Annotated in this window: 51 protein-coding genes and 1 pseudogene (2 of these 52 cut by a window edge); 37 read left to right on the plus strand and 15 right to left on the minus strand. The window is 61.6% G+C overall.

All coding sequences use genetic code 11. The features are described from left to right. Both BLP82_RS05010 and BLP82_RS05015 read left to right on the plus strand, forming a co-directional pair. Positions 1–514 carry the end of an efflux RND transporter periplasmic adaptor subunit gene (locus BLP82_RS05010; protein ID WP_092165816.1) on the plus strand. 587 nt of this gene lie to the left of the window's left edge, so the window shows 514 of its 1,101 coding nt (coding positions 588–1,101); the start codon falls outside the window, past its left edge; its stop codon occupies positions 512–514. Between the two features lie 6 nt (positions 515–520). Continuing rightward, positions 521–3,586, plus strand: coding sequence for an efflux RND transporter permease subunit (locus BLP82_RS05015; protein WP_092165818.1), 3,066 nt, complete (start codon positions 521–523; stop codon positions 3,584–3,586). A gap of 173 nt (positions 3,587–3,759) precedes the next feature. Here the strand turns inward: BLP82_RS05015 and BLP82_RS05020 are convergent, their stop codons facing one another. From BLP82_RS05020 to plsB, 4 genes are all read right to left on the minus strand, one after another. Next, entirely contained in the window at positions 3,760–4,449 is a 690-nt protein-coding gene (locus BLP82_RS05020; protein WP_092165820.1) for a DUF4197 domain-containing protein, read from the minus strand. A 33-nt stretch (positions 4,450–4,482) separates the two neighbouring features. Continuing rightward, the gene (locus tag BLP82_RS05025; RefSeq protein WP_092165822.1) at positions 4,483–4,878 is read right to left on the minus strand and encodes a YbaY family lipoprotein; all 396 of its coding nucleotides are present in this window, start codon (positions 4,876–4,878) and stop codon (positions 4,483–4,485) included. Between the two features lie 94 nt (positions 4,879–4,972). Beyond that, positions 4,973–5,344: a hypothetical protein gene (locus BLP82_RS05030; RefSeq protein ID WP_092165823.1), complete on the minus strand. Its 372-nt coding sequence runs from the start codon at positions 5,342–5,344 to the stop codon at positions 4,973–4,975. Between the two features lie 187 nt (positions 5,345–5,531). Continuing rightward, complete coding sequence (plsB, locus tag BLP82_RS05035; RefSeq protein WP_092165824.1) at positions 5,532–8,030, minus strand: glycerol-3-phosphate 1-O-acyltransferase PlsB; 2,499 nt, start codon at positions 8,028–8,030, stop codon at positions 5,532–5,534. Positions 8,031–8,264: 234 nt separating this feature from the next. Between plsB and BLP82_RS05040 the strand changes: the two genes are divergently transcribed. Then, positions 8,265–8,474, plus strand: a complete 210-nt coding sequence (locus BLP82_RS05040) for a cold shock domain-containing protein (protein WP_092165825.1) — start codon at positions 8,265–8,267, stop codon at positions 8,472–8,474. A gap of 180 nt (positions 8,475–8,654) precedes the next feature. Here BLP82_RS05040 and BLP82_RS05045 read toward each other — a convergent pair whose 3' ends face one another. The 3 genes from BLP82_RS05045 to dapE all read right to left on the minus strand — a co-directional run bounded on the left by BLP82_RS05045 (position 8,655) and on the right by dapE (position 11,077). Next, positions 8,655–9,032 (minus strand): hypothetical protein, encoded by a 378-nt coding sequence (locus BLP82_RS05045; RefSeq protein ID WP_003198200.1) that lies wholly within the window; start codon positions 9,030–9,032, stop codon positions 8,655–8,657. Positions 9,033–9,116: 84 nt separating this feature from the next. Continuing rightward, the gene (locus BLP82_RS05050; protein WP_092165826.1) at positions 9,117–9,926 is read right to left on the minus strand and encodes a putative RNA methyltransferase; all 810 of its coding nucleotides are present in this window, start codon (positions 9,924–9,926) and stop codon (positions 9,117–9,119) included. After that, positions 9,926–11,077, minus strand: coding sequence for a succinyl-diaminopimelate desuccinylase (gene dapE, locus BLP82_RS05055; protein ID WP_092165827.1), 1,152 nt, complete (start codon positions 11,075–11,077; stop codon positions 9,926–9,928). Before dapE ends, BLP82_RS05050 begins: the two co-directional genes overlap by 1 nt. 377 nt (positions 11,078–11,454) lie before the next feature. Between dapE and tcdA the strand changes: the two genes are divergently transcribed. Continuing rightward, positions 11,455–12,267 (plus strand): tRNA cyclic N6-threonylcarbamoyladenosine(37) synthase TcdA, encoded by an 813-nt coding sequence (gene tcdA / locus BLP82_RS05060; RefSeq protein ID WP_371914110.1) that lies wholly within the window; start codon positions 11,455–11,457, stop codon positions 12,265–12,267. A gap of 142 nt (positions 12,268–12,409) precedes the next feature. On the opposite strand, the gene BLP82_RS05065 is transcribed toward tcdA, so the two are convergent. The 4 genes from BLP82_RS05065 to BLP82_RS05080 form a co-directional block, all read right to left on the minus strand. After that, positions 12,410–12,814: a SufE family protein gene (locus BLP82_RS05065; protein ID WP_092165829.1), complete on the minus strand. Its 405-nt coding sequence runs from the start codon at positions 12,812–12,814 to the stop codon at positions 12,410–12,412. Beyond that, on the minus strand, positions 12,811–14,016 hold the full coding sequence (locus tag BLP82_RS05070; RefSeq protein WP_092165830.1) for an aminotransferase class V-fold PLP-dependent enzyme: 1,206 nt from the start codon (positions 14,014–14,016) through the stop codon (positions 12,811–12,813). The genes BLP82_RS05065 and BLP82_RS05070 overlap by 4 nt, the downstream gene beginning before the upstream one ends. 174 nt (positions 14,017–14,190) lie before the next feature. Continuing rightward, complete coding sequence (gene dapD / locus BLP82_RS05075; RefSeq protein ID WP_072408264.1) at positions 14,191–15,225, minus strand: 2,3,4,5-tetrahydropyridine-2,6-dicarboxylate N-succinyltransferase; 1,035 nt, start codon at positions 15,223–15,225, stop codon at positions 14,191–14,193. A 32-nt stretch (positions 15,226–15,257) separates the two neighbouring features. Next, complete coding sequence (locus BLP82_RS05080) at positions 15,258–15,620, minus strand: ArsC family reductase (protein ID WP_092165834.1); 363 nt, start codon at positions 15,618–15,620, stop codon at positions 15,258–15,260. Positions 15,621–15,893: 273 nt separating this feature from the next. Between BLP82_RS05080 and BLP82_RS05085 the strand changes: the two genes are divergently transcribed. Both BLP82_RS05085 and BLP82_RS05090 read left to right on the plus strand, forming a co-directional pair. Continuing rightward, a complete protein-coding gene (locus BLP82_RS05085; protein ID WP_092165835.1) occupies positions 15,894–17,540 on the plus strand; it encodes a Na+/H+ antiporter in 1,647 nt (548 codons plus the stop codon). Between the two features lie 218 nt (positions 17,541–17,758). After that, positions 17,759–17,935 (plus strand): annotated as a pseudogene (locus BLP82_RS05090) (DUF6124 family protein); the annotation flags it as partial. Positions 17,936–18,139: 204 nt separating this feature from the next. Here BLP82_RS05090 and dapC read toward each other — a convergent pair. The 3 genes from dapC to map form a co-directional block, all read right to left on the minus strand. Then, positions 18,140–19,339, minus strand: a complete 1,200-nt coding sequence (dapC, locus tag BLP82_RS05095; protein WP_092165837.1) for a succinyldiaminopimelate transaminase — start codon at positions 19,337–19,339, stop codon at positions 18,140–18,142. Positions 19,340–19,462: 123 nt separating this feature from the next. Then, positions 19,463–22,165, minus strand: a complete 2,703-nt coding sequence (locus BLP82_RS05100) for a [protein-PII] uridylyltransferase (protein WP_092165838.1) — start codon at positions 22,163–22,165, stop codon at positions 19,463–19,465. A gap of 53 nt (positions 22,166–22,218) precedes the next feature. Next, positions 22,219–23,001 (minus strand): type I methionyl aminopeptidase, encoded by a 783-nt coding sequence (gene map / locus BLP82_RS05105; RefSeq protein ID WP_053118843.1) that lies wholly within the window; start codon positions 22,999–23,001, stop codon positions 22,219–22,221. Between the two features lie 445 nt (positions 23,002–23,446). Between map and rpsB the strand changes: the two genes are divergently transcribed. The 23 genes from rpsB to ispD all read left to right on the plus strand — a co-directional run bounded on the left by rpsB (position 23,447) and on the right by ispD (position 49,790). Further along, on the plus strand, positions 23,447–24,184 hold the full coding sequence (rpsB, locus tag BLP82_RS05110) for a 30S ribosomal protein S2 (RefSeq protein WP_003198231.1): 738 nt from the start codon (positions 23,447–23,449) through the stop codon (positions 24,182–24,184). Between the two features lie 195 nt (positions 24,185–24,379). Beyond that, positions 24,380–25,246, plus strand: coding sequence for a translation elongation factor Ts (gene tsf / locus BLP82_RS05115; RefSeq protein WP_092165839.1), 867 nt, complete (start codon positions 24,380–24,382; stop codon positions 25,244–25,246). 213 nt (positions 25,247–25,459) lie between these two features. Continuing rightward, positions 25,460–26,203 carry a UMP kinase gene (pyrH, locus tag BLP82_RS05120; protein WP_024779012.1) on the plus strand — a complete coding sequence of 248 codons (744 nt, stop codon included), beginning with the start codon at positions 25,460–25,462 and terminating at the stop codon, positions 26,201–26,203. Beyond that, positions 26,200–26,757, plus strand: a complete 558-nt coding sequence (frr, locus tag BLP82_RS05125) for a ribosome recycling factor (protein ID WP_003184913.1) — start codon at positions 26,200–26,202, stop codon at positions 26,755–26,757. The genes pyrH and frr overlap by 4 nt, the downstream gene beginning before the upstream one ends. A 13-nt stretch (positions 26,758–26,770) precedes the next feature. Beyond that, the gene (gene uppS / locus BLP82_RS05130; protein WP_060739000.1) at positions 26,771–27,526 is read left to right on the plus strand and encodes a polyprenyl diphosphate synthase; all 756 of its coding nucleotides are present in this window, start codon (positions 26,771–26,773) and stop codon (positions 27,524–27,526) included. Next, positions 27,526–28,332, plus strand: coding sequence for a phosphatidate cytidylyltransferase (locus BLP82_RS05135; RefSeq protein ID WP_092165840.1), 807 nt, complete (start codon positions 27,526–27,528; stop codon positions 28,330–28,332). Before uppS ends, BLP82_RS05135 begins: the two co-directional genes overlap by 1 nt. Next, positions 28,329–29,519, plus strand: a complete 1,191-nt coding sequence (gene ispC / locus BLP82_RS05140) for a 1-deoxy-D-xylulose-5-phosphate reductoisomerase (RefSeq protein ID WP_092165841.1) — start codon at positions 28,329–28,331, stop codon at positions 29,517–29,519. Before BLP82_RS05135 ends, ispC begins: the two co-directional genes overlap by 4 nt. A 52-nt stretch (positions 29,520–29,571) precedes the next feature. After that, positions 29,572–30,924, plus strand: coding sequence for an RIP metalloprotease RseP (gene rseP, locus BLP82_RS05145; protein WP_092165842.1), 1,353 nt, complete (start codon positions 29,572–29,574; stop codon positions 30,922–30,924). 74 nt (positions 30,925–30,998) lie between these two features. Next, complete coding sequence (bamA, locus tag BLP82_RS05150) at positions 30,999–33,374, plus strand: outer membrane protein assembly factor BamA (RefSeq protein WP_092165843.1); 2,376 nt, start codon at positions 30,999–31,001, stop codon at positions 33,372–33,374. A 45-nt stretch (positions 33,375–33,419) separates the two neighbouring features. After that, positions 33,420–33,923, plus strand: coding sequence for an OmpH/Skp family outer membrane protein (locus tag BLP82_RS05155; protein ID WP_003184901.1), 504 nt, complete (start codon positions 33,420–33,422; stop codon positions 33,921–33,923). Between the two features lie 3 nt (positions 33,924–33,926). Then, a complete protein-coding gene (lpxD, locus tag BLP82_RS05160; protein WP_060738995.1) occupies positions 33,927–34,982 on the plus strand; it encodes a UDP-3-O-(3-hydroxymyristoyl)glucosamine N-acyltransferase in 1,056 nt (351 codons plus the stop codon). Between the two features lie 105 nt (positions 34,983–35,087). Next, positions 35,088–35,528: a 3-hydroxyacyl-ACP dehydratase FabZ gene (gene fabZ / locus BLP82_RS05165; RefSeq protein WP_003184897.1), complete on the plus strand. Its 441-nt coding sequence runs from the start codon at positions 35,088–35,090 to the stop codon at positions 35,526–35,528. After that, positions 35,525–36,301, plus strand: a complete 777-nt coding sequence (lpxA, locus tag BLP82_RS05170; protein ID WP_092165845.1) for an acyl-ACP--UDP-N-acetylglucosamine O-acyltransferase — start codon at positions 35,525–35,527, stop codon at positions 36,299–36,301. The genes fabZ and lpxA overlap by 4 nt, the downstream gene beginning before the upstream one ends. A gap of 2 nt (positions 36,302–36,303) precedes the next feature. Further along, positions 36,304–37,434, plus strand: a complete 1,131-nt coding sequence (gene lpxB, locus BLP82_RS05175; protein WP_092165847.1) for a lipid-A-disaccharide synthase — start codon at positions 36,304–36,306, stop codon at positions 37,432–37,434. Further along, positions 37,431–38,090, plus strand: a complete 660-nt coding sequence (gene rnhB / locus BLP82_RS05180; protein WP_092165848.1) for a ribonuclease HII — start codon at positions 37,431–37,433, stop codon at positions 38,088–38,090. The genes lpxB and rnhB overlap by 4 nt, the downstream gene beginning before the upstream one ends. A gap of 241 nt (positions 38,091–38,331) precedes the next feature. Then, positions 38,332–41,853 (plus strand): DNA polymerase III subunit alpha, encoded by a 3,522-nt coding sequence (gene dnaE / locus BLP82_RS05190; protein ID WP_092165850.1) that lies wholly within the window; start codon positions 38,332–38,334, stop codon positions 41,851–41,853. A gap of 149 nt (positions 41,854–42,002) precedes the next feature. Continuing rightward, a complete protein-coding gene (locus BLP82_RS05195) occupies positions 42,003–42,950 on the plus strand; it encodes an acetyl-CoA carboxylase carboxyltransferase subunit alpha (protein ID WP_060738991.1) in 948 nt (315 codons plus the stop codon). Between the two features lie 152 nt (positions 42,951–43,102). Beyond that, on the plus strand, positions 43,103–44,428 hold the full coding sequence (tilS, locus tag BLP82_RS05200) for a tRNA lysidine(34) synthetase TilS (protein WP_092165851.1): 1,326 nt from the start codon (positions 43,103–43,105) through the stop codon (positions 44,426–44,428). A gap of 274 nt (positions 44,429–44,702) precedes the next feature. After that, entirely contained in the window at positions 44,703–46,334 is a 1,632-nt protein-coding gene (locus tag BLP82_RS05205; RefSeq protein ID WP_058542194.1) for a CTP synthase, read from the plus strand. A gap of 4 nt (positions 46,335–46,338) precedes the next feature. Beyond that, the gene (gene kdsA / locus BLP82_RS05210) at positions 46,339–47,184 is read left to right on the plus strand and encodes a 3-deoxy-8-phosphooctulonate synthase (protein WP_092165852.1); all 846 of its coding nucleotides are present in this window, start codon (positions 46,339–46,341) and stop codon (positions 47,182–47,184) included. 162 nt (positions 47,185–47,346) lie between these two features. After that, positions 47,347–48,636, plus strand: a complete 1,290-nt coding sequence (eno, locus tag BLP82_RS05215) for a phosphopyruvate hydratase (protein WP_072408299.1) — start codon at positions 47,347–47,349, stop codon at positions 48,634–48,636. Positions 48,637–48,807: 171 nt separating this feature from the next. Beyond that, a complete protein-coding gene (gene ftsB / locus BLP82_RS05220; RefSeq protein WP_003184873.1) occupies positions 48,808–49,086 on the plus strand; it encodes a cell division protein FtsB in 279 nt (92 codons plus the stop codon). Further along, the gene (gene ispD / locus BLP82_RS05225) at positions 49,083–49,790 is read left to right on the plus strand and encodes a 2-C-methyl-D-erythritol 4-phosphate cytidylyltransferase (protein WP_092165853.1); all 708 of its coding nucleotides are present in this window, start codon (positions 49,083–49,085) and stop codon (positions 49,788–49,790) included. The genes ftsB and ispD overlap by 4 nt, the downstream gene beginning before the upstream one ends. A gap of 170 nt (positions 49,791–49,960) precedes the next feature. On the opposite strand, the gene BLP82_RS05230 is transcribed toward ispD, so the two are convergent. Beyond that, the gene (locus tag BLP82_RS05230) at positions 49,961–50,857 is read right to left on the minus strand and encodes a LysR substrate-binding domain-containing protein (protein ID WP_092165854.1); all 897 of its coding nucleotides are present in this window, start codon (positions 50,855–50,857) and stop codon (positions 49,961–49,963) included. Between the two features lie 107 nt (positions 50,858–50,964). Here BLP82_RS05230 and BLP82_RS05235 point away from each other — a divergent pair, with 107 nt between their 5' ends. The 8 genes from BLP82_RS05235 to rpoS form a co-directional block, all read left to right on the plus strand. Then, positions 50,965–52,077, plus strand: a complete 1,113-nt coding sequence (locus tag BLP82_RS05235; RefSeq protein ID WP_060738985.1) for an S-(hydroxymethyl)glutathione dehydrogenase/class III alcohol dehydrogenase — start codon at positions 50,965–50,967, stop codon at positions 52,075–52,077. Between the two features lie 8 nt (positions 52,078–52,085). Next, the gene (fghA, locus tag BLP82_RS05240) at positions 52,086–52,931 is read left to right on the plus strand and encodes an S-formylglutathione hydrolase (protein WP_092165865.1); all 846 of its coding nucleotides are present in this window, start codon (positions 52,086–52,088) and stop codon (positions 52,929–52,931) included. Between the two features lie 43 nt (positions 52,932–52,974). Beyond that, positions 52,975–53,448 (plus strand): 2-C-methyl-D-erythritol 2,4-cyclodiphosphate synthase, encoded by a 474-nt coding sequence (gene ispF, locus BLP82_RS05245; RefSeq protein ID WP_057451684.1) that lies wholly within the window; start codon positions 52,975–52,977, stop codon positions 53,446–53,448. Beyond that, complete coding sequence (gene truD, locus BLP82_RS05250; protein ID WP_092165866.1) at positions 53,445–54,503, plus strand: tRNA pseudouridine(13) synthase TruD; 1,059 nt, start codon at positions 53,445–53,447, stop codon at positions 54,501–54,503. The genes ispF and truD overlap by 4 nt, the downstream gene beginning before the upstream one ends. Next, entirely contained in the window at positions 54,491–55,240 is a 750-nt protein-coding gene (surE, locus tag BLP82_RS05255) for a 5'/3'-nucleotidase SurE (RefSeq protein ID WP_092165870.1), read from the plus strand. The genes truD and surE overlap by 13 nt, the downstream gene beginning before the upstream one ends. Before the next feature lie 41 nt (positions 55,241–55,281). Continuing rightward, positions 55,282–55,917, plus strand: a complete 636-nt coding sequence (locus BLP82_RS05260; RefSeq protein WP_161796107.1) for a protein-L-isoaspartate(D-aspartate) O-methyltransferase — start codon at positions 55,282–55,284, stop codon at positions 55,915–55,917. A gap of 211 nt (positions 55,918–56,128) precedes the next feature. Beyond that, a complete protein-coding gene (locus tag BLP82_RS05265; RefSeq protein WP_092165872.1) occupies positions 56,129–56,974 on the plus strand; it encodes a peptidoglycan DD-metalloendopeptidase family protein in 846 nt (281 codons plus the stop codon). A 106-nt stretch (positions 56,975–57,080) separates the two neighbouring features. Further along, positions 57,081–57,491 carry the 5' end (the start) of an RNA polymerase sigma factor RpoS gene (gene rpoS / locus BLP82_RS05270; protein WP_047227588.1) on the plus strand. Its footprint extends 597 nt past the window's final position, so only the first 411 of its 1,008 coding nucleotides appear in the window; it begins with the start codon at positions 57,081–57,083; its stop codon lies beyond the right edge, outside the window.

The raw sequence follows: 57,491 nt of genomic DNA on the forward strand, positions 1-57,491 counted from the left end.
CCTGGCCACCGACGGTGAGCGTGAGGTGCTGATCAGTCTGCCGGAACAAGGGTTTGGCCGGTTCAAGGTCGGCCAGCCGGTCTCGGTCGAACTGTGGAGCCAGCCCGACCAGCGTTTCAGCGGGCGTATTCGCGAACTGTCACCCGCCGCCGATCCCAAGTCCCGAACCTTTGCCGCCCGCGTGGCCTTCACCGCCGGCAGCGTTCCGGCCGAGTTGGGCCAAAGTGCGCGGGTGTTTATCCAGACCGCCGACAAGGTGCCGCTGTCGGTGCCCTTGTCGGCCCTGACGGCTGAGAACGGCGCGACGTATGTCTGGGTAGTCAACGCCAACAACACCTTGAAAAAAGTCCCGGTGCGGGTCGGCGCCTTCGGCGAAAAGACGGTGCCGGTGCTGGAAGGCCTCAGCCCCGATGACTGGGTGGTGGCTGCCGGCGTGCATGTGCTCCTTGACGGCCAGCAGGTGCGGCCGGTGGATCGCTCCAACCGCGTGGTCAACCTGACGGCCAAGGAGTAATCCGCGATGGGTTTCAATCTTTCCGAATGGGCGCTGCGTAACCGCCAGATCGTACTGTTCCTGATGCTGTTGCTGGCCATCGTCGGCGCGCTTTCCTACACCAAGCTCGGCCAGAGCGAAGACCCGCCGTTCACCTTCAAGGCCATGGTGATCCGCACCAACTGGCCAGGCGCCACGGCCGAGGAAGTTTCGCGACAAGTCACTGAGCGCATCGAAAAGAAACTGATGGAAACCGGTGACTACGAGAAAATCGTCTCGTTCTCCCGACCCGGAGAATCCCAGGTGACTTTCATGGCCCGCGATTCCCTGCATTCGGCACAGATTCCCGAGCTGTGGTACCAGTTGCGCAAGAAGGTCGGCGATATCCGTCACACCTTGCCGCCGGGTATCCAGGGGCCGTTCTTCAACGATGAGTTCGGGACCACCTTCGGCAATATCTACGCGCTGACCGGCGACGGTTTCGACTACGCCGTGCTCAAGGACTACGCCGATCGCATCCAGCTCCAGCTGCAGCGGGTCAAGGATGTGGGCAAGGTCGAGCTGCTCGGGTTGCAGGACGAGAAGATCTGGATCGAGTTGTCGAACGTGAAGCTGGCAACCCTCGGCCTGCCGTTGGCGGCGGTCCAGCAGGCCCTTGAAGAGCAGAACACGGTTTCCACTGCCGGTTTCTTCGAGACTGGCAGCGAGCGCTTGCAACTGCGGGTTTCGGGGAATTTCCAGACGGTGGAAGAGATCCGCAACTTCCCGATCCGGGTCGGCGATCGTACGTTCCGCATCAGCGACCTGGCGGATGTGCGCCGTGGTTTCAACGACCCGCCCGCGCCACGCATGCGCTTCATGGGCGAGGACGCCATCGGCCTGGCCGTGGCGATGAAGGAAGGCGGGGATATCCTGATTCTGGGCAAGGCCCTTGAAGCCGACTTTGCCCGTATCCAGAACACCCTGCCGGCCGGCATGCAGTTACGCAAGGTTTCGGACCAGCCGGCGGCGGTGAAGACCGGGGTCGGTGAGTTCGTCCAAGTGCTGGTGGAAGCGCTTACGATTGTGTTGTTGGTGAGCTTCTTCTCCCTGGGGCTGCGCACCGGGATGGTGGTGGCCCTGGCGATTCCACTGGTGCTGGCGATGACGTTCGCCGCCATGTACTACCTGGGGATCGGCCTGCACAAGATTTCCCTTGGGGCGCTGGTATTGGCCCTGGGGCTGCTGGTGGACGATGCGATCATTGCGGTGGAGATGATGGCGATCAAGATGGAGCAGGGCTTCGACCGGATCAAGGCCGCCAGCTTCGCCTGGACCAGCACCGCATTCCCGATGCTCACCGGTACGTTGATCACGGCGGCGGGCTTCCTGCCGATCGCTACCGCACAATCGGGCACCGGTGAGTACACCCGTTCGATTTTCCAGGTGGTGACCCTGGCGTTGCTGGCGTCCTGGGTGGCCGCTGTGGTGTTCGTGCCGTACCTGGGGGAAAAGCTCCTGCCAGACCTGGCGAAAATTCATGCGGCCAAACATGGCACGACTGACGGCCAGACCGACCCTTACGGCACGCCGTTTTATCAGCGTGTCCGGCGAATGGTGGAATGGTGCGTGCGTCGGCGCAAAACCGTCATCCTGCTGACGGTGCTGTTGTTCGTCGGCTCGGTGGTGTTGTTCCGATTCGTGCCGCAGCAGTTCTTCCCGGCATCGGGGCGGCTGGAGCTGATGGTCGACTTGAAGCTGCAGGAAGGCGCCTCCCTGAGCAATACCGCCGAGCAGGTCAAGCGCCTGGAAGCGCTGCTCAAGGACCATGCCGGCATCGACAACTACGTGGCCTACGTCGGTACTGGTTCACCGCGTTTCTATCTACCGTTGGATCAACAACTGCCGGCTTCCAGCTTTGCCCAGTTCGTGGTGCTGGCCAAGACCATCGAAGACCGCGAGCCGTTGCGCAGCTGGTTGATCACCACCCTGAACGAACAATTCCCGACCCTGCGCTCGCGGGTCACGCGCCTGGAAAACGGCCCGCCGGTCGGCTATCCGGTGCAGTTCCGTGTCACGGGCGAGCACATTGAAGAAGTCCGGGCCCTGGCGCGGAAAGTGGCGACGAAAGTTCGTGAAAACCCCTACGTGGTCAATGTGCACCTGGATTGGGAAGAGCCGAGCAAGGTGGTGTACCTGAATGTCGACCAGGACCGCGCCCGGGCCCTGGGTGTCAGCACGACCGACCTGGCGAGTTTCCTGCGCAGCTCCCTCACCGGCTCCAGCGTCAGTCAGTACCGGGAAGACAACGAGCTGATCGAAATCCTGTTGCGCGGTACGGTGCATGAACGCACCGAGCTGTCGTTGCTACCGAGCCTGGCGGTGCCGACCGAAAATGGCAGGAGCGTGGCCCTGTCGCAGATCGCTACGCTGGAGTACGGCTTCGAAGAGGGCGTGATCTGGCACCGCAATCGCCTGCCGAGCGTGACCGTGCGGGCCGATATCTACGGCAAGGAACAACCGGCGACCCTGGTCCAGCAGATCTTCCCGACCCTGGAGCCGATTCGTGCCGAACTGCCGGATGGTTACCTGTTGGAGGTGGGCGGTACGGTGGAGGATTCGGCCCGCGGCCAGAAATCGGTGAATGCCGGTGTGCCGTTGTTCATCGTGGTGGTGCTGACGTTGTTGATGCTGCAACTGCGCAGTTTTTCCCGCACGGCCATGGTGTTTCTCACCGCGCCCCTGGGGTTGATCGGCGTCACGCTGTTTTTGCTGGTGTTCCGCCAGCCGTTCGGCTTCGTCGCCATGCTCGGCACTATCGCGCTGTCAGGGATGATCATGCGCAACTCGGTGATCCTGGTGGAGCAGATCGAACAGGACATCAAGGCTGGCCTGGCGCCCTGGCAGGCGATCATCGAAGCCACGGTGCGCCGCTTCCGTCCGATTGTGCTCACCGCACTGGCCGCGGTGCTGGCGATGATCCCACTGTCACGCAGCCTGTTCTTCGGGCCGATGGCGGTGGCGATCATGGGCGGCTTGATCGTGGCCACGGCGTTGACGCTGTTGTTCCTGCCGGCGTTGTATGCGGCGTGGTTCAGGGTCAAGAAAACCTGATCAACAGCTGCACACCGAACCTGTGGCGAGGGGATTTATCCCCGCTGGGCTGCGCAGCAGCCCCCCAAACCAGACAACTTGGTGTGTCAGGAAGATTGAGTTCGCTGCTTTAGGACTGCTTCGCAGCCCAGCGGGGATAAATCCCCTCGCCACAGGGTGTTTTGTGCTGAGTTTTAAAGGGTGCCGAAGACTTTCTTCGCCAAACTGGTCGCCGCAGCCGCCGGGTTCTGGCGAATGGTGGCTTCCTGCTTGCCGATCATCTCGAACAACCCATCCAGCGCCTGTTCGGTCACGTAGTTCTCGATGTTGGCGCTCTTGGCATCCAGCACGCCGAGCGTCGCGGCCTGACCGGCGAAGGCATTGTATTTCTGGGCCAGGCCGACCTTGTCGGTGGCTTGCTTGACGATGGGCAGGAACTTGGCGCGGATCTGCTCGCGGCTGCTCTTGTTCAGGTATTGCGTGGCCGAGTCGTTGCCGCCGCTCAAGATACCCTTGGCATCGCTCACGCTCATGTTTTTCACGGCATTGACCAGGATCGGTTGGGCCTGGACCACGGCGGCCTCGGCAGCCTGGTTCATGCTGGTTTCCAGTTGATCGACCTGTTCACCCATGCCGAAGGCCTTCATTTTGCTGGCGACTTTGCCCAGCTTGCCTGGCAATTCGATTTTCACATCCGGGTTGTTGCTGAAGCCGCCGGGTGTACCCAGTTGCTTGACCGCCACCTGTGCGCCTTGGGTCAAGGCGTCCTTGAGGCCGCCCGTGGCATCCTGTTGCGACAGGTCGCCCAGGGACAGGGCCATGGCATTGGCGCAGATCAACAGGCCCGCGCACAGGCCGGTGAAACGGAGGGTAGAGCGGAGCATGATGGCGTCCTTGGAAAAAGTTGGAAAAAGCAATCAGCGTGCGGCGTTGACGCGGATCTTCAACGGCTGCGGATCCTTGCCATCGAGTTGCACGGCGTGTTGTTCGGTGGTGATGAACATCAACTGGCCATCCACTTCGATGCGGGCGCTCACGGCATAACGATGGCCGGGCTTGACCTGGGCGGGATCATAACTGAGGTGGAACGGCAGCGGGACCTGGCCTTTGATCGGACCGCTCTGTTCATTGAGCACCACCGCAGGAGCGTCGGCCAGGGAAACGTCCTGCAGGCTAACGCTCAAGGTGGCGTTGGGCGGCAGGGCGATGCGTTGCAGATAGAAGACTTCGCCGTCGAGGGACGCAGGGGGCGGTGTTGTCGATTGGCAAGCGGCCAGCAAGGCCATGGATGCGAACAGAGCGAGTTTTTTCATGGGGAAGCACCTGGCTCGTTGACGCCAGCCACACACGGGCGTCAACGAGCATTTAACGGATTTGCGTCCAAGCATCCCTGCGTCGCGTCGCGGCTCAGGAACCGAACACAGGCGCTTGAACAGTTTCAGCCAGCGATGCTGGCGCCAGGCTCAGGGGGATGTCAACGTGTTGATCGCCGCCATCCCAGGTGAAGGCCTGTTCGGTATCAAGGAAAAGAGCGGTACCACCTTGGTACATTTGCACCTTTACCGAGAGCTTCTCGCCGACGGACGCCCTCTCGGAATTGATCTGGAAGCGATATTGCCAAGGCTGCTGGAGCGGCTCCCTTGGCGCCATGTTGGAGCCCTGGCCGCCGCTGGTGCTGATCTGCACACCGTCGGCATTTCGAACACTGATTTCGGCACGGCCGGCTTCCGGGAGTTCGTAGCCTGCGGGCAGTTGCAGGGTGAGGGTGATGATGTTCATGTTGAATTCCTTTTCAATACGTCGACATTGACGTGGGCTCATCCTAGAGGCCTGCTCCAAAGTTCTCTGTAGGTCTTTTCTTCGTTTGACGTCGCCTTGGCCGCTGCGCAGCGTCGGAGTACGCCTGGCGATTGACCGAAGCACTCACCAGAACCGTTCCATGCTCAAGGTGAGTGATCGGCAAATGTCAAAGGTCGGGGCTGACGGCGATCTCCGCCGCATCTTCACTGCGATGCAACGCCACCTGGCGAATCGACAGGCGAATCTCCGCTGGCAGCACCCGCTTGGCCGCGCCTTCGGCCAGTTCGCCCAGTAGTTCGTGGTAGCTGAGCTTGCCGGCCTCGTCGCGGCGCAGTACATCCAGGTCCAGCATCGTCTGGATGAAGTGGCGGAACAGGCTCTTGTCGAAGAATTCCGGTGCGTTCAGGCCATGGAGGATCGACAGGCGCTGGGCCATGACGGTGCAGAGGTCCTCCAGTTCTTCGGCACTGACGCTGTTCTGACCGCTGTTGAGCAGCAGCGAGACGGTCATGTAGAAGCGCTGCAAGGTCTGGGCAATGCTTTTGGACAGCAGGGTCAGCAGCACGAAGTGCCGTGAACTCGGCGCCGGACGCAGGTACAGGTCGTTTTCGAAACGCAGCAGGCCCTGTTCGACAAACGCGTCGAGCCATTGGTCGATCACGCCGTCCAGTTCTTCCAGCGACCAGCGAATGAACAGCTCCGATTGCAGGTACGGGTACAACGCATGGGTGTAGCGCAGGATCTGTTCGCGGCTCATGCGCGAGCTGCTCTGGAAGAAGCTCGCCAGCAATGCCGGCAGGGCGAAGATGTGCAGCACGTTGTTGCGGTAGTAGGTCATCAGCACCGCGTTCTGCTCGTCCAGGTACAGAATCTTGCCCAGGGCATCGCTCTGTTCCGACAGCAGGTCCATGCCTTTCACGTGTTCGATCAGCGCCTGGCCATCGCCTTCGGGCAGGGTGGTGTGGGGCGAGTACGGGACTTTGCGCAGCAACGCCAGGTACAGGTCGAGCACCCGCGCCATGGCGCGATCGTCCAGGGCCAGGCGGCTGGTGGACAGCAGCGCCAGGGCGACCAGGTTGACCGGGTTGATGGCCGCGGCTTCGTTCAGGTGCCGGGCCACGCGCTCGCCGAGGCGATGAGTGGTTGCGTTGAGCCAGGCCGGCTTGAATTGCGGGCCCAGTTCCTGTTGGCGCCAGCCGGGTTGTTCGCCGTCGAGGAATTCCGCCAGCTTGATCGGTTCGCCGAAGTTCACCGCCACCTGGCCGAAGCGCTGCTTGAGGGCGCCGATGACTTTGAAGATGTCGAAGATCGATTCCTTCTTCTTGCTGGCCCCGCGCAGTTCGCCCAGGTAGGTGCGGCCTTCCAGGACCCGCTCATAACCGATGTAGACCGGCACGAACACGATGGGCATGCGTGAGGAGCGCAGGAAGCTGCGCAGGGTGATGGCGAGCATGCCGGTCTTGGGTTGCAGCATGCGCCCGGTGCGCGAGCGACCGCCTTCGACGAAGTACTCCACTGGGAAACCCTTGGTGAACAGCGTGTGCAGGTATTCGTTGAACACGGCGGTGTAGAGCGGGTTGCCCTTGAAAGTGCGGCGCATGAAGAACGCCCCGCCACGGCGCAGCAGGCCACCGATGACCGGCATGTTGAGGTTGATGCCGGCGGCGATGTGCGGTGGCGTCAGGCCGTTGCGAAACAGCAGGTACGACAGCAGCAGGTAGTCGATGTGGCTACGGTGGCACGGCACATAGATGACCTCGTGGCCCTGGGCGACGTTTTGCACGCCTTCGATGTGGTTGACCTTGATGCCATCGTAGATCTTGTTCCAGAACCAGCTCAGCACCACCTCCAGGAATCGGATCGCGGTGTAGGTGTAGTCCGAGGCGATCTCGTTGCCGTAGCGCAGGGCCTGGGCCTTGGCTTTTTCCGGGGAGATCTTTTCCCGTTCGGCTTCCTCGGCGATCGCCTGCTTGACCAGCGGCTGGTTCAACAGACCCTTGACCAGGTTGCGTCGGTGGGAAATGTCGGGGCCGATGACCGCCGCTTTCAAGTTGCGAAAGTGCACCCGCAGGATCCGCTGGGCCATGCGCACGGTGCGTTCGTGGCCCTTGTCGTGTTCGATCAGTTCGCGCAGGTGGATCGGTGCGGAGAATTGCACGCGAGTCTTGCGCCCCAGGATCATGATGCTCAACAGGCGGCGCAAGCGCCCGGTGACGGCCCAGCTGTCGGCGAACAACAGCTTCCAGGGGCTGGATTCGCTGTCGGGCGACTGGCCCCAGAACACGCTGACCGGGATGATCTGGGCGTCTTCGGCGGCATTGTGGGTCAGGGCGTCGACCAGCCGCGTCAGGGTGGGCGGCGCACCGCGCTTGTCCTGGCGCCCGATCCAGTCCGGCGCCGGCGTCAGGTAGAAAAATGCCGCCGGCTCCAGCAGGTTACCCACCGAGACCGGCAGCACCGGACGGGGCAGGCCGGCCTTGGTGCATTCGGTGTCGAGCACCGCCAGGTCGGTGAGCGAAGGGTCTTGCAGGACGTAGAACACCGGACGACTGCGGTCGAGGTTGAGGGTAAAGGACGACTGGTTGATGGTCTCGGAGCGAACCCAGAGGTACAACAGTCGGCGCAGGGTGCCAAACACAAGACGGCGGAACGGGGAGCGGGTCATACGGCTTCTGCATGAGTGGATAAAACCGAGCGGCTGCTCGGGCCCGCTAGTGTGCCGGATTCATCGAAAATCGGCAAAAAAGCGCCGAAGTAAAGTCAGTTGAGAGTTTTTCCGTGTGTCATATACTCGGCAGGTTACCGCCCCGGCCTCCCATGGACGGCCAGACGGTGGTGAAAGTTCGTACGGCTTTCCATCGAAAAGTCGACTTATAAGATAAAAATGGGAGTGAGCATCATGGCAGCACGGGAAACCGGCAGTGTGAAGTGGTTCAACGACGCCAAGGGTTACGGCTTCATCCAACGCGAAGGCGGGGTGGATGTATTCGTGCATTACCGCGCGATCCGCGGCGAAGGCCACCGTTCCCTGACCGAAGGCCAGCAGGTCGAGTACGCGGTCGTGGAAGGGCAGAAGGGCTTGCAGGCTGAGGATGTGGTGGGGTTGTAAACCGCGCTTGCCGTCACAGTAATCCCTGTGGGAGCGGGCTTGCTCGCGAATACGGTGTATCAGTCACAAGGATATTGCCTGACACACCGTATTCGCGAGCAAGCCCGCTCCCACATTGGGATCTGTTTTAGCATTGCAAGTGGCGTCGAGCCTGGCAATCGCAACAGGCCTACCCAGCTGTCACGCCGTCTTCCAGGTAATCTCTTCTTCCCCGTCGGCACTGATGCGAATCCAGCGGTCCGCCGATTCTTCCCCTTCTTCCTCCACCCATGACCCAGGCGCACAACGCACTTCGACATTCAGTGCGGCGAAGGCGGCGCGGGCGCAGGCGATGTCGTCTTCCCACGGGGTCTGGTCGCTTTCCAGGTACAGGCTGTTCCATTTGCCCACGGCCTTGGGCAGCCAGGTCACCGGAATGTTGCCGGCCTTGCACTTGTAGGTCTGGCCTTTCTGTACCCAGTCGCTGCAGGGGCCCAGGGCCTGGCCGAGCCAGGCGGCGATGGCCTTGTGGTCGACGTCGGCGTCCTTGAGGTAAATCTCGATATCGGGTTGGCGCATGGATGTCCTCGCTGCGGTCTTGAAAAATCCATTCGCGGATTTAACTGGCCCCGAACGGTTGCCCGGGGCCTGGAATCAAAAAGGTTATTGAAGAACGAAATAATCGTAGCGCATCGACACCGTGACCTCGAATGGCTCGGCCTGTTCGATCACGCTGGCGCGGCGTTCGGCGCTGGCGCGCCAACCGTGGGGCGTCATGGCCAGCAGGTTGGCGCGATCCTGGCCGTTTTCGAGGGTCAGCTTGAATTCGAGGGTTTCGCTGTGATCCAGCGCCATGCCCGACGGCACCAGGGCCAGGTGCTTGTCGTCGGTGTAGGCGCGCACTTCGTCGTAGAGGCGCTCGCGCAACTCCATCAGGTGGCCGGCGGTGGGGCCGACCTTCATCAGGCCGCCGCCGGGGCTGAGCAGGCGCTTGGCCTCTTGCCAGTCCAGTGGGCTGAACACGCTGGCCAGGAACTGGCAGCATCCGTCCGCCAATGGCACCCGGGCCATGCTGGCGATCAACCAGGTCAGTTGCGGGTTGCGTTTGCAGGCGCGCTTGACCGCCTCGCGGGAAATGTCCAGGGCATAGCCATCGGCCTGGGGCAATGCCTCGGCGATCTGCGCGGTGTAGTAACCCTCGCCGCAGCCGATGTCCAGCCAGCGCCCGGGTGCGCGCTCGGCGGCCAGTTCCGCCAGGCGCCGGGCGACCGGGGCGTAGTGCCCGGCGTTGAGAAAGTCGCGGCGGGCTTCGACCATCGCCTGGTTGTCGCCGGGGTCGCGGCTGTTCTTGTGCTGCACCGGCAGCAGGTTCAGGTAACCCTGCCGCGCACGGTCGAAGCGGTGGCCGGCCGGGCACACCACGCCGTTATCCACCGCGTTCAGCGGTTCACTGCAGATCGGGCAGGCGAGCATCAGGCGAGCAACTTGATCAGCGTCTTGTAGTAGATCTCGGTCAGCACGTCGAGATCGGCAGCCAGCACGCGCTCGTTGACCTGGTGGATGGTCGCGTTGACCGGCCCGAGTTCCACGACTTGCGTGCCCATGGTGGCGATGAAGCGACCGTCGGACGTGCCGCCGCTGGTGGACGCCTGGGTCTCGCGCCCGGTGACATCCCGGATGCTCGACGACACCGCATCGAGCAGCGCGCCCGGTTCGGTGAGGAATGGCAGGCCGGACAAGGCCCAGTCGATGTGCCAGTCCAGTTGATGCTTGTCGAGGATTTCGGCGACGCGTTGTTGCAGGCCTTCGACGGTGGACTCGGTGGAGAAGCGGAAGTTGAAGACCGCTTCCAGGTCACCGGGGATCACGTTGGTCGCGCCGGTGCCGGAATTGAGGTTGGAGATCTGGAAACTGGTCGGCGGGAAAAAGTCGTTGCCGTGGTCCCAATGCTCGGCGGCCAATTCGGCCAAGGCGGGCGCCGCCAGGTGGATCGGGTTCTTCGCCAGGTGTGGATAAGCCACGTGGCCTTGTTTGCCGCGCACGGTCAGTTTTGCGCCGAGGGAGCCGCGCCGGCCGTTCTTGACCACATCGCCCACCAAGGTAGTGCTCGACGGCTCGCCGACGATGCACCAGTCCAGCCGCTCCTGACGCGCCTTGAGGCGCTCGACCACGGCCTTGGTGCCGTGGTGGGCCGGGCCTTCTTCATCGCTGGTGATCAGGAAGGTCAGCGAACCCTTGTGGTCAGGGTAGTCGGCGACGAACCGTTCGGCCGCCACGACCATTGCCGCCAGGCTGCCTTTCATGTCCGCCGCGCCACGGCCGCAGAGCATGCCCTGTTCGTCGATGACCGCGTCGAACGGGTCGAGCTGCCAGGCCTTTACCGGACCGGTCGGCACCACATCGGTGTGCCCGGCGAAACACAGCACCGGGCCGTCATGCTTGCCATGGCTGGCCCAGAAGTTATCCACATCCTCGATGCGCATCGGCTCGAGCGTGAAGCCCGCGTTGCCCAGGCGCTGCATCATCAGTTTCTGGCAATCGGCATCCAGCGGTGTCACGGATGGACGGCGGATCAGGTCGCAGGCGAGTTGCAGGGTCGGCGAGAGGTCGGCGTGGGCCGTCATGGAAAACTCCGGAAACATGGAAAGGAGACACGGATCTCTGTGGGAGCGGGCTTGCTCGCGAAGCTTTTAGCGTCAGTGATGACGCCTTCGCGAGCAAGCCCGCTCCCACAGGTCCTGAGTTCGGCCGTGGATTGTATTTGGCCAAGGCTCGTAAAATGGCGGTTATCTTATAGCAAAACGACCACCATTGGCCCCTGGTGCGGGACAGGTGGAACACAAAACCTGTGGGAGCGAGCTTGCTCGCGATGACGCTGGATCAGCCAGTATCGATGTCGACTGATACACCGCCATCGCGAGCAAGCTCGCTCCCACAGAGGTTTTGCTTAAATTGCCACGGCAAAGCCCTATAATGCGCGCCGGTTTTTGGGGTAATGGTCATGAGTACAGAAGATCCACGGTTTGCCGGCATCGCCCGTTTGTATGGCATTGAGGGCCTGGAACGCCTGCGGGCGGCCCATGTGGCGATTGTCGGCATCGGAGGCGTCGGTTCCTGGGCGGCTGAAGCCATCGCCCGTTGCGGCGTGGGCGAGATCTCGTTGTTCGACCTGGACGACGTCTGTGTCAGCAACGCCAACCGCCAGTTGCACGCCCTGGACAGCACCGTCGGCAAACCCAAGGTCGACGTGATGGCCGAGCGGCTGCGGGGGATCAACCCCGACTGCACGGTGCACGCGGTGGCGGACTTCGTCACCCGCGACACCATGGCCGAGTACATCACGCCGAACATCGACTGCGTGATCGACTGCATCGACAGCGTCAACGCCAAGGCTGCGCTGATCGCCTGGTGCAAGCGCCGCAAGATCCAGATCATCACCACCGGCGGCGCGGGCGGGCAGATCGACCCGACGCTGATCCAGGTCTGCGACCTCAACCGTACGTTCAACGATCCACTGGCTTCCAAGGTGCGCTCCACCTTGCGCCGCGACTACGGTTTCTCCCGCACCGTGACCCGCCACTACAGCGTGCCCTGCGTGTTCTCCACCGAACAACTGCGCTATCCGAAGCCGGACGGCAGCATTTGCCTGCAGAAGAGTTTTGTGGGCGACGGCGTCAAGCTCGACTGTGCCGGTGGGTTTGGTGCGGTGATGATGGTCACGGCGACGTTTGGCATGGTCGCGGCGACCAAGGCTGTGGATAAGATCGTGGCGGGTGTGCGGCGACCGGCTGACAGGGTCAAGTCCGGGCAGTGAGCGCTTTATGTGGCGAGGGGATTTATCCCCGCTGGGCTGCGAAGCAGCCCTCAAACCTAACAATGCGCTGTGTCAGACAGCTTGAGTTGACTGCTTTAGGGGCTGCTTCGCAGCCCAACGGGGATAAATCCCCTCGCCACAATCATTTAGTCAACTCAAACATCCGCTTTAGCACCGCATTCAAGCCATTGCTACGCGACGGCGACAGCTGCCGCGACAATCCCAGCTGGTTGAACCAATCCGGCAGATCCACCTGCTGCAACGCCTCGGCGGACAGCCCGTTGACCCGCGCCAGCAGCAACGCCACCAACCCACGGATCAACCGCGCATCGCTGCTGGCGGAAAACTGCCAGTGCCCGTCGTGCAAGCGACCCACCAACCACACCTGGCTTTCACAGCCGTGGACGAGGTTGGCCTCGCATTTGTCCGCGTCGCTCAGGGGCGGCAGACGTTCGCCCCATTGCATCAGCAATCGGGCCCGTTGCTCCCAGCCTGACGCGTCCCGGAAGATTTGCAGCGCCGTGACGGCATCGGCCGGCAGGTTCATCGCAACATCTCCAAGGCTTGGTCGAGGGCTTCGAAGAACCGTTCGATGTCGGCAGAATCGTTGTACAGCGCCAACGACACGCGAATCGCCCCGGACAGCTGCAAATGCTTGAACAGCGGCATCGCGCAGTGATGCCCTGCGCGCACGGCAATGCCTTGCTCGGTCAGCAGGTGCGCCAGGTCGGCGTTGTGGATGCCTTCGACCACGAAACTGACCAGAGCCAGGCGCGGGTTGCCCAGCAGGCGAATGCCGTTGCGGGCTTGCAGGCCATGGCGCAGGTAGTCATGCAGCGCCGCTTCATGGTCGATGACCGCTTGCGGATCGAGGGCGGACAGGTAGTCCAGGGTCGCGCCCAACCCGATCACACTGGCAATCGGCGGCGTGCCGGCTTCGAAGCCCAGCGGCGCCGGACGGAAGGTGGCGCTGTGGTAATCGGCTTGTTGCACCATTTCGCCGCCGAACTGCCAATGGCGCAGCTTGCCAAGGGCTTCGGTACGGCCGAACAGCACGCCCAGCCCGTCGGGGCCATAGAGTTTGTGGCTGGAAAACACGTAAAAGTCGCAGCCCAGCGCTTCCACGTCGTGGCGGCCATGGACCACGCCTTGGGCGCCGTCGATCACCGTCAGCGCGCCTTGGGCCTTGGCCAGCGCCAGCAGCGCCGGCACGGGTTGCCAGGCCCCCAGCACATTGGATAACTGGCTCACCGCCAGCAAGCGCGTGCGGGGGCCGATCAGTTCGGCGGCGGCGCCAGGGTCGATCACCCCGTCGGCATCCAGTGGCAACACCACCAGGGTCAACGAACGGCGCTCGGCCAGTTGCTGCCACGGCAGCAGGTTGGCGTGGTGCTCCAGGGCGCTGATGACGATCTCATCGCCCGGGTTGAATAAATGTTCCAGCCCGTAGGCCAGCAGATTCAGCGCCGAAGTGGCGCCGTGGGTGAAGACCACCTGCCCGCAGTTTCCGGCATTGAGCCATTGCGAAGCCTTGAGGCGGCTGTCCTCGAACGCCTGGGTGGCATGGGCGCCCGGCAAATGTTGCGCACGGTGCACGTTGGCCGCGCCGTTGGTGTAGTAATGCGTCAGGGCATCCAATAGTGCTTGGGGTTTTTGCGTGGTGGCGGCGTTGTCCAGGTAGGTCTGGCCTTGCCGTTGCAGGGCGGCGATGGCCGGGAAATCGGCACGCCAGGGGGATTGGATCAACATGCTTTCGGGCCCTGCTGGAGTTACGCCGGACCTTGTGGGAGCGGGCTTTTTTTGTGGGAGCCGAGCTTGCTCGCGATGGCTGCGACACGGTTTAACTGCAAGACCGCATCATCGTTCATCGCGAGCAAGCTCGGCTCCCACAAAGGCTCGTCACCACAGGTGCTGGTGTGAAGCTTAGTTGTGGGCGTGCAGTGCTTCGTTCAGCTCGATGGCCGACTTATGCGTCTTGCATTCCACCGCGCCGGTCTCGGAATTGCGGCGGAACAACAGGTCGGGCTGGCCGGCCAGGTCGCGGGCCTTGACCACTTTCACCAGTTGGTTGTTTTCGTCCAGCAGCGCGACTTTGGTGCCGGCGGTCACGTACAGGCCCGACTCCACGGTGTTGCGGTCGCCCAGCGGGATACCGATACCGGCGTTGGCGCCGATCAGGCAGCCTTCGCCGACCTTGATCACGATGTTGCCGCCGCCCGACAGGGTGCCCATGGTGGAGCAACCGCCGCCCAGGTCCGAACCCTTGCCGACGAACACGCCCGCCGAGACACGGCCTTCGATCATGCCCGGGCCTTCGGTGCCGGCGTTGAAGTTGACGAAACCTTCGTGCATGACCGTGGTGCCTTCGCCCACATAGGCGCCCAGGCGGATTCGCGCGGCGTCGGCGATGCGCACGCCGGCCGGGACCACGTAGTCGGTCATTTTCGGGAACTTGTCCACCGAGAACACTTCCAGCAGTTCGCCACGCAGGCGGGCTTCGAGCTGGTGCTCAGCCAGTTCGGCCAGGTCGATCGCGCCCTGGCTGGTCCAGGCCACGTTCGGCAGCAGAGGGAAAATCCCGGCCAGGTTCAGGCCGTGGGGCTTGACCAGGCGATGGGACAGCAGGTGCAGCTTGAGGTAGGCCTCAGGGGTGGAGCTCAGTTGGGCATCTTCGGCCAGCAGGGTGGCGACCAGTGGCTTGTGGCTTTCAGCCAGGCGGGTCAGCAGGGCAGCTTGTGCGGCATCGACGCCCTTGAGGGCTTCAGCCAGTTGCGAGGCCTGGGCGGTGGTGAAGGTGATGGCCTGGTTGCCTTCGCTGTAGCCGAGGATCGGCGCGATGGCTTTGACGATGTCGGTCGATGGGTTGAGCAGCGGCTGTGCGTAGAACACTTCCAGCCAGGCGCCTTGACGGTTTTGAGTGCCGACACCGAAGGCCAGGCTGAACAGGGTAGTGGACATGAAATTACCTCTACAAAATGGACTGGGCAGGCTTACTTGATTTCTGCCGCATAGATATCTGGCTTGAAGCCAATCAGGGTTCGGTCACCGAGATCGAGCACCGGGCGCTTGATCATCGAGGGTTGGGCGAGCATCAGTTCGATGGCTTTCGTCTGGTCGAGATCGGCTTTGCGTTCGTCGTCGAGTTTGCGAAAGGTCGTACCGGCACGGTTCAACACCACTTGCCAGCCATGCTCGTTGCACCATTGGGTCAGGTGTTCACGGTCAATGCCGGCGGTCTTGTAGTCGTGAAAGTCGTACTGCACAGCGTGATCATCGAGCCAAGTGCGCGCCTTTTTCATCGTGTCACAGGCTTTGATGCCGAAAAGGTGCAACGTTTTGCTTGAATCGGTCAAGGAACTGCCCCCTTTGCAGGTGCTGGAAATAAAAGGTGAAGGATTATGCCATGACCGGACGGTTGTGGGAGCGAGGCTTGCCCGCGATGAACGATGACGCGGTCTTCTGGCAGACCGAGGTGTTTTCATCGCGAGCAAGCTTTGCTCCCACAGCTTGCTCACTAAAGAGCTGCTGCGACATAGGTGTAACGGCCAAGTTAATCCTAGGCGGTTAATATGGCACTTCAACGGCAAGCTGTTGCCGGATGTGTGTCGCTGCCAGTGGAAACCGTTATGCAAAGCGCTTATACCGTCCTGATCCTGTTGATGCTGGTAGGCGTGTCGCGCCTGATCGGACGGTTGATCCCGCTGCCGCTGCCCCTGGTACAGATCGGCGCCGGTGCCGTGCTGGCCTGGCCGTCCCTGGGGCTGCACGTGGCCCTCGATCCTGAGTTGTTCCTGTTTCTGTTCCTGCCACCGCTGCTGTTCTCCGACGGTTGGCGCATGCCCAAGCGCGAGTTGTGGCGCCTGCGCGGGCCGATCCTGACGCTGGCGGTGGGGCTGGTGTTGTTCACGGTGGTGGGCGCCGGTTATTTCATTCATTGGCTGCTGCCAAGTATCCCGTTGCCGGTGGCCTTCGCCCTGGCGGCGGTGCTGTCGCCGACCGACGCGGTGGCGGTGTCGGCGATTGCCCGCGACCGCTTGCCCGGCCCCCTGATGCACATGCTCCAGGGTGAGGCGCTGATGAACGATGCGTCGGGCCTGGTGACGTTCAAGTTCGCCCTGGCGGCGGCCATCACCGGGGTCTTTTCCCTGGCCAACGCGAGCCTGACGTTCGTATTGGTGGCGGTCGGCGGCCTGCTGGTCGGCGTGGCCCTGAGTTGGCTGCTGGGCCGGCTGCGGGCGTGGATGATTGCCCGGGGTTGGGACGACCCGGCCACCCATGTGGTGTTCATGTTGCTGCTGCCGTTTGCCGCCTATGTGCTGGCTGAGCGCTTGGGCGCCTCGGGCATTCTCTCGGCGGTGGCGGCGGGGATGATGCAGAGCTGGCTCGACCTGCTGCCGCGCCAGACCGGCACGCGGCTGCTCAATCGCAGTGTCTGGTCGCTGTTGGAATTCGCCTTCAACGGCTTGATCTTCCTGCTGCTGGGCTTGCAACTGCCGGACATCATCAAGGCGGTGACCCGCCTCGAAACCACGCTCTGGCCGACGTTGTTCTACCGTTGCCTGGATGTGCTGGCGATTTTCCTGGTGTTGCTGGTGCTGCGGTTTGTCTGGGTGCAAAGCATCTGGCGTCTGTCGGGGCTGTTGCGCCGCTGGCGTGGCAAGGGTGAGCTGATCCTGGTGCCGAACGCACGTTCCTGCTGGCTGTTGACCTTCGGCGGGGTGCGCGGCGCGGTGACACTGGCGGGCGTGCTGTCGGTGCCATTGCTGTTGGGCGCGGGCGAGGCGTTTCCCGAGCGGGACCTGCTGATCTTCATCGCCGCCGGGGTGATTCTGCTGTCGTTGATCGCAGCTTGTATCGCCTTGCCGTTGTTGCTGCGGGGCATCGAGAAAAGCCCCGACGACAAACGTCGCAATGAAGTCCGCGAGGCCTGGCGCAAAACCGCTGAAGCGGCGATCCATGCGCTGGAGGTGGAAGAACCGACCGAGGCGGGCAGTACGCCGGATGCGGCCCAAGCGGCGCTGGCGACCGAGGTCAAGGCGCGGTTGATGTCCGAGTATCGTCATCAGCTCGACGTGTTCAACGACTCCGCCGAAGCCCAGGCGCTGGCATTCGAGATGGACCTGCTGGAGCGCCGGCTGCGCTTGAAGGCTTTTCGGGCGCAGCGGCTGGAGTTGTATCGCCTTAGTCGTCATCACCAGATTGGCGATGATGTGTTGCGTGAGGTGCTGGGGGAGTTGGATTTGGCGGAGGCGAATTTGGGGTTGGGGAAATAATATCGGCCTCATCGCCCGAAGAGTCTGGGGTCGATCACAAACTCTATGAACATACCTTGCGATGGGTAAAGTCAAATACGAATGGTGGGCGATCCTGTGCTGCTACAAGCTGTAACGCCCAGGAACCGATTTCTCAAGCCCGATGTGCTTTACGAACTCACCCAGGTCGACCTCTGGTATGTCTTTCTCTTCGGTTGAGGTCATTTCTTGTCCTTGCTGAAGCCCTGCTAGCCAACCTCAGCGAAACCCTGGCTTCGGCCAATGCGATGCTCAGCGACCTGGCGTTTGGCCTGGACGGCTCGCGGCGGCATGTAGCCTTGGGAGTGGCGCAGATGATTGAGTTGGGGACGTTGTTGGCGAACAAGGCGTTGGATCGGGTAGAGCTTCGGACTTGATGCAGTAAATGCCGGCCGCCCGGCCCACACTGATCGTTCCCACGCTCCGCGTGGGAACGCCGCCAGGGACGCTCTGCGTTCCGCTTCTGGAAGGTGACGCAGAGCGTCACGGGATGCATTCCCACGCGGAGCGTGGGAACGATCAGTCCCGCTAGAGCAAGCTCCCTCGCCACAACAGAGGTCCACTTCAGTCCGATACAGCCATCAACCCCGACGCTGGATGAACGCGCGGATCCGTTCCGCCGCTTCCACGCATTCGGCCAATGGCGCGACCAGGGCCATGCGCACGCGCCCGGCGCCCGGGTTGACGCCATCCACATCGCGGGACAGGTAGGAGCCCGGCACCACGGTCACGTGTTCCTGTTCGAACAGGTCCCGGCAGAACGCTGCATCATCGCCGGCTACATTCGGCCAGAGGTAGAAGCTGCCATCGGGACGCTGCACGTCCAGCACCGGGCTGAGGATTTCCAGCACGGCGTCGAACTTCTCCCGGTACAGCGCGCGGTTGGCCCGTACGTGCACTTCGTCGTTCCACGCCGCGATGCTCGCCAGTTGGGTCTGAACCGGCATCGCGCAGCCGTGATAGGTGCGGTACAGCAGGAAACCCTTGAGGATGTCCGCGTCGCCGGCGACGAAACCGGAGCGCAGGCCGGGCAGGTTGGAGCGTTTGGACAGGCTGTGGAACACCACGCAGCGCTTGAAGTCCTTGCGACCCAGTTCGACGCAGGCGCTGAGCAGTCCTGGCGGCGGGGTCTGTTCGTCGAAGTACAGTTCGCTGTAGCACTCGTCCGCCGCGATCACGAAGTCATGCTCATCGGCCAAGGCGATGAGTTTTTTCAGCACGTCCACCGGGATCAACGCGCCGGTCGGGTTACCCGGGGAGCACAGGAACAGAATCTGGCAGCGCTTCCAGATGTCCGGCGAGACGGCGTCGAAATCCGGGTTGAAGCCGTTTTCGTCCAGGCACGGCAGGTAGTGCGGCTTGGCCCCGGCCAGGAACGCCGCGCCTTCGTAGATCTGGTAGAACGGGTTCGGGCTGACCACCAGGGCGTCGTCGCCCCGGTTGACCACGGTCTGGGTGAAGGCGAACAAGGCCTCACGAGTGCCATTGACCGGCAGCACGTGGCGCGCCGGATCCAGCCAGCCGGTCGGCACGTTGAAGCGACGCTCGCACCAGCCGGTGATGGCTTCACGCAGTTCCGGGATGCCGAGGGTGGTCGGGTACACGGCCATTTTTTCCAGATTACTGGCCAGGGCTTCAGCCACGAAGCTGGGCGAGCGATGCTTGGGTTCGCCGATGGACAACGCGATGGGGCGTTTGTCGGGGTTGGGCGTAACGCTGCCGAGCAGGGCGCGGAGCTTTTCGAACGGATAAGGCTGCAACTGGTTCAAAGCGTTGTTCATCGGGGGCCTCGTTCAATGTGGGAGCGGGCTTGCTCGCGAAAGCGGTGGGTCAGTGAATGATTATGCTGACTGACCCACCGCTTTCGCGAGCAAGCCCGCTCCCACAGCGGGAAATTTGTTCGTTCAGATGCTGATGCGTGTCAGGTGAGCATCGGGTTCCTGGTTGACGCTCAGGTGCCGGACGATGGCCTCCTGCAGGCGGCTGCACAGTTGCGGATCGGACAGCGGCTGGTTGTGAGCGTCGGTGATGAAAAACACGTCTTCTACCCGTTCGCCGAGGGTGGCGATCTTGGCGTTTTGCAGCGACAGGTCGAACTCCAGGAAAATATGGCCGATCCGCGCCAGCAGGCCCGGGCGGTCCGGGGCGCTGAGTTCCAGCACGGTGACCTGGCGCTGGGCGTCGTTGTGGATCGTCACCTGGGGCGCAAACGCAAAATGCTTGAGCTGGCGCGGCACCCGGCGCTGGATGATGGTCGGGTAGTCCGCCGGGTTGCGCAGGGCTTCGGTGAGGCCGTCGCGAATCTGCTTGACCCGCGCCGGGTTGTCGCCGATCGAGTCGCCGTCGGTGTCGAGCACGATGTAGGTGTCGAGGGTGAACTGGCTGCTGGAGGTAATAACCCGGGCGTCATGGATGTTGAGGTTGAGCTGGTCCATCGCCGCCACGGTCACGGCGAAGAAGTCGTGCTGGTCCGGGGCATAGATGAAGATCTGCGTGCCACCCTCGAACTCGCGCTGGGTGGTTTCCTTGATCAGCACCAGCGGCCCGCCATCGGCCGGTTGCTGCAGGATCGCGTCGCTGTGCCAGGCCACGTCGCCGGCGGTGTGGCGCAGGAAATAGTCATCGCCCAATTGCGACCAGAGCTGCTCGACATCGTCCGGATCGGTGCCGCCGCGTACCAGGATGTCCAGGGCCGCGCTTTGGGTGCGACGGATCTGTTCTTCGCGGTCCACCGGGTTTTCCAGGCCACGGCGCAAGGCCCGCTTGGTCTCGGTGTACAGCTGGCGCAACAGGCTGGCGCGCCAGGAATTCCACAGGCTCGGGTTGGTGGCGTTGATGTCGGCCACGGTCAGCACGTAGAGGTAATCCAGGCGCGTTTCATCGCCGACGATCTGGGCGAAGTCGTGGATCACCTGCGGGTCGGACAAATCCTTGCGCTGGGCGGTGGTGGACATTACCAGGTGGTTCTGCACCAGCCAGACGATCAGCCGGCTGTCCCACAGGGGCAGTTGATGGCGCTGGCAGAACGCCTCGGCATCCACCGCGCCGATTTCGGAGTGGTCACCGTGGCGGCCCTTGCCGATGTCGTGGTACAGCCCGGCCATGTAGATCAGCTCGGGCTTGGGCAGCTTGCCCATGAGCTTGCTGGCCAGCGGGAATTTCTCTGACACCTGGGTGTACTGCAGCTTACGCAGGTGCTTGATCAGGTTCAGGGTGTGGGCATCGACCGTATAGATGTGGAACAGGTCGTGCTGCATCTGTCCGACGATGAAGCCGAACTCCGGCAGATAGCGCCCGAGGATCCCGTAGCGATTCATGCGCCGCAGGTTGCGGTGCACGCCGATCCGGCATTTGAACAGCTCGATGAACAGGCTGGTGTTGCGGATGTCGTGGCGGAAATCCTCATCGATCAGATGACGGTTTTCCCGCAGCAGGCGGATGGTGTCGGCCCGCACGCCCTTGATTTCCGGCTGCTGGGCCATGAGCACGAAGATTTCGAGCATGGCGAACGGCGTGCGGCGGAACACATAGTCATGACGCGCTTCGATGTAGCCGTCGTGCAGTTGAAAGCGTGAGTTGATCGGCTGCGGCGGTTCCTCGTCTTCGGGGGCGAGAATGACTTCCTCGAAGTGCTGGATGATCAGTTCGCTGAGCTGGGCGATGCTCATCACCACGCGGTAGTACTGCTGCATGAAGTTTTCGATGGACTGCTTGGCATCCTGCCCTTCGAAACCCAACAGGCCGGCGATGGAGCGTTGGTGATCGAACAGCAGGCGGTCCTCGGCGCGCCCGGCGAGCATGTGCAGGGCATAGCGGACCTTCCACAGGAATTCCTGGGACGAGGCCAGCAAGGCGTTTTCGCTTTCCACCAGGAAACCTTCGCCGGCCAGGGCGCGCAGGTTCAGCGTGCCGTACTGGCGGCGGGCGACCCACAGGATCGTCTGGATGTCCCGCAGCCCGCCGGGCGAGCCCTTGACGTTGGGTTCCAGGTTGTATTCGGTGTCGTTGTACTTGTGGTGGCGGGCCTTCTGCTCGGCGTGCTTGGCCAGGAAAAAATCCTTGCTGGGCCACATGTGCTCTGTGCTGGTGACATCGAGCATGCGCTGGCGCAGGCGCTCGGGGCCGGCGATGGTACGGCTTTCCATCAGGTTGGTGATCACCGTCAGGTCGGCGCGGGCCTCCTCGGCGCATTCCTGCACCGAGCGCACGCTCTGGCCGACTTCCAGGCCGATGTCCCACAGCAGCGTCAGGAAACGCTCGATGGAATCGCGGAAAACCTCATGGTCGGCGCTGTCCAGCAGGATCAGCAGGTCGATGTCGGAGTAGGGGTGCAACTCCCCGCGCCCATAGCCGCCCACCGCCACCAGGGCGATGTCGGCGTCTTCGCTCCAATCGAACTGCTCCCAGGCCTTTTGCAGGATGTTATCGACGAACCAGGCGCGGTCCTCGATCAGCCGGCGAATGTCCCGGCCATTGCGAAAGCGCTGGTCGAGCACTTCATGGGCCTGGCGGATCGCCTTCTTGAACGCCGAGATGGGGCTTGCCTTCAGGGCCAGTTCAGCCTGGAACTGGCCGCGGTCGAAGAGTTCGGGATCCACCTGCGGCATTGAATGGCTTTCCTTTCTATCTATATCTATCGGATCTATAGGCTGGGTTCGGATCAGGCGGAAACGCGCGCGATGGTGTCATCGCTGCGCAGGGTGAAGATTTCATAGCCCGTCTCAGTGACCAGCAGGGTGTGTTCCCACTGGGCCGACAGCTTGCGGTCCTTGGTGATGGCGGTCCAGCCGTCGCCCAGCACCTTGGTGTCGGCGCGGCCCTGGTTGATCATCGGCTCGATGGTGAAGGTCATGCCCGCCTGCAGTTCCATGCCGGTGCCGGCACGGCCGTAGTGCAGGATCTGCGGTTCTTCGTGGAACACCTTGCCGATGCCGTGGCCGCAGAACTCGCGCACCACCGAGAAGCCGTTCTTCTGCGCATGCTTCTGGATCACTTCGCCGATGTCCCCCAGGCGGCAGCCCGGCTTCACCAGTTCGATGGCCATGTACATGCATTCCTGGGTGACCTTGGACAGGCGCTGGGCCCACTCCGGCACGTTGCCGACATGGAACATGCGGCTGGTGTCGCCGTGATAGCCGTCCTTGATGACGGTGACGTCGATGTTCAGGGTGTCGCCATCCTTCAACGGTTTTTCGTTGGGGATGCCGTGGCAGACCACGTGGTTGATCGAGGTACAGATCGACTTTGGGAAGCCTTTATAGTTGAGCGGCGCCGGGATGGCCTTCTGCTCGTTGACGATGTAGTCGTGGCAGATGCGGTCCAGCTCTTCGGTGGTCACGCCCGGCTTGACGTAGTCGGCGATCATCTCCAGCACTTCGGCGGCGAGTTTGCCGGCGACACGCATTTTGGCGATGTCCTCGGGTGTCTTGAGGGTAACGGTCATACAGGCTCTCTCTGCGCCCGACGGCGCTGTTCAAAACGAAATGGGCGGCGGATGGGGATCCGGGCGGCCCTGAAAACGCGATTCTAACAGACGATCAGTACAATGAGCTCTCCAGCCTGGAACTCTGTGGCGAGGGGATTTATCCCCGTTGGGCTGCGCAGCAGCCCAAATCAGGCAGCATGGTGTATCAAGTCGATTGAATCGCCTGGTATGGGGCCGCTGCGCGCCCCAGCGGGGATAAATCCCCTCGCCACAAGAGGATTTCAGAATCCATGTTCCGTTTTCGCCCTTGCTGTGGTATAAAATGCGCCGCTTTCCGGGGATGACCCCGTAAGCTTAAATCCACACACGTGTCGACACGATGACCTGGGTGCCTCGGCTTATATAGCCGCTGGTTGGTCATTGGGATACGTGGAGGCCAAACCCGACTTATCAAGGAACTATCATGTCCCAAGTCAACATGCGCGATATGCTGAAGGCCGGTGTGCACTTCGGTCACCAGACCCGTTACTGGAACCCGAAAATGGGCAAGTACATTTTCGGCGCGCGTAACAAGATCCACATCATCAACCTTGAAAAAACCCTGCCGATGTTCAACGAAGCACTGACCTTCGTAGAGCGCCTGGCCCAGGGCAAAAACAAGATTCTGTTCGTCGGCACCAAGCGTTCCGCTGGCAAGATCGTTGCTGAAGAAGCAGCACGTTGCGGTTCGCCGTACGTCGATCACCGCTGGTTGGGCGGCATGCTGACCAACTTCAAGACCATTCGCGCTTCCATCAAGCGTCTGCGTGACCTTGAAGTCCAGTCCGAAGACGGTACTTTCGCCAAGCTGACCAAGAAAGAAGCGCTGATGCGCACTCGCGATCTTGAGAAGCTGGACCGCTCCCTGGGCGGTATCAAGGACATGGGCGGTCTGCCTGACGCACTGTTCGTGATCGACGTTGATCACGAGCGCATCGCGATCACCGAAGCCAACAAGCTGGGTATCCCGGTCATCGGCGTTGTCGATACCAACAGCAGCCCGGAAGGCGTTGACTACATCATCCCAGGCAACGATGACGCCATCCGCGCCATCCAGCTGTACATGGGTTCGATGGCTGACGCTGTGATCCGTGGTCGCAACAACGTGAATGGCGGCACCGAAGTCTTCGCTGAAGAAGCTCCGGCAGCAGCCGCTGAGTAATTGACGCCCCTGGCGTTGACTCAGTAAGCAAAAAGGGGGCTTGGCCCCCTTTTTGCCACCTCGAAAACCATTTGCCGCCAGCGCAGTGACTTGTTTGTAACCTGCCGCGGCCTATAAGCAGTGGTTTTCCGGGAAGAATTGATCGCCCGTTCGATCGGGTGGAATGGTTGAAAACCTATCCAAGAGGATTTTGAAATGGCAGAGATTACTGCAGCGTTGGTCAAAGAACTGCGCGAGCGTACCGGCGAAGGCATGATGGATTGCAAGAAAGCCTTGACCAAGGCTGGCGGCGACATCGAGAAAGCCATTGATGACATGCGTGCTTCGGGCGCCATCAAGGCTGCCAAGAAAGCCGGCAACGTCGCCGCTGAAGGCGCCATCGCCATCAAGGACGACGGCAAGGCTGCCGTTCTGCTGGAAGTCAACTCCCAGACCGACTTCCTGGCTCTGCAGGATGACTTCAAGGCGTTCGTCGCTGCCAGCGTCGAAAAAGCCTTCGCTGACAAACTGACCGACGCAGCCCCGCTGATCGAGTCCCAGGAAGAAGCGCGCCTGGTCCTGGTTGGCAAGACTGGCGAAAACGTCAACATCCGTCGCCTGGTTCGCGTTGAAGGTGACGTGGTTGGTACCTACCTGCACGGCAACAAGATCGGTGTTGCGGTTGTCCTGAAGGGCGGCGACACCGAACTGGCGAAAGACATCGCCATGCACGTGGCTGCAACCAACCCTGAGTTCCTGCTGCCTACGGACGTTTCGGCTGAAGCGATCGAGCGCGAGAAGGGCGTTTTCCTGCAGCTGAACGAAGAGAAGCTGAAAGGCAAGCCTGCTGAAATCGCAGAAAAAATGGTCAGCGGCCGTATCTCCAAGTTCCTGGCTGAAGCCAGCCTGGTTGAGCAGGCCTTCGTCAAGAACCCGGAAATCAAGGTTGGCGACCTGGCGAAGAAAGCCGGTGCTGAAATCGTTTCGTTCACCTACTTCAAAGTAGGCGAAGGCATCGAGAAGCCGGTTGATGACTTCGCTGCTGAAGTTGCTGCCCAGGTAGCTGCTGCCAGCAAGCAATAAGACGGTTTTCATAACTGTCGCCCAGAAGAGGCTGCCCGCTTAACGCGCGCAGCCTCTTTTCGGATGGGGATGCCGATTTTTATTGGTTTCCTGTCGGAACTGGCTTACAAAGCCGTGTTCCGATGGCGCTGTGTCAGCGTCAGACTAGAGTAGACGCAGGCTGCAAACAGCCTGCAAAGAATTTTCGAAAATACGCCGCAGGAGAGATTCGCAATGGCTCAGCAGGGCAGTGGTTATCAGGCTCGCTATAAACGCATTCTACTCAAGCTTAGCGGCGAGGCCCTGATGGGCTCGGAAGAGTTCGGGATCGATCCGAAAGTGCTGGATCGCATGGCCCTGGAAGTTGGCCAGTTGGTCGGGATCGGCGTTCAGGTCGGCCTGGTCATCGGCGGCGGCAACCTGTTTCGCGGCGCGGCGCTGAGCGCGGCCGGCATGGATCGGGTCACGGGCGACCACATGGGCATGCTGGCCACTGTGATGAACGCCCTGGCTATGCGCGATGCGCTGGAGCGTGCCAATATCTCGGCCATCGTGATGTCGGCCATTTCCATGGTTGGCGTGACCGATCACTACGATCGTCGCAAAGCCATGCGCCACCTCAACGCCAAGGAAGTGGTGATTTTTGCCGCCGGTACCGGTAATCCGTTCTTCACCACGGATTCGGCCGCCTGCCTGCGAGCGATCGAGATCGATGCCGATGTCGTGCTCAAGGCAACCAAGGTCGATGGCGTCTATACCGCTGACCCGTTCAAAGACCCGCATGCCGAGAAGTTCGATCATCTGACCTACGATGAAGTGCTGGATCGCAAGCTGGGTGTCATGGACCTGACGGCTATCTGCCTGTGCCGCGACCACAAGATGCCGCTGCGTGTCTTTAACATGAACAAGCCCGGTGCCCTGCTGAATATCGTCCATGGCGGCGCCGAAGGAACACTGATCGAGGAAGTTCAACAATGATCAACGAAATCAAGAAAGACGCTGAACAGCGCATGCAGAAATCCCTGGAGTCCCTGGCGCACAACTTCGGTCGCATCCGCACCGGCCAGGCGCACCCGAGCATCCTCGAGGGCGTGATGGTGCCGTACTACGGCTCCGATACCCCGATCAAGCAGGTGGCCAACATCACCGTCAAGGACGCGCGTACCCTGCAGGTCGTGGCTTTCGAGCGCAACATGCTGGGCGCGGTCGACAAGGCCATCGGCAGTGCCGGTCTGAACCTGAACCCGACCAACCTGGGTGAGCTGCTGCTGATCTCCATGCCGGCCCTGACTGAAGAAACCCGTCGTGGTTTCACCAAGCAGGCCCGCGATGTGGCTGAAGACGCTCGCGTCGCTGTGCGCAACATCCGTCGCGATGCTAACAGCCAGCTCAAGGATCTGGTCAAGGAAAAGGAAATCAGCGAAGACGAAGAGCGTCGCGCCACTGGCGAAATCGACGACCTGACCAAAAAGTACGTGGCTAAGATCGACGCGGATTTGGCGCAGAAAGAAAAAGACCTGATGGCCGTATAAGGGTCTCGTTTTCATGGAAAAGACCAAGCAGGCCGTGCCGTTCGCGGTTCCGCGCCACGTGGCGATCATCATGGACGGCAACAACCGCTGGGCCAAGAAGCGCTTTATGCCTGGCGTCGCCGGGCACAAGGCGGGGGTCGATGCGGTTCGTGCGGTCATCGAGGTGTGCGCCGAGGCGGGGGTCGAGGTGCTGACCCTGTTCGCCTTCTCCAGCGAGAACTGGCAACGGCCGGCCGATGAAGTCAGCGCCTTGATGGACTTGTTCCTCAAGGCCCTGCGTCGTGAGGCCAAGCGCCTCAACGACAACAAGATCAGCCTGCGCATCATCGGTGATCGCTCTCGCTTCCATCCTGAATTGCAGGCTGCGATGCGCGAAGCCGAGGCTGCGACGGCGGGTACCAATCGGTTCGTCCTGCAGATCGCCGCCAACTACGGTGGCCAGTGGGACATTGCCCAGGCTGCCCAGCGGTTGGCGCGGGAAGTCCAGGCCGGGCACTTGCGCCCGGAAGACATCACCCCTGAACTGTTGCAGACCTGCCTGGCGACCGGTGACCTGCCATTGCCTGACCTGTGCATCCGTACCGGTGGCGAGCATCGCATCAGCAACTTCCTGCTCTGGCAGTTGGCTTATGCCGAGTTGTACTTCTCCGACCTGTTCTGGCCGGACTTCAAACACGAAGCCATGCGCACCGCACTGGCCGATTTCGCTTCCCGTCAGCGTCGCTTCGGTAAAACGAGCGAGCAGATCGAAGCTGGAGCCCGGGTTTAATGCTTAAACAACGAATCATCACTGCCTTGATCCTGTTGCCTATCGCCCTGGGTGGTTTCTTCCTGCTCGACGGTGGCAGCTTTGCGCTGTTCATCGGGCTGGTCGTGACCTTGGGCGCGTGGGAGTGGGCGCGGCTGGCGGGTTTTCCTGCGCAGTCGGCGCGCGTGACCTATGCAACGGCCGTGGCGGCCATGCTGTTCATCATGTACGTGGTGCCCGGCCTCGCGCCTTGGGTGCTGGGTGCCGCGGTGCTGTGGTGGGCGACGGCGACCTTCCTGGTCCTGACCTATCCACGGACGACGCATCATTGGGCCAATACGGCGACCAAGCTGGTGATCGGCCTGTTGATCCTGCTGCCGGCCTGGCAGGGGCTGATCTGGATCAAGCAAGGCCCGTTGGGCAACTGGCAGATCATGGCCGTGATGGTGCTGGTCTGGGGGGCCGACGTTGGCGCCTACTTCTCCGGTCGGGCCTTCGGCAAGCGCAAGCTCGCGCCGCAAGTCAGCCCTGGCAAGAGCTGGGAAGGGGTCTATGGTGGCCTGGCCTTGAGCCTGGTGATCACCACGGTAGTCGGTTTCGTACGGGACTGGACGGTCGCGCAACTGTTCATGGGGCTTATTGGCGCCGCCCTGATCGTATTCGTGTCGGTGGTCGGCGACCTGACCGAAAGCATGTTCAAGCGTCAGTCCGGGATCAAGGACAGCAGTAACCTGTTGCCCGGTCACGGTGGTGTGCTGGATCGCATCGACAGCCTGACTGCCGCGATCCCGATCTTTGCCGTGCTGTTGTGGATGGCGGCATCGTGAGTCGCCCCCAGCGGATCACTGTCCTTGGCGCGACCGGTTCGATTGGCCTCAGTACGCTGGACGTCATCGGCCGGCATCCGGAGCGCTACCAGGTCTTCGCCCTCAGTGGTTTCACGCGTTTGAGCGAGTTGCTGGCATTGTGCATTCGCCACACGCCGCGGTTTGCCGTGGTGCCTGAGGTTGGCGTGGCGCGGGCGTTGCAGGATGATCTGCGCGCAGCCGGCCTGCAAACCCGTGTGCTGGTGGGAGAGGAGGGCCTCTGCCAAGTGGCTGCCGACCCCGAAGTCGACGCCGTGATGGCGGCGATTGTCGGTGCGGCGGGCCTGCGTCCGACCCTCGCGGCGGTGGAGGCCGGCAAGAAGATCCTGCTGGCCAATAAAGAGGCGCTGGTGATGTCTGGCGCGCTGTTCATGCAGGCTGTTCGCAAGAGTGGCTCGGTGCTGCTGCCGATCGACAGCGAGCACAATGCGATTTTTCAATGCATGCCGCGGGATTTTTCCCGTGGTCTCGGCGCAGTAGGTGTTCGGCGGATTTTGCTGACAGCCTCCGGTGGTCCGTTCCGGCAGACGCCGCTGGAAGAATTGGTGCATGTTTCACCCGAACAGGCCTGTGCCCATCCGAACTGGTCCATGGGGCGCAAGATTTCCGTGGATTCGGCCAGCATGATGAACAAGGGCCTGGAGTTGATCGAGGCCTGCTGGCTGTTTGATGCCAAGCCATCGCAGGTCGAGGTGGTGATTCACCCCCAGAGCGTGATTCACTCCCTGGTGGACTACGTCGACGGGTCCGTGCTGGCCCAGTTGGGTAACCCGGACATGCGCACGCCGATCGCCAACGCCCTGGCCTGGCCGGAGCGTATCGACTCGGGCGTTGCGCCGCTGGACCTGTTCGCTATCGCTCGCCTGGATTTCCAGGCGCCCGATGAGCAGCGCTTCCCCTGCCTGCGCCTGGCGCGCCAGGCGGCCGAGGCGGGCAACAGTGCTCCGGCCATGTTGAACGCTGCCAATGAAGTGGCTGTTGCTGCGTTTCTCGATGGACGTGTCCGTTACCTCGAGATCGCGAGTATCATCGAGGAAGTCTTGAATCTCGAGGCCGTGGTTTCGGTCGATGACCTCGACACAGTATTTACGGCGGATGCCAGGGCTCGTGAGTTGGCGGGCCAATGGCTGCAGCGCCACGGGCGTTGAAGCTGCGATACGTTAGCCAGGGTTGCCCTGGACAGGATTGCGGAGAAAACAGATGAGCGCGCTCTATATGATTGTCGGCACCCTGGTTGCATTGGGGGTGTTGGTCACTTTTCACGAATTCGGTCATTTCTGGGTTGCGCGTCGCTGTGGCGTCAAGGTCCTGCGTTTTTCCGTGGGCTTTGGCATGCCATTGCTGCGCTGGCACGACAAGAAAGGCACCGAGTTCGTCGTGGCGGCCATCCCGTTGGGTGGCTACGTCAAGATGCTCGACGAGCGCGAAGGCGAAGTTCCGGCCGACCAGCTCGATCAATCCTTCAATCGCAAGACCGTCCGTCAGCGTATTGCCATCGTCGCGGCGGGGCCGATTGCCAACTTCCTGCTGGCCATGGTGTTTTTCTGGGGCCTGGCCATGCTGGGCAGCGAACAGGTGCGCCCGGTCATCGGTGGGGTAGAGGCCGGTAGCGTTGCCGCCCGTGCCGGGCTGGGTGCCGGGCAGGAAATCGTCGCCATCGATGGCGAGCCGACATCGGGCTGGGCGGCGGTCAATCTGCAGTTGGTACGTCGCCTGGGTGAGAGCGGTTCGTTGCAATTGATGGTGCGTGAGCAGGGCTCCACGGTGGATTCGCCTCGCGAGCTCATCTTGGACAACTGGCTCAAGGGCGCGGACGAGCCGGATCCGATCCGTTCCCTGGGGATCCGGCCATGGCGTCCGGCCTTGTCGCCGATCCTCGCCGAACTCGACCCGAAAGGCCCGGCCCAGGCGGCTGGCCTGAAGACCGGCGATCGGTTGCTGGCCCTCGACGGCCAGCCGGTCGGCGACTGGCAGCAGGTGGTCGATTCGGTTCGTGTACGTCCTGATACCAAAATTGTGCTGCGCATCGAGCGCGACGGTGCTCCAATCGACGTCCCGGTAACCCTGGCCGCCCGTGGCGAGAGCAAGGCACCGACCGGTTACCTGGGAGCGGGCGTCAAGGCGGTCGACTGGCCACCGGAAATGATCCGCGAGGTCAGTTTCGGTCCAGTGGCGGCGATTGGCGAGGGTGCGCGTCGTACCTGGACCATGAGCATCCTGACGCTGGACTCGCTCAAGAAAATGTTGTTCGGCGAGCTCTCGGTAAAAAACTTGAGTGGACCGATAACCATTGCTAAAGTGGCGGGCGCTTCTGCCCAGTCGGGCGTCGCTGATTTCCTGAATTTCCTTGCTTATCTGAGCATTAGCCTGGGGGTTCTGAATTTGCTGCCCATTCCGGTACTGGATGGGGGGCATCTGCTGTTTTATCTGATCGAGTGGGCGCGTGGTCGTCCCTTGTCGGATCGGGTGCAAGGTTGGGGGATACAGATCGGTATCAGCTTGGTGGTCGGGGTCATGTTGCTTGCCCTCGTCAACGATCTGGGTCGTCTGTAACGCTTCGCTGAATTGCGAATCTGCCGCATTTTGCGGCAGTTTGTTTATTGCCAGTTGGAATAAGAAAGGACTTCATGAAACGTCTGCTGCTAACTGCGGTTCTCACCGTATTGATGATCGCCGAAGTTCACGCCGAGTCCTTCACTATCTCTGATATTCGCGTCAATGGCCTCCAGCGGGTCTCCGCGGGTAGCGTCTTTGGTGCCTTGCCGTTGAACGTCGGCGAGCAGGCGGATGATCGGCGCCTGGTGGAATCCACGCGTGCGCTGTTCAAGACCGGCTTCTTTCAAGATATCCAGCTGGGCCGTGACGGCAATGTCCTGGTCATCACGGTAGTCGAGCGCCCGTCGGTCGCCAGTATCGAGATCGAAGGCAACAAGGCGATCTCCACTGAAGACCTGATGAAGGGCCTGAAACAATCCGGCCTGGCCGAAGGCGAGATCTTCCAGCGCGCCACCCTCGAAGGTGTGCGTAACGAGCTGCAGCGCCAGTACGTCGCCCAGGGTCGCTACTCGGCCACCGTCGACACCGAAGTGGTGCCGCAGCCGCGCAACCGCGTCGGCCTGAAGGTCAACATCAACGAAGGCACCGTGGCGGCCATCCAGCACATCAACGTGGTGGGCAACACGGTGTTCCCGGATGAAGACCTGATCGACCTGTTCGAGCTCAAGACCACCAACTGGCTGTCGTTCTTCAAGAACGACGACAAGTACGCCCGTGAAAAACTCTCTGGTGACCTGGAGCGCCTGCGTTCCTACTACCTGGACCGTGGCTACATCAACATGGACATCGCTTCGACCCAGGTGTCCATCACCCCGGACAAGAAGCACGTCTACATCACCGTCAACGTCAACGAAGGCGAGAAGTACACCGTTCGCGACGTCAAGCTCAGCGGTGACCTGAAGGTTCCCGAGGACCAGGTCAAGTCGCTGCTGCTGGTGCAGAAGGGCCAGGTGTTCTCGCGCAAGCTGATGACCACCACTTCCGAGCTGATCACCCGCCGCCTGGGTAACGAGGGCTACACCTTCGCCAACGTCAACGGCGTGCCGCAGCCGCACGATGAAGACCACACCGTCGACATCACGTTCGCCGTGGACCCGGGCAAGCGTGCCTACGTCAACCGCATCAACTTCCGTGGCAACACCAAGTCCGAGGACGAAGTGCTGCGCCGTGAAATGCGCCAGATGGAAGGTGGCTGGGCGTCGACCTACCTGATCGACCAGTCCAAGACCCGCCTGGAGCGCCTGGGCTTCTTCAAGGAAGTCAACGTCGAGACGCCGGCCGTGCCGGGCGTCGATGACCAGGTCGATGTGAACTACAGCGTCGAAGAGCAGGCTTCCGGCTCGATCACCGCCAGCGTCGGTTTCGCCCAGAGCGCCGGCCTGATCCTCGGTGGCTCGATCACCCAGAACAACTTCCTGGGTACCGGTAACAAGGTCAGCATCGGCTTGACCCGCAGCGAATACCAGACCCGCTATAACTTCGGTTTCGTGGACCCCTACTGGACGGCTGACGGCGTGAGCCTGGGCTACAACGCCTTCTACCGCACCACCGACTACGACGAGCTGGACTCTGACATCTCCAGCTATGCGGTGGACAGCTACGGTGTCGGCGCCAACATCGGCTACCCGATCAGCGAGACCTCGCGCCTGACCTTTGGCCTCACCGCCCAGCAGGACAAGATCAATACCGGTCGCTACACCGTCGACGAGATCTTCGACTTCGTTAACAAGGAAGGCGACAGCTACCTGAACTTCAAGGCGTCCGCCGGCTGGTCCGAGTCGACCCTGAACAAGGGCGTGCTGGCGACCCGTGGCCATTCCCAGAGCCTGGTGTTCGAAACCACCACCCCTGGCAGTGACCTGTCGTTCTTCAAGCTCGACTACCGTGGCCAACTGTTCCAGCCGTTGACCGACACCTACACCATGCGCCTGCACACCGAACTGGGCTATGGTGACGGCTACGGCTCGACCGATGGCCTGCCGTTCTACGAGAACTACTACGCCGGTGGTTTCAACTCGGTACGTGGTTTCAAGGACAGTACGCTTGGTCCGCGCAGTACGCCGAGTCAGGGCAATAACCCGGGCACCATTAGAGACCCGGACCAGGATCCACTGCCGTTCGGTGGCAATGTCCTTATCCAGGGTGGCCTTGAGGTGCTGTTCCCAATGCCGTTCGTCAAGGATCAACGCTCCCTGCGTACCTCGGTATTCTGGGACGTGGGTAACGTTTTCGATTCAAGTTGCAGTGACACCACCAACGCCAACGGCACCAAGTCCGACACAAAGTGCAACGACATCAGCCTGAGCAACCTGGCCAGTTCCGTCGGTGTGGGCGTGACCTGGGTCACTGCGCTGGGTCCTTTGAGTTTCGCGCTGGCGATGCCGATCAAGAAGCCGGATGACGCTGAAACCCAAGTGTTCCAATTCTCCCTCGGCCAGACGTTCTAAGCGTCTGACCCATGACAACGACAATGGATTTTGTAGGAGTGCATCGTGCGTAAGTTGACTCAATTGGTTCTCCTGGCGACCGTACTGGTCGCCGGTCCGGCTTTTGCCGACATGAAGATTGCCGTGCTGAATTATCAGATGGCCCTGCTGGAATCCGACGCGGCGAAGAAGTACGCCGTGGATGCGGAGAAAAAATTCGGCCCGCAACTGACCAAGCTCAAAGGCCTGGAAAGTAGCGCCAAGGGCATTCAGGATCGTCTGGTCGCCGGTGGCGACAAGATGGCCCAGGGCGAGCGCGAGCGTCTGGAGCTTGAATTCAAGCAAAAGGCCCGTGACTTCCAGTTCCAGTCCAAGGAGCTGAACGAAGCGAAAGCCGTTGCCGACCGCGAAATGCTCAAGCAACTCAAGCCGAAGCTCGACAGCGCCGTGGAAGAAGTCATCAAGAAAGGTGGTTTTGACCTGGTGTTCGAGCGTGGCGCGGTGATCGATGTCAAGCCTCAATACGACATCACGCGCCAGGTTATCGAGCGCATGAATCAGCTGAAGTAATCCATGACAGCGACCATCAAGCTTGGCCAGTTGGCCGAGTTCCTCGGCGCCACCTTGCGTGGCGACCCGGAGAAGGCTATTACTGGGCTAGCCACTTTGCAAGAGGCTGGCCCAGCTCAGTTGAGCTTCCTGGCAAATCCTCAGTATCGCAAGTATCTGGCTGATAGCCGGGCCGCCGCGCTGTTGCTCAAGGCTGCCGATGCCGAAGGGTTTGCCGGCGACGCCCTGATCGTGCCCGATCCGTACCTGGCGTATGCGCGAATTTCCCATCTGTTCGATCCCAAGCCCAAGTCGGCTGCTGGTATTCATCCCAGCGCGGTGATCGCGGCGGATGCCGTGGTGGACCCTACCGCCAGCGTCGGTCCGTTCGTGGTCATCGAAAGCGCGGCCCGAATCGGTGCCGGCGTCACGCTGGGCGCCCATTGCGTCATTGGTGCGCGCAGCGAGATCGGCGAAGGCGGCTGGCTGGCCCCACGGGTCACCCTGTATCACGATGTGCGCATCGGCAAGCGGGTGGTGATCCAGTCCGGTGCCGTGCTGGGTGGCGAAGGGTTCGGTTTTGCCAACGAGAAAGGCATCTGGCAAAAGATCGCCCAGATCGGTGGCGTCACCATTGGCGATGACGTTGAAATCGGCGTCAACACTGCGATCGACCGCGGTGCCCTGGCCGATACGGTCATCGGCAATGGCGTCAAGCTCGACAACCAGATCCAGATCGCCCACAACGTCCAGGTTGGTGACCACACCGCCATGGCCGCCTGCGTGGGGATCTCCGGTAGCACCAAGATCGGCAAGCATTGCATGCTCGCCGGTGGCGTGGGCCTGGTGGGCCATATCGACATCTGTGACAACGTATTCCTGACCGGGATGACCATGGTGACCCACTCGATTACCGAGCCGGGTGCCTATTCTTCCGGCACAGCCATGCAACCGGCAGCCGAATGGCGCAAGAGCGCGGCGCGTATCCGCCAGCTCGACGACATCGCGCGGCGCCTCAAGCAGGTGGAAAAGCGTGTAGGGGACGTGACCCCTGGCGGTAATGCTTCATCAGATGGCTGATACCATTTCCATATCAAGTGTGCACAGCCGTTAGGGCATCTTGATTTGCTAGCGGAGTGCGCGTCACTCGTGCGCTCCCAATCTTTACATAGGCTTCCCCCCGAAATGATGGACATCAACGAGATTCGCGAATACCTGCCTCACCGTTACCCGTTCCTGCTGGTGGATCGGGTGGTGGACCTGGACGTTGAAGGCAAGCGCATTCGCGCCTATAAGAATGTCAGCATCAACGAGCCGTTCTTCAACGGTCACTTCCCCGCGCATCCAATCATGCCGGGCGTCTTGATCATCGAGGCGATGGCCCAGGCTGCCGGGATCCTTGGTTTCAAAATGCTCGACGTCAAGCCTGCCGACGGCACGCTCTATTACTTCGTCGGTTCCGACAAGCTGCGCTTCCGCCAGCCGGTCACTCCGGGCGATCAGTTGATCCTCGAAGCCAAGTTCATCAGTTGCAAGCGCCAGATCTGGAAATTCGAATGCCAGGCTTCGGTCGACGGCAAGCCAGTCTGCTCCGCTGAAATCATCTGTGCGGAACGCAAACTATGAGTTTGATTGACCCTCGCGCAATCATCGATCCGACGGCCGTCCTGGCCGCCGATGTCGAGGTCGGCCCGTGGTCGATTGTCGGCGCAGGTGTGGAAATCGGCGAGGGTACGGTGATCGGCCCCCACGTAGTGCTCAAGGGACCGACCCGGATTGGTCGTCACAATCGCATCTACCAGTTTTCTTCGGTAGGCGAGGACACGCCCGATCTCAAGTACAAAGGTGAAGAAACCCGTCTGGTCATCGGCGATCACAACGTGATCCGCGAAGGCGTGACGATTCACCGTGGCACCGTCCAGGATCGTTCCGAAACGACCCTGGGCGACCACAACCTGATCATGGCTTATGCACACATCGGCCATGACAGTGTGATCGGCAACCATTGCATCCTGGTCAACAACACCGCGTTGGCCGGCCATGTGCACGTGGACGATTGGGCGATCCTGTCCGGGTTCACCCTGGTGCACCAGTATTGCCATATCGGCGCCCACAGCTTCTCTGGCATGGGCACCGCCATCGGCAAGGACGTCCCAGCCTATGTCACGGTGTTCGGCAACCCGGCCGAAGCCCGCAGCATGAACTTCGAAGGCATGCGCCGTCGTGGTTTCAGCGAAGAGGCGATTACAGCCCTGCGTCGTGCCTACAAGGTGGTGTACCGCCAGGGCCTGACCGTCGAGCAGGCGCTCGCCGAACTGGCCGAGGCGTCGGTGCAATACCCGGAAGTCGCGATCTTCCGCGATTCCATCCAGTCTTCGACCCGCGGCATCACTCGCTGACCATGGCTAACGTGCGCGTTGCACTGGTGGCGGGAGAGGCTTCCGGTGATATTCTGGGCGCGGGTCTGATGCGAGCGCTCAAGGCGCAGCACCCCGCGGTGGAATTCATCGGGGTCGGTGGGCCGTTGATGCAGGCCGAAGGCCTGACCTCCTATTTTCCGATGGAGCGTCTGTCAGTGATGGGCCTGGTGGAAGTGCTCGGTCGCTTGCGCGAGCTGCTGGCCCGACGCAAGAAACTGATCCAGACCCTGATCGAAGAAAAACCGGATGTGTTCATCGGCATCGATGCGCCGGATTTCACCCTCAATATCGAACTCAAATTGCGTCAGGCCGGGATCAAGACCGTGCACTACGTCAGCCCGTCGGTCTGGGCCTGGCGGCAGAAGCGGGTGCTGAAGATCCGCGAAGGCTGCGACCTGATGCTGACGCTGCTGCCGTTCGAGGCCAGGTTCTACGAAGAGAAGGGCGTACCGGTGCGATTTGTCGGGCACACCCTGGCCGATACCATTCCCTTGGAAGCCGATCGCGAGGCGGCTCGCCAGGCGTTGGGCTTGCCCGACGGGCCGCTGGTGGCGTTGATGCCCGGTAGCCGGGGCGGCGAAGTGAGTCGCCTGGGTGGCTTGTTCTTCGACGCCGCCGAACGCCTTCTGGCGCTGCGCCCCGGTGTACGGTTTGTCCTGCCGTGTGCCAGTCCGCAGCGGCGCGTCCAGCTGGAAGCCCTGCTGGTCGGTCGCGATTTGCCGGTGACGTTGCTCGACGGCCGTTCCCACGACGCGTTGGCGGCCTGTGATGCGGTGTTGATTGCCTCCGGCACTGCTACCCTTGAGGCGTTGTTGTACAAACGCCCGATGGTGGTCGCCTATCGCCTGGCGCCGCTGACGTTCTGGATTCTCAAGCGCATGGTCAAGAGCCCCTACGTGTCCTTGCCGAACCTGCTGGCCCAACGCCTGTTGGTGCCGGAGCTGCTGCAGGACGATGCGACCGCCGAGGCGCTGGCCACCACACTCTTGCCCTTGATCGACGGCGGCGAGGAACAGACTCGCGGCTTTGACGAAATTCACCGTACCCTGCGTCGCGATGCCTCCAACCAGGCGGCTGACGCGGTACTGACCCTGATCGGCGCAAAACCATGAGCAATGTAAAGCTACAGATGGGCCTGGACTTCAACCTGGTTGCCGAAGTGGAAGAACTGGTGGCCGGTGTCGATGAGGTGGGGCGCGGCCCATTGTGCGGCGCGGTGGTGACGGCGGCGGTGATTCTCGACCCGAACCGGCCGATCCTGGGGCTCAATGATTCGAAGAAACTCACCGAAGCCCGTCGTGAAAAACTCTACGACGAAATCTGCGAGAAAGCCCTGAGCTGGTGCATCGCCCGGGCCGAAGTCGAAGAGATCGATGAGCTCAATATCCTGCACGCCACCATGCTCGCCATGCAGCGTGCGGTGCAGGGCCTGCACATCACGCCGAAGCTGGCGATGATCGATGGCAATCGCTGCCCGAAGCTGTCGATGCGCGCCGAAGCGGTGATCCAGGGCGATGGCAAGGTGCCGGCCATCGCGGCGGCCTCGATTCTGGCGAAGGTCAGCCGCGACCGGGAAATGGCGGCTTTCGAGTTGATCTACCCAGGCTACGGCATCGGCAGCCACAAGGGCTACCCGACCCCCGTTCATCTGGAAGCCCTGGCACGCCTGGGGCCGACGCCGATCCACCGGCGCTCGTTCGCCCCGGTGCGGCTGGCTTATGAAGCCCGTGACGGGTTGATCATAAACAGTCAGTGCCCTGTTTCTTAAGACGAACGCTGCTTTTGTGGCGAGGGGATTTATCCCCGTTGGACTGCGAAGCAGTCCCGAAGTCTATCAGGCGTAACGGGTTGTCAGGTTTAAGGGCCGCTTCGCGCCCCAGCGGGGATAAATCCCCTCGCCACAAAAGCCGTGTTCGCGTTTTCAAGACCGGACACTCATGGCTGATGTTTTACCCAAGGCCCGGTACAATCCGGGCCTTGTTGTTTTCATGACTTAACGCAGGATCACTATGCCGGCTTCATTCGTTCATCTACGCCTGCACACTGAATACTCCCTGGTCGACGGTCTGGTGCGGATCAAGCCCCTGGTCAAGACCCTGGTGGGCATGAACATGCCTGCCGTGGCGGTTACCGACCAGAACAACATGTGCTCGCTGGTCAAGTTCTACAAGGCCGCCATGGGCGCCGGGATCAAGCCGATCTGTGGCGCCGACCTGTGGCTGTCGAACAAGGATCCGGACGCGCCGCTGAGCCGTATCAGCCTGTTGGCGATGAACGCCGTGGGTTATCGCAACCTCACCGAGCTGATCTCCCGCGGCTTTATCGATGGCCAGCGCAACGGCTCGATCATCATCGAGCGCGAGTGGGTGGCCGAGGCCAGCGAAGGGCTGATCATGCTGTCGGCGGCCAAGGAAGGTGAAATCGGCCTGGCCCTGCTCAGTGGCAATCCCGACGAAGCTGAGACCCTGGCCCGTGACTGGATGGCGGTGTTTCCGGACCGCTTCTACATCGAGGTGCAACGCACCAACCGTCCCAATGACGAAGAGCACCTGCATGCCGCCGTGGCCCTGGCGGACAGGATCGGCGCGCCGCTGGTGGCGACCAACGACGTGCGGTTCATCAAGCAGGAAGATTTCGAAGCCCACGAAACGCGGGTCTGCATCGGTGAGGGCCGTGCCCTCGACGACCCGCGTCGGTCGAAGAACTACAGCGACCAGCAATACCTCAAGAGCGCCGAGGAAATGGCCGAGTTGTTCAGCGATTTGCCCGAGGCGCTGGAAAACACCGTCGAGATCGCCAAGCGCTGCAACATCGAAGTGAAGCTGGGCAAGCACTTCCTGCCCAACTTCCCGATTCCCGATGGCATGACCATCGACGAGTATTTCCGCAAAGTGTCCTTCGACGGCCTCGACGAACGCCTCCGCGTCCTGTTGCCCAAGGACACCACCGAAGATTACGAAGCCAAGCGCCAGGTCTATGTCGATCGGTTGAATTTCGAGCTGGATATCATCATCCAGATGGGGTTTCCCGGTTACTTCCTGATCGTGATGGACTTCATCCAGTGGGCCAAGAACAACGGCGTGCCGGTGGGCCCTGGCCGTGGATCGGGCGCCGGGTCGCTGGTGGCCTACGTGCAGAAGATCACCGACCTCGACCCGCTGGAATATGACCTGCTGTTCGAACGTTTCCTCAACCCGGAACGGGTATCCATGCCCGACTTCGACGTCGACTTCTGCATGGACGGCCGCGACCGGGTCATCGACTACGTGGCCGAGAAATATGGCCGCAACGCGGTAAGCCAGATCATCACCTTCGGTTCCATGGCCGCCAAGGCGGTGGTGCGTGACGTGGCGCGGGTGCAGGGCAAGTCCTACGGTCTGGCGGATCGCCTGTCGAAGATGATTCCGTTCGAAGTCGGCATGACCCTGGAGAAGGCCTACGAGCAGGAAGAAATCCTGCGGGACTTCATCAAGGTCGACGAAGAGGCCGCGGAAATCTGGGAGATGGCCCGCAAGCTCGAAGGCGTGGTGCGTAACGTCGGCAAGCACGCCGGGGGCGTGGTCATCGCGCCGACCAAGTTGACGGACTTCTCGCCGATCTATTGCGATGAAGAAGGCGACGGCCTGGTGACCCAGTTCGACAAGGACGACGTCGAGGCGGCGGGCCTGGTGAAGTTCGACTTCCTCGGCCTGCGGACCCTGACGATCATCGACTGGGCGCTGAAAACCATCAACCGCGACCGGGCCAAGGTCGGCGAAGAGCCGCTGGACATTGCCTTCATCCCGCTGGATGACAAGCCGACCTACAGCCTGTTGCAAAAAGCCGAAACCACGGCGGTGTTCCAGCTTGAATCCCGGGGCATGAAGGAGCTGATCAAGAAGCTCAAGCCCGACTGCCTGGAAGACCTGATCGCACTGGTGGCCCTGTTCCGTCCGGGGCCGCTGCAATCGGGCATGGTGGATGACTTCATCAACCGTAAGCACGGTCGCGCCGAGCTGGCGTACCCGCACCCGGATTATCAGTACGACGGCCTCAAGCCGGTACTGGCCCCGACCTACGGCATCATCCTGTACCAGGAACAGGTGATGCAGATTGCCCAGGTGATGGCCGGCTACACCCTCGGCGGTGCGGACATGCTGCGTCGAGCCATGGGTAAGAAAAAACCCGAGGAAATGGCCAAGCAGCGCGGTGGTTTCATCGAAGGTTGCGCGAACAACGGCATCGATGCGGACCTGGCGGGCAACATCTTCGACCTGGTGGAAAAATTCGCCGGCTACGGCTTCAACAAATCCCACTCCGCCGCCTATGGCCTGGTGTCGTACCAGACGGCATGGTTGAAAGCACATTACCCGGCGCCATTCATGGCCGCGGTACTCTCGGCGGATATGCACAACACCGACAAGGTCGTGACCTTGATCGAAGAAGTGCGGACCATGAAGCTGCGCCTCGACGCCCCGGACGTGAACGCTTCGGAGTTCAAGTTCACGGTGAACGACGAAGGCCGCATCATCTATGGCCTCGGTGCGATCAAGGGCGTGGGCGAGGGGCCGGTGGAAGCCATCACCGAAGCGCGCCAGGACGGGCCGTTCAAGGACCTGTTCGATTTCTGCGCGCGGGTCGATCTCAAGCGCATCAACAAGCGCACCCTCGACGGCTTGATCCGCAGTGGCGCCCTGGACCGGCTCGGGCCTTACTTCCAGGATGAGCCCAAGGCCTACCAGGCCAACATCGACCGCAACCGCGCGGTGTTGCTGGCGGCGATGGAGGAGGCGATCAAGGCCGCCGAACAGACCGCCCGTACCCACGACAGCGGCCACGCCGACCTGTTTGGCGGGCTGTTCGTCGAGGAGGACGCCGATGTCTACGGCAACCATCGCAAGGCCAAGGAGCTGACCCTCAAGGAACGCCTCAAGGGTGAAAAAGACACCCTGGGCCTGTACCTCACCGGTCACCCGATCGACGAATACGAAGGCGAGATCCGCCGCTTCGCCCGCCAGCGCATCATTGACCTCAAGCCGGCGCGCGACACCCAGACGGTCGCCGGCATGATCATCGCCCTGCGGGTGATGAAGAACAAAAAGGGCGACAAGATGGGGTTCATCACCCTGGACGACCGCTCCGGGCGCATCGAGGCGTCACTTTTCGCCGATGCGTTCCATTCGGCGCAGTCGCTGTTGCAGACCGACGCGATGGTGGTGGTGGAAGGCGAAGTCAGCAACGATGACTTCTCCGGTGGCCTGCGGTTGCGGGTCAAGCGGGTGATGAGCATGGAAGATGCCCGGACCAACCTGGCCGAGAGCCTGCGCCTGAAGTTGCAGACCCAGGACCTCAAGGGCGATCAGCTACGCTGGTTGGGCGAATTGTTCAAGCGCCATCGCGGTGCCTGTCCGATCACCATGGAGTACGTACGCCCCGATGCCAAGGCCGTGCTGCAGTTCGGCGAAGGCTGGCGGATCGATCCGGCGGATGCGTTGATTCAAGCCTTGCGTGACCAGTTCGGCAAAGACAACGTCTTCCTCCAATACCGTTGACGGCCAGGGGCCACTGTTGAAACCGGAAAGCTCCTGATCTCGACCCGAATTTTTAATCTCGACCTGAACGCGCCTCTCCCTTAAGGTAGGCGCGAATAGACAACCGGCCGGCCCAAGCTCTCTTGGACGTCGACCCAAGACGGACGCCTATGAACCCGAATTTTCTTGATTTCGAACAGCCGATCGCCGACCTGCAAGCCAAGATCGAAGAGTTGCGCTTGGTCGGTAATGACAATTCGCTGAATATCGGCGATGAAATCTCTCGTCTGCAGGACAAAAGCCGCACGCTGACCGAAGACATCTTCGGCAAGCTGACCAGCTGGCAGATCGCCCGTCTGGCGCGTCACCCGCGTCGTCCCTACACCCTGGACTACATCGACCACATCTTTACCGAGTTCGATGAGCTGCATGGCGACCGTCACTTCTCCGACGACGCCGCGATCGTCGGCGGCGTTGCCCGCCTGGACGAGCAGCCAGTGATGGTGATCGGTCACCAGAAAGGCCGCGAAGTCCGCGAGAAGGTGCGCCGCAACTTTGGCATGCCGCGTCCGGAAGGCTACCGCAAGGCGTGCCGCCTGATGGAGATGGCCGAGCGCTTCAAGATGCCGATCCTGACCTTCATCGACACCCCGGGCGCCTACCCGGGCATCGACGCCGAAGAGCGCAACCAGAGCGAAGCGATTGCCTGGAACCTGCGGGTCATGGCACGCCTGAAAACCCCGATCATCGCCACCGTGATTGGTGAGGGCGGTTCCGGCGGTGCGTTGGCCATCGGTGTCTGCGACCAGTTGAACATGCTGCAATATTCCACTTATGCGGTGATCTCGCCGGAAGGCTGCGCCTCGATCCTGTGGAAAACTGCCGAGAAGGCGCCGGATGCCGCCGAGGCCATGGGCATTACCGCCGAGCGTCTCAAAGGCCTGGGCATCGTCGACAAAGTGATCAACGAGCCCGTGGGCGGCGCTCATCGCGATCCGGCTGCGGCGGCGGCACTGATCCGTGCCGAGCTGAGTTCCCAGCTGTCGATGCTCAAGAAGTTCGACAACGACGCGCTGCTGGCCCGTCGCTACGAGCGGTTGATGAGCTACGGTCTCTGATCTGACCAAGCTTCCAGCAGTTGTGTGGGGAGCCAGTGTGGGAGCGGGCTTGCTCGCGAAAGCGGTTTAACATTCAACCCATGTGTTGACTGATTCACCGCCTTCGCGAGCAAGCCCGCTCCCACATTTGATTTGTGCCAAGGCTGATACCCATGAACACAAGCATCGACCTGCCAACCCGGCTCCTCACACAGCTATCCCCCTGGCGCAACGCCGCCACCTGGCGCATCGCCTTCTCCGGCGGCCTCGACTCCACCGTCCTGCTGCACCTGCTCGCGACCCTTTCACGACACCACGCCCTGCCCGCGCTGAGTGCGATCCATGTGCATCACGGCCTTCAGGCGGTGGCCGAGGCATGGCCGGATCATTGCCGTTCGGTCTGTGCGGCCCTTGGCGTACCGCTGGACGTGGTGAATGTGCAAGTGCGCCCTGGCGCCAGTATCGAGCGTGCCGCCCGGGAGGCGCGTTATGGCGCGTTCGTGGCGGCCCTCCATGGCAATGAAGTGCTGCTCACCGCCCAGCATCTTGATGACCAGGCCGAAACCTTGTTGTTTCGCCTGCTGCGGGGGGCAGGGGTGAGGGGGTTGGCGGCGATGCCACGGCAGCGACCTTTGGGGCTGGGGCATCTGCTGCGGCCGTTGCTCGAGGTGTCCCGTGCCGAGCTGCAAGCCTATGCGACGCAACAGGGCTTGAGCTGGATCGACGACCCGTCCAACGATGATCACCGGTACGCGCGCAACTACCTGCGCCAGCGGGTTTTTCCAGTGCTGGCGGCGCACTGGCCGCAAGCCTCGGCGACCCTGGGCCGAAGTGCTGCGCACATGGGCGAAGCCCAAGGCTTGCTGGACGACTTGGCGCGGATCGACTTGGCCCAGGCCGTGACGCCAGCTGCGTTCGACTGGCTCGGGCTGCAATCGCTGGTGCTGGCGCCGTTGCGGGGGTTGTCGTCGGCCCGTCAGCGCAACGCATTGAGCCACTGGCTGGCACCGCTGACCCTGCTGCCCGACAGCGATCACTGGGCCGGCTGGGACTCGTTGCGCGATGCCGCGGACGATGCCCGGCCCATCTGGCGCCTGGCCGGTGGCGAGCTGCATCGCGCCGCCGGGCGGCTCTGGTGGTTATCCGACCACTGGCTATGTTCGCTGCCAGGCCCCGTCGACTGGGCGGATCCGGCGCTGCCGCTGCCCTTGCCGGGCAATGGTCGGGTGGCGCTCATCGGCCAGCCGCCTGCGGGGCCGCTTAGCGTGCGCTATCGTCAAGGCGGCGAGGTGCTGGCGTTAGCGGGTCGTGGTCATCGTGATCTCAAGCGTTTGCTCAATGAAAAGGGCGTGCCGGCGTTCGTTCGCGGCCGATTGCCGCTGCTCTATCAAGGCGAGCAATTGCTGGCGGTGGCCAACCTGGCCGGGCTCGACACACCCGCTGATGGCAGTTGGCAATTGATCTGGCAGCCAGGAAACCAAGATCTGGGTTTGAGCTGAAAGGGGCTTTCCGGTAGACTACGCTCCCTTCTTGATACAACTTCTGTGGATTCGCCTGAATTGCAGGAGTTGCCGATTACCAAGCAGTCTTTGCTGGGCGATTCCAAAAAATGTGTAGCGAGCAACGTACCGGTGATTTCACTTCCGGTCTGTCCCAACGCGGCGGTTTTTTTGAAAGGTGCACTGTGATTAATGCAGGTGATCGGGGGCTTCGGCCTTCCTTCGCTTTCCCCGGCGGCTCGGACCGCTTTAACGCAGACTTCTAGGGTTTTTCATGACGCGCTACATATTCGTCACGGGCGGTGTTGTTTCTTCATTGGGGAAAGGCATTGCCTCGGCTTCATTGGCGGCCATCCTGGAGGCGCGGGGACTTAAGGTCACCATGCTCAAGCTGGACCCGTACATCAACGTCGACCCGGGCACCATGAGCCCGTTCCAGCACGGTGAAGTGTTCGTCACCCACGACGGCGCCGAGACCGACCTGGACCTGGGCCACTACGAGCGGTTCATCCGCACGACCATGACCCAGAACAACAACTTCACCACCGGCCGTGTCTACGAACACGTGCTGCGCAAGGAGCGTCGTGGTGACTACCTGGGCGCGACCATCCAGGTCATCCCGCACATCACCGACGAAATCAAGCGCCGCATCATCAAGGGTGCTGGCGACGCCGACGTGGCGATGGTCGAAATCGGCGGGACCGTGGGCGATATCGAGTCCCAGCCGTTCCTCGAAGCCATCCGCCAGTTGCGTTTCGAAATCGGCGCCAAGCGCGCGATGCTGATGCACCTGACCCTGGTCCCGTACATCGCCACCGCCGGCGAAACCAAGACCAAGCCGACCCAGCACTCAGTCAAGGAACTGCGTTCCATCGGCCTGCAGCCGGACGTGCTGATCTGCCGCTCCGATCACCCGATCGACATTTCTTCGCGTCGCAAGATCGCCCAGTTCACCAACGTTGAAGAGCGCGCGGTCATCGGCCTGGAAGACGCCGACACCATCTACAAGATCCCGGGCATCCTGCACTCCCAGGGCCTGGACGATTTCGTCGTCGAGCGTTTCGGCCTGCAATGCGCCAGCGCCGACCTGTCCGAATGGGATGCCGTGGTCGATGCCAAGCTCAATCCGGAACACGAAGTCACCATCGCCATGGTCGGCAAGTACATGGAACTGCTGGACGCCTACAAGTCGCTGATCGAGGCGATGAGTCACGCCGGTATCAGCAACCGCACCAAGGTCAACCTGCGCTACATCGATTCCGAAGACATCGAGAACCAGGGCACCGGCCTGCTCGAAGGCGCCGATGCGATCCTCGTGCCGGGCGGCTTCGGCCTGCGGGGCGTGGAAGGCAAGATCACCGCCGTGCAATACGCTCGCGAAAACAAGGTGCCTTACCTGGGGATCTGCCTGGGCATGCAAGTGGCGGTCATCGAGTTCGCCCGTAACGTGCTGGGCTGGAAAGACGCCAACTCCACCGAGTTCGATCGCGCCAGCGGCCATCCGGTCGTGGGCCTGATCACCGAGTGGGAAGATGCCACCGGCGCCGTGGAAGTGCGCACCGAAAGCTCGGACCTGGGCGGCACCATGCGTCTGGGTGCCCAGGAATGCCTGCTCGAAGCCGGTTCCAAGGTGCACGATTGCTACGCCAAGGATGTGATCGTCGAGCGTCACCGGCATCGCTACGAAGTGAACAACAACCTGCTGCCGCAACTGATCGAGGCCGGCCTGAAAATCTCCGGTCGTTCCGGTGACGGCGCGCTGGTGGAAGTGGTCGAGTCCCCGGACCATCCATGGTTCGTCGCCTGCCAGTTCCACCCTGAGTTCACCTCGACGCCACGGGACGGTCATCCGTTGTTCAGCGGTTTCGTGAAGGCCGCGTTGGCCCAACACCAGAAAAAGGCATAAGACGATGGCCCAGAAGATCATCCGCGTCGGCGACATCGAGATTGCCAACGACAAGCCCATGGTGCTGTTCGGCGGCATGAACGTGCTGGAAAGCCGCGACATGGCGATGCAGGTCTGCGAGGAGTACGTGAAGGTGACCCAGAAACTGGGTATCCCTTACGTGTTCAAGGCCAGCTTCGACAAGGCCAACCGTTCGTCCGTGACGTCCTACCGTGGCCCGGGCCTGGAAGAAGGCATGCGGATCTTCCAGGACATCAAGCAAGCCTTTGGCGTGCCGATCATCACCGACGTCCACGAGCCGGCCCAGGCCGCAGTGGTCGCCGAAGTCTGCGACATCATCCAGTTGCCGGCCTTCCTGTCGCGCCAGACCGACCTGGTGGTGGCGATGGCCAAGACCGGCGCGGTGATCAACATCAAGAAAGCCCAGTTCCTCGCCCCCCAGGAAATGAAACACATCCTGAGCAAGTGCGAAGAGGCCGGCAATGACCAGTTGATCCTCTGCGAGCGTGGCTCGAGCTTCGGCTATAACAACCTCGTGGTGGACATGCTCGGCTTCGGCATCATGAAGCAGTTCGAATACCCGGTGTTCTTCGACGTGACCCACGCCTTGCAGATGCCCGGTGGTCGTTCCGACTCCGCCGGCGGTCGTCGCGCCCAGGTCACTGATCTGGCCAAGGCGGGCATGAGCCAGTCCCTGGCCGGCCTGTTCCTCGAGGCCCACCCCGATCCGGACAACGCCAAGTGTGACGGCCCTTGTGCCTTGCGCTTGAACAAGCTGGAACCTTTCCTGTCTCAGCTCAAGGCATTGGACGAGCTGGTCAAGAGTTTTCCGATGATAGAAACCGCGTAACGCGGTTTTCTCCGGTAAAGTACCGCTCGATTATCGCTCTGGCCCGCTGGCCGCACTGCTCTTGTGGGAGCATGGCTTGCCAGCGATGGCGCCCTTGAGGCCCCCATCGCCGGCAAGCCGTGCTCCCACAGCGTTTTCGTCAACTTTGGAGTGTTTACAACAATGGCAAAAATCGTCGACATCAAAGGTCGTGAAGTTCTCGACTCCCGCGGCAACCCCACTGTTGAAGCGGACGTGCTTCTCGACAACGGTATCATCGGCAGCGCCTGCGCGCCGTCCGGTGCTTCCACTGGCTCGCGCGAAGCGCTGGAGCTGCGTGATGGCGACAAGAGCCGTTACCTGGGCAAGGGCGTGCTCAAAGCCGTCGCCAACATCAACGGTCCGATCCGTGAACTGTTGCTGGGCAAGGACCCTGCCGACCAGAAAGCCCTCGATCACGCGATGATCAAGCTCGACGGTACCGAGAACAAAGCCACCCTGGGCGCCAACGCGATCCTCGCCGTGTCCCTGGCCGCTGCCAAGGCCGCTGCCCAGGACCAGGACCTGCCGCTGTACGCCCACATCGCCAACCTCAACGGTACCCCGGGTGTCTACTCGATGCCGGTGCCGATGATGAACATCATCAACGGCGGCGAGCACGCCGATAACAACGTCGACATCCAGGAATTCATGGTGCAGCCGGTTGGCGCCAAGACCTTCTCCGAAGGCCTGCGCATGGGCACCGAGATTTTCCACCACCTCAAGGCCGTGCTGAAGGCCCGTGGCCTGAGCACCGCGGTTGGCGACGAAGGCGGTTTCGCACCGAACCTGGCGTCCAACGAAGACGCACTGAAAGTGATCTCCGAAGCCGTGGCCAACGCAGGCTACAAGCTGGGTACCGACGTGACCCTGGCCCTGGACTGCGCCGCCAGCGAGTTCTTCGAAGACGGCAAGTACAACCTGTCCGGCGAAGGCCAGGTATTCACCGCCGAAGGTTTCGCCGACTACCTCAAGGGCCTGACCGAACGTTATCCGATCATCTCCATCGAAGACGGTCTGGACGAGTCCGACTGGGCTGGCTGGAAAATCCTCACCGACAAGATCGGCGAGAAGACCCAACTGGTGGGTGACGACCTGTTCGTGACCAATACCAAGATCCTGAAAGAAGGCATCGACAAGAAGATCGCCAACTCGATCCTGATCAAGTTCAACCAGATCGGCACCCTGACCGAAACCCTGGAAGCCATCCAGATGGCCAAGGCCGCCGGCTATACCGCCGTGATCTCCCACCGCTCCGGTGAAACCGAAGACTCGACCATTGCCGACCTGGCCGTGGGCACTGCGGCGGGCCAGATCAAGACCGGTTCGCTGTGCCGTTCCGACCGCGTTTCCAAGTACAACCAATTGCTGCGTATCGAAGAGCAATTGAATGGCAAGGCCAAGTACAACGGTCGTGCCGAGTTTCGCGGCTAAGCGGTAAATGGTAAAAAGACAGCGGCTTAGGTCGGAAAAGTCGCCATGGCGGCGCTTTTCCCTCTAATCTGATGCCTTATCAAGCACAAGCCTGGTTCTTCCAGGCTTCGTGCTATCAGACGCTTCAAAGTTTGGCATGGCGGTCTTTTTTCACTGGATACCTGATATTCGATGCGCAGTCCCAATTGGTTGTTTCTTGTCTTGCTCCTGTTGCTGGCCGGCCTGCAGTACCGCCTGTGGGTGGGCAATGGCAGCTTGGCGCAAGTGGCCGACCTGACTCAGCAAATTGCCGACCAACACGCCGAAAACGAGGCGCTGCTGGAGCGTAATCGGGTGATGGACGCCGAAGTGACAGAGTTGAAAAAAGGCATGGAGACCGTTGAAGAGCGGGCTCGACATGAACTGGGCATGGTCAAGGAGGGCGAAACCCTCTACCAGTTGGCCCAATGAGTATGCGTTTGCCGGCCTTCTGGGCCGTGATTCCTGCCGCGGGCGTTGGCGCCCGGATGGCCGCCGACCGTCCCAAGCAATACCTGCAACTGGGCGGACGCACAATTCTCGAACACAGCCTCGGCTGTTTCCTCGACCATCCCACCGTCAAGGGTGTGGTGGTCAGCCTTGCACACGATGATCCTTACTGGCCGACCCTGGCCTGCGCCAGCGACACGCGCATCCAGCGTGTCGACGGTGGCGAGCAACGTTCGGATTCAGTGCTCAATGCCTTGCTACATCTGCACGGGCAGGGCGCCGACGACTACGATTGGGTGCTGGTGCACGACGCTGCCCGGCCCAACCTGGCTCGGGCCGACCTGGACACATTGCTCAGCGAGTTGGCGAACGACCCGGTCGGCGGCCTGCTGGCCGTTCCGGCGCGCGACACCCTCAAACGCGTCGACAAGCATGGCCGCGTGCTGGAAACCGTTGATCGCAGCGTGATCTGGCAAGCCTATACGCCACAGATGTTCCGCCTAGGTGCCTTGCACCGAGCCCTGGCCGACAGCCTGGTGGCGGATGCGGTGATTACCGACGAAGCGTCCGCCATGGAGTGGGCGGGGCAGGCGCCTCGGTTGATCGAGGGGCGTTCGGATAACATCAAGGTCACTCGGCCGGAAGACCTCGAGTGGTTGCGCCAGCGTTGGGCGAATCGGCATTAAGCGGGACCTGTCCCCTCGTTAGAGCTTCAGCATCTGGGCCGGCGCCATCGCGAGCAAGCTCGCTCCCACAATGGACCGGTGTGGAACACTTGCCCATCATTCGACGATAAACCCCTGTGGGAGCGAGCTTGCTCGCGATAGCAATCGTTCAGGCAACATAAAATTCACTGTCATCCCCGATACTCCGGCCGCTGCGCCAACCCCTCCTTCAAATACTCCACCAACTTGCGCACCTTCGGCGACAGATGCCGCTGCTGTGGATACAACGCCCACACCGCCGTATTCGGCGGCTGATGGGCTTCCAACAGCGAGATCAATGCACCACTGTGCAAATGCTCCAGCACGTAATAATCCGGCAACTGACACAACCCCACCCCTTGCAGCGCCGCATCGAGCACCGCTTGCCCACTGTTGCAGCGCCAGTTTCCCTGCACCCGTTGGGAAAATTCCCGCCCGTTCTGCTCCAGTTGCCAGATGTCGGAGCTGCCGACCAGGCAATTGTGGCGGCTCAGTTCCGACACGCTGTGGGGCCGGCCATAGCGTTCCAGGTAAGAGGGGGAGGCGCACACGTACATGCGCCGGGGCGCCAGGCGCGTGGCGACCAGACGGGAGTCCTGCAAGCGACCCAGGCGAATCGCCAGGTCCAGGCTCTCATGCACCAGGTCCAGTGGGCGATTGCTCAGCTCGATGTCGACCCGCAACTGCGGGTAGAGGCCCATGAACCGCGTCACCAGTGGCACGATAAACCGTTCGCCATAGGCCACGGCACAGGTCATGCGGAGCATGCCCTTGGGTTCGCTGGTCAGGTCGCCGACGGCTCGCAGTGCTTCTTCGCGTCCATCCTGCAGACGCTGGCAATGCTGCAAAAAAGTTTGTCCGGCTTCGGTCAGGGTCACCCGGCGGGTGCTGCGGTAGAGCAAGCGTGTCTGTAGACGCTCTTCGAGCCGTACGATTTGTCGACTGATATGGGAGGACGAAACCCCGAGACGTTCGGCCGCGGCGGTGAATTGGCTGCATTCGGCCACGGCCACGAATTCGTCGATGCCTTCCCAGCGGTTATCGGACATGAAAGATTATCCCTGTACAGCAATAATGTTTTGCTTTTGGCTGGATTATTCATTGTCCGGCGGAGGATTACACTCCCGGTCCTGTATTTATTTGCTGGAGAACCCGGATGATCAAGTCGCGCGCTGCCGTTGCCTTCGAGGCCAAGAAACCCCTGGAAATCGTTGAAGTCGACGTCGCCATGCCCAAGGCGGGCGAGGTGCTGTTGCGCGTGGTGGCTTCCGGTGTCTGCCACACCGACGCCTACACCCTGTCGGGCGCCGACCCGGAAGGGATCTTCCCGTCGATCCTGGGTCATGAAGGCGGCGCCATTGTCGAAGCCATCGGTGAAGGCGTGACCTCGGTGGCGGTGGGTGACCATGTGATCCCGCTGTACACGCCGGAGTGCGGCCAGTGCAAATTCTGTAAGTCGGGCAAGACCAACCTCTGCCAGGCGATTCGCGCCACCCAGGGCAAAGGCCTGATGCCAGATGGCACTTCGCGTTTTTCCTACAAGGGCGAGACGATTTTCCACTACATGGGCACCTCGACCTTTTCCGAGTACACCGTGCTGCCGGAAATCTCCGTCGCGAAGATCCCAAAAGAAGCGCCGCTGGAAAAAGTCTGCCTGCTGGGTTGTGGCGTCACCACGGGCATCGGCGCGGTGCTCAACACCGCCAAGGTCAAGCCGGGTGACACCGTGGCGATCTTCGGCCTGGGCGGCATCGGCCTGTCGGCCGTGATCGGCGCCGTGAAGGCCAAGGCCGCGCGGATCATCGCCATCGACATCAACCCGGCCAAGTTCGAAATCGCCAAGCAACTGGGCGCCACCGATTGCGTCAACCCGAAAGACTTCGACCGTCCGATCCAGGAAGTCATCGTCGACATGACCGATGGTGGCGTGGACTTCTCCTTCGAATGCATCGGCAATGTCCAGTTGATGCGCGCCGCGCTGGAATGCTGCCACAAGGGCTGGGGCGAGTCGGTGATCATCGGCGTGGCCGGGGCCGGGCAGGAAATCGCCACCCGTCCATTCCAGTTGGTGACCGGGCGCGTCTGGCGCGGTTCGGCCTTTGGCGGCGTGCGCGGGCGCAGCGAATTGCCAAGCTACGTGGAAATGGCCGAGAAGGGCGAGATCCCGTTGGATACCTTCATCACCCACACCATGGGCCTGGAAGATATCAACAAGGCGTTCGACCTGATGCATGAAGGCAAGAGCATCCGCACCGTTATCCATTTCTGAGGTCGGTCATGAGTCTGGAAAACATTTCCTGTCAGAAAAGCTTTGGCGGCTGGCACAAGCGCTACCGGCACCGTTCCGACGTGCTGGGTTGTGACATGGTGTTTGCCGTGTACCTGCCACCGCAAGCCGAGCAGGGCGGCAAGTTGCCGGTGCTGTATTGGCTGTCCGGGCTGACCTGTACCGACGAGAACTTCATGCAAAAGGCCGGCGCCCAGCGCATGGCCGCCGAGTTGGGCCTGATCATCGTCGCGCCGGACACCAGCCCCCGTGGTGCCGACGTGCCGGGCGATCCGGACAATGCCTGGGACTTCGGCCTGGGGGCGGGCTTTTATCTGAACGCCACGCAGGATCCGTGGGCGCGGCACTATCGGATGCATGACTACGTGGTGCAGGAATTGCCGGCGCTGGTCGAAGCGCATTTCCCGGCTTCGGACAAACGCGGTATCAGTGGCCACTCCATGGGCGGCCACGGTGCGCTGGTCTGCGCCTTGCGCAACCCGGGGCGTTACCGTTCGGTGTCGGCCTTTTCGCCGATCAACAATCCAATGGATTGCCCATGGGGCCAGAAGGCGTTCTCCCGTTACCTGGGGGAAGAGCGCTCGAAATGGCGGGAATGGGACGCCTGTGCATTGATTGCCGAGGCGCAGGAGAAGCTGCCATTGTTGGTGGACCAGGGCGATCGCGATGATTTCCTGGCCAACCAGCTCAAGCCCGAAGCCTTGCAACAGGCGGCCAAGTCCGCCGGCCATCCGTTGGAACTGCGCCTGCAACCGGGCTACGACCACAGCTACTTCTTCATCGCCAGCTTCATTGACGACCACTTGCAGCATCATGCGCGCGCTCTAAACGTCTAATGCAGGTAGAATCACGCCCTGACAAAAATCGGGGCGTTTTTTTATGCGTATTGGCCACGGCTACGATGTTCACCGTTTCGCTGAAGGCGACTTCATTACTCTGGGCGGCGTGCGGATCGCACACGGCTTCGGGCTGCTCGCGCATTCTGACGGTGATGTCCTGCTGCATGCCTTGAGCGATGCCTTGCTCGGCGCCGCGGCGCTGGGTGACATCGGCAAGCACTTCCCCGACACCGACCCGCAATTCAAAGGCGCCGACAGCCGCGTGCTGCTGCGCCATGTGGTCGCGCTGATCCATGCCAAGGGCTGGAAAGTCGGCAATGTCGATAACACCATCGTTGCCCAGGCCCCCAAAATGGCTCCGCACATCGAAGCGATGCGCCAGTTGATCGCCGAGGATCTTCAAGTTGAGCTGGACCAAGTGAACGTGAAAGCCACCACCACCGAGAAGCTTGGTTTCGTCGGCCGTGAAGAAGGCATTGCCGTCCATTCCGTTGCCTTGTTGCTGCGCCCATGACCGAACTGGAACTGTTGGGGCCGCGGGCCTACGGCCCATCGTTGGGCAGCGCGGTCCTCAAGGCCACCGCTGAAGATTTCCAGGTCGACGAAGTGCTCGATATCCCATTGACGGGCGATGGCGAGCATTTGTGGATCTGGGTGGAAAAGCGCGGCCTGAACACTGAAGAGGCCGCCCGGCGCATCGCCAAGGCCGCCGGCGTGCCGTTGCGCACCGTCAGCTACGCCGGGCTCAAGGACCGCCAGGCCCTGACCCGCCAGTGGTTCAGCGTCCAACTGCCGGGCAAGGCCGATCCGGATCTGTCGGCGGCACAGAACGACACGCTGAAGATCCTCAAGACCGCACGTCACAGGCGCAAGCTGCAACGTGGCGCGCACTCGGCCAACGGTTTCACCTTGCGCCTGACCCAATTCAAGGGCGACACGACGGCGATCGACGCACGTCTGCAACAGATTGTCCGCCAGGGCATCCCCAATTATTTTGGTGCCCAGCGCTTCGGCCATGACGGCGGCAATGTCGTCGATGCCCGTGCCTGGGCCGCGCGCAAGGCCTTGCCGGAACAGCGCAATGTGCGCTCGCGGCTGTTGTCCACCGCCCGCAGCTTCCTGTTCAACCGGGTGCTGGCGGCGCGGGTCGCCGATGGCACCTGGCAACAAGCGCAGGTCGGCGACTTGCTGGCCTTCACCGACAGCCGCAGTTTCTTCCCCGCCGGTGAGGCTGAATGCAGCGATCCACGCCTGGCGATCCTCGATCTGCACCCGACCGGGCCGCAGTGGGGCGAGGGACCATCGCCTGCCGCCGGCGCAACCTTCGAGTTGGAACAGGCCATCGCCGAGGGCGAGGCCGATCTGCGGGACTGGTTGATAAACGCGGGAATGAGTCACGAACGTCGCATCCTGCGACTGCCCATTGGCGGGCTGTCGTGGCATTATCCCCAGCCTGACATTCTGCAATTGGAATTCGTCCTGCCGGCCGGATGTTTCGCCACTGTCTTGGTGCGCGAACTCGTCGATCTGGTGCCGGTGGGGCAGACGGACAGCCCATGCGTATTCTGATTTCTAACGACGACGGGGTGACAGCACCCGGTCTTGCCGCGCTTTATGCTGCGCTGGCGGATTTTGCCGAGTGCGTGGTCATCGCTCCGGACCAGGACAAAAGCGGCGCCAGCAGCTCGCTGACGCTCGACCGTCCGTTGCACCCCTGCTATCTGGATAACGGTTTCATCAGCCTCAACGGCACCCCGACCGATTGCGTGCACCTGGGTATCAACGGGTTGCTGGAACGAGCACCGGACATGGTGGTGTCGGGCATCAACCTGGGCGCCAACCTGGGGGATGACGTGCTTTATTCCGGGACAGTCGCTGCTGCCCTGGAAGGTCGCTTCCTGGGAAACACGTCGTTCGCCTTTTCCTTTGTTTCACGCCAGGTCGACAATTTGCCGACCGCCGCCTACTTCGCCCGTAAATTGGTCGAAGCCCATGGTGCGCTGGACCTGCCGCCACGTACGGTGCTGAACGTGAATATCCCGAATCTGCCGCTCGATCATATCCGTGGCATCCAGCTCACGCGCCTGGGCCACCGCGCCCGCGCTGCCAGGCCCATGCACGTGGTCGACCCACGCGGCAAGGCCGGCTACTGGATCGCCGCCGCCGGGGATGCCGAGGACGGCGGGCCGGGCACCGACTTCCATGCGGTGATGCAAGGTTATGTCTCGATCACGCCGTTGCAGTTGGACCGCACCTTCAATGACGCCTTTCGAAGTCTCGATGGCTGGCTGGAGGGGCTGCGCTGATGGCTCGCGAGCAAGACGATATGATGCGCCGCGGGATTGGCATGACTTCCCAGCGCACCCGTGAACGATTGATCCAGCGTCTCTATGAAGAGGGGCTGTCCAACGCCCAGGTATTGGAGGTGATTCGCCGCACGCCGCGGCACCTGTTCGTCGATGAAGCCCTGGCCCATCGCGCCTATGAAGACACGGCGTTGCCCATCGGCCACAACCAGACCATTTCCCAGCCTTACATGGTTGCCCGCATGAGCGAGTTGCTGCTTGAGGCCGGGCCGCTGGACAAGGTGCTGGAGATCGGTACCGGTTCGGGTTACCAGACGGCGGTGTTGTCGCAACTGGTCGAGCGGGTGTTTTCCGTCGAGCGGATCAAGGTGCTGCAGGATCGCGCCAAGGAACGCCTGGTGGAGCTGAACCTGCGCAACGTGGTGTTTCGTTGGGGCGATGGCTGGGAAGGGTGGCCGGCCTTGGCGCCCTACAACGGCATCATCGTGACCGCGGTGGCCACCGACGTGCCCCAGGCCCTGCTGGATCAGCTCGCCCCAGGTGGACGGCTGGTCATTCCCGTGGGCGCCGGTGAAGTCCAGCAATTGATGCTGATCGTGCGCGAAGAACACGGTTTTTCGCGACACGTCCTGGGAGCGGTACGGTTCGTGCCGTTGCTCAATGGACCGTTGGCCTGAGCATTTATAAACAGACGCTGAATTCCGTGGCCACGCCTGTGTCTTACAGCGGCACCGATTCGCTGAACAGAGCCCAATGGCGTCGAGCAAACGTGTGCGGCGGCGCGTTGCGCTTCATTAATAGAAGCGCAGTCGTTGCCAGCTATATTTGTATGAACGCTGCCTGGACAGGCAGCCTCCAATTTTTCAGCCACCACAAAGGGAGCGGCGGGTGAGTCTCACAGTCATTGCGCAGCGTATGGGTATCACGAGCTTTCAGCGCCTGGTGACTGGCCTTGTCTTGAGCACTTTGCTGGTCGGTTGTTCCAGTACGCCGTCGAGCAATGTCCGGGTTGTCGATCGCAACAGCGCAACACCTCAACGTCCTACGGTAACGACCGGCCAATATGTAGTCCGTCGCGGCGATACGCTGTTTTCCATCGCTTTTCGCTACGGCTGGGACTACAAGGCCCTCGCGGCACGCAACAACATTCCTGCGCCTTATACGATTCACCCCGGTCAGACGATTCGCTTCGATGGCCGTAGCGCTTCAACGCCTACAGCGGTGGTGACACAGTCCGGTTCGACGGCTTCGTCGTCGAGCAAAACCACCGTCATTCGCCGGCCGGCGGGGTCTGGGACAGCGGTAATACCGTCCGTCGCGAGCAAACCGGCCCCTGCTCCGATGCCTCCTGCGGGTCCCGCCCCGACTGGCTGGGGATGGCCTTCTAATGGCGTTCTCATTGGAAAATTCTCTTCAAACGGTAGTTTGAATAAAGGAATTGATATCGCCGGGGATTTGGGACAGCCTGTTTTAGCCGCGTCTGATGGCACGGTTGTGTACGCCGGGAGTGGTTTGAGGGGCTACGGCGAACTCGTGATCATCAAACACAGCGATACCTACGTCAGTGCCTACGGTCACAACCGCAGGCTGTTGGTTCGGGAGGGGCAGCAGGTCAAGGTCGGACAGACAATTGCCGAAATGGGATCAACGGGAACGGACCGGGTGAAACTGCACTTTGAGATTCGCCGACAAGGTAAACCAGTCGATCCGCTGCAATTCCTGCCACGTCGTTGATTTGATTGTCAGCCTGTTCCGTCACGTAGAGGGAACAGGCTCCAGCGTTGCCAAGGATAAAGGCGTCGCTTGAGCTTGAGGTCGAACTCACCAAAGGACTATAACAATGGCTCTCAGTAAAGAAGTGCCGGAGTTTGACATCGACGATGAGGTTCTCCTTATGGAGACCGGCATCGCTATGGATTCGATGTCGAATGATGAAGGGGCGACTCCACCTTCCGTTCGTGCCAAATCCAGACACTCCGCTTCACTTAAACAACATAAGTACATCGATTACACCCGGGCGCTCGACGCCACCCAGTTGTACCTCAATGAAATCGGTTTCTCGCCACTGCTCTCCCCCGAGGAAGAAGTTCATTTTGCGCGGCTGTCGCAAAGTGGCGACCCAGCCGGTCGAAAACGCATGATTGAAAGCAACTTGCGCCTGGTGGTGAAAATCGCCCGACGCTACGTCAATCGTGGGCTTTCGCTGCTGGATCTGATCGAAGAGGGCAACCTGGGCCTGATTCGCGCCGTC

This window comes from Pseudomonas sp. NFACC37-1, from assembly GCF_900101575.1.
Lineage (GTDB): Bacteria > Pseudomonadota > Gammaproteobacteria > Pseudomonadales > Pseudomonadaceae > Aquipseudomonas > Aquipseudomonas fluorescens_AA.

Coding starts and splice junctions, on each gene's coding strand:
- BLP82_RS05015 (WP_092165818.1), top strand. CDS start 521: ATGGGTTTCAATCTTTCCGAATGGGCGCTGCGTAACCGCCAGATCGTA.
- BLP82_RS05020 (WP_092165820.1), bottom strand. CDS start 4,449: ATGCTCCGCTCTACCCTCCGTTTCACCGGCCTGTGCGCGGGCCTGTTG.
- BLP82_RS05025 (WP_092165822.1), bottom strand. CDS start 4,878: ATGAAAAAACTCGCTCTGTTCGCATCCATGGCCTTGCTGGCCGCTTGC.
- BLP82_RS05030 (WP_092165823.1), bottom strand. CDS start 5,344: ATGAACATCATCACCCTCACCCTGCAACTGCCCGCAGGCTACGAACTC.
- plsB (WP_092165824.1), bottom strand. CDS start 8,030: ATGACCCGCTCCCCGTTCCGCCGTCTTGTGTTTGGCACCCTGCGCCGA.
- BLP82_RS05040 (WP_092165825.1), top strand. CDS start 8,265: ATGGCAGCACGGGAAACCGGCAGTGTGAAGTGGTTCAACGACGCCAAG.
- BLP82_RS05045 (WP_003198200.1), bottom strand. CDS start 9,032: ATGCGCCAACCCGATATCGAGATTTACCTCAAGGACGCCGACGTCGAC.
- BLP82_RS05050 (WP_092165826.1), bottom strand. CDS start 9,926: ATGCTCGCCTGCCCGATCTGCAGTGAACCGCTGAACGCGGTGGATAAC.
- dapE (WP_092165827.1), bottom strand. CDS start 11,077: ATGACGGCCCACGCCGACCTCTCGCCGACCCTGCAACTCGCCTGCGAC.
- tcdA (WP_371914110.1), top strand. CDS start 11,455: ATGAGTACAGAAGATCCACGGTTTGCCGGCATCGCCCGTTTGTATGGC.
- BLP82_RS05065 (WP_092165829.1), bottom strand. CDS start 12,814: ATGAACCTGCCGGCCGATGCCGTCACGGCGCTGCAAATCTTCCGGGAC.
- BLP82_RS05070 (WP_092165830.1), bottom strand. CDS start 14,016: ATGTTGATCCAATCCCCCTGGCGTGCCGATTTCCCGGCCATCGCCGCC.
- dapD (WP_072408264.1), bottom strand. CDS start 15,225: ATGTCCACTACCCTGTTCAGCCTGGCCTTCGGTGTCGGCACTCAAAAC.
- BLP82_RS05085 (WP_092165835.1), top strand. CDS start 15,894: ATGCAAAGCGCTTATACCGTCCTGATCCTGTTGATGCTGGTAGGCGTG.
- dapC (WP_092165837.1), bottom strand. CDS start 19,339: ATGAACAACGCTTTGAACCAGTTGCAGCCTTATCCGTTCGAAAAGCTC.
- BLP82_RS05100 (WP_092165838.1), bottom strand. CDS start 22,165: ATGCCGCAGGTGGATCCCGAACTCTTCGACCGCGGCCAGTTCCAGGCT.
- map (WP_053118843.1), bottom strand. CDS start 23,001: ATGACCGTTACCCTCAAGACACCCGAGGACATCGCCAAAATGCGTGTC.
- rpsB (WP_003198231.1), top strand. CDS start 23,447: ATGTCCCAAGTCAACATGCGCGATATGCTGAAGGCCGGTGTGCACTTC.
- tsf (WP_092165839.1), top strand. CDS start 24,380: ATGGCAGAGATTACTGCAGCGTTGGTCAAAGAACTGCGCGAGCGTACC.
- pyrH (WP_024779012.1), top strand. CDS start 25,460: ATGGCTCAGCAGGGCAGTGGTTATCAGGCTCGCTATAAACGCATTCTA.
- frr (WP_003184913.1), top strand. CDS start 26,200: ATGATCAACGAAATCAAGAAAGACGCTGAACAGCGCATGCAGAAATCC.
- uppS (WP_060739000.1), top strand. CDS start 26,771: ATGGAAAAGACCAAGCAGGCCGTGCCGTTCGCGGTTCCGCGCCACGTG.
- BLP82_RS05135 (WP_092165840.1), top strand. CDS start 27,526: ATGCTTAAACAACGAATCATCACTGCCTTGATCCTGTTGCCTATCGCC.
- rseP (WP_092165842.1), top strand. CDS start 29,572: ATGAGCGCGCTCTATATGATTGTCGGCACCCTGGTTGCATTGGGGGTG.
- bamA (WP_092165843.1), top strand. CDS start 30,999: ATGAAACGTCTGCTGCTAACTGCGGTTCTCACCGTATTGATGATCGCC.
- lpxD (WP_060738995.1), top strand. CDS start 33,927: ATGACAGCGACCATCAAGCTTGGCCAGTTGGCCGAGTTCCTCGGCGCC.
- fabZ (WP_003184897.1), top strand. CDS start 35,088: ATGATGGACATCAACGAGATTCGCGAATACCTGCCTCACCGTTACCCG.
- lpxA (WP_092165845.1), top strand. CDS start 35,525: ATGAGTTTGATTGACCCTCGCGCAATCATCGATCCGACGGCCGTCCTG.
- lpxB (WP_092165847.1), top strand. CDS start 36,304: ATGGCTAACGTGCGCGTTGCACTGGTGGCGGGAGAGGCTTCCGGTGAT.
- rnhB (WP_092165848.1), top strand. CDS start 37,431: ATGAGCAATGTAAAGCTACAGATGGGCCTGGACTTCAACCTGGTTGCC.
- dnaE (WP_092165850.1), top strand. CDS start 38,332: ATGCCGGCTTCATTCGTTCATCTACGCCTGCACACTGAATACTCCCTG.
- BLP82_RS05195 (WP_060738991.1), top strand. CDS start 42,003: ATGAACCCGAATTTTCTTGATTTCGAACAGCCGATCGCCGACCTGCAA.
- tilS (WP_092165851.1), top strand. CDS start 43,103: ATGAACACAAGCATCGACCTGCCAACCCGGCTCCTCACACAGCTATCC.
- BLP82_RS05205 (WP_058542194.1), top strand. CDS start 44,703: ATGACGCGCTACATATTCGTCACGGGCGGTGTTGTTTCTTCATTGGGG.
- kdsA (WP_092165852.1), top strand. CDS start 46,339: ATGGCCCAGAAGATCATCCGCGTCGGCGACATCGAGATTGCCAACGAC.
- eno (WP_072408299.1), top strand. CDS start 47,347: ATGGCAAAAATCGTCGACATCAAAGGTCGTGAAGTTCTCGACTCCCGC.
- ftsB (WP_003184873.1), top strand. CDS start 48,808: ATGCGCAGTCCCAATTGGTTGTTTCTTGTCTTGCTCCTGTTGCTGGCC.
- ispD (WP_092165853.1), top strand. CDS start 49,083: ATGAGTATGCGTTTGCCGGCCTTCTGGGCCGTGATTCCTGCCGCGGGC.
- BLP82_RS05230 (WP_092165854.1), bottom strand. CDS start 50,857: ATGTCCGATAACCGCTGGGAAGGCATCGACGAATTCGTGGCCGTGGCC.
- BLP82_RS05235 (WP_060738985.1), top strand. CDS start 50,965: ATGATCAAGTCGCGCGCTGCCGTTGCCTTCGAGGCCAAGAAACCCCTG.
- fghA (WP_092165865.1), top strand. CDS start 52,086: ATGAGTCTGGAAAACATTTCCTGTCAGAAAAGCTTTGGCGGCTGGCAC.
- ispF (WP_057451684.1), top strand. CDS start 52,975: ATGCGTATTGGCCACGGCTACGATGTTCACCGTTTCGCTGAAGGCGAC.
- truD (WP_092165866.1), top strand. CDS start 53,445: ATGACCGAACTGGAACTGTTGGGGCCGCGGGCCTACGGCCCATCGTTG.
- surE (WP_092165870.1), top strand. CDS start 54,491: ATGCGTATTCTGATTTCTAACGACGACGGGGTGACAGCACCCGGTCTT.
- BLP82_RS05260 (WP_161796107.1), top strand. CDS start 55,282: ATGACTTCCCAGCGCACCCGTGAACGATTGATCCAGCGTCTCTATGAA.